Source organism: Pseudonocardia zijingensis (assembly GCF_042657305.1).
GTDB classification, from domain to species: Bacteria; Actinomycetota; Actinomycetes; order Mycobacteriales; family Pseudonocardiaceae; genus Pseudonocardia; species Pseudonocardia zijingensis.
Genome location: NZ_JBHSKO010000020.1, coordinates 1 through 55,398, shown reverse-complemented (window position 1 = coordinate 55,398; position 55,398 = coordinate 1). Strand labels below are relative to the sequence as shown.

The window sequence follows — 55,398 nt, the reverse complement described above, 5'->3', positions numbered from 1 at the left end:
GAGGGCACGTGACGTGATGAGCAGCCCGGCGATCTTCCTGAGGCCGCGGGTGCCGGCTGACGTGGCGGCGGCACTGCTGGTGGCGCACGGGTTCACCGCTGCGCCCGTGGTGGACGACGACGGGTCCGTGATCGGGATCGCGACCGAGGCCGACCTGGTGCGTGGCCGGTTCGTGCCCGAGGGCTGGACGGTGGACGAGGGGCCGGAGCCCACGGTGGCCGACGTCATGACGCACGCACCCATCTGCATGCGGCCCGACGACGATCTGGTCGACCTCGTGTCGACCATGCTCGACGCCCCGATCAGGTCGATACCGATCGTCGAGGACGGTCGCCTGGTCGGGGTCGTCAGCCGGCGGGACGTGCTGCGGGTGGTCGCCAGGGGCGGAGCGGCGTCCTTGACCGGCCAGCGCCACATCACCCGCCAGGACCGTGTCCTCGACTGAGGGACGCTTCGGGAGAGATCGGATGACCGGTTCCTGGCGCGGGGCCACGCCTACCGACCCCGATGCGGTCCGACGGGCCGGTACCAGAGGTGCGCTCGGCCCGCGGGCCGGCGTACGGCGACCCCCACGAGCGTTCGTGCGGGGAGTACGGGCCGCCGGTCTGCCGTCGGGTTCGCCCGACCGGCGGCCGGTGACCGAGGCCGACCTCGAGCAGCTGCCGCGCCCGGTGCAGCGCTACCTGCGGTTCATGGGGGTGCTCGGCCGGCCGCGGGACTGGTCGCTGCGCGCCCATCTGACCGGCCGGTTCCGGCTCACGGCGGATCGCTCGTGGACGCCCTGCGAGGCCTGGCAGTACTCCTCGGGCGGCGAACCCGCACGTCTGTTCCGGATGCGCCTGAACGTCATGGGCATGCCGATGACCGGGTGGGACACCTACCTGCGGGGCGGGGGCGGATGCGGGGCACCCTCCTCGGTCCTTTCCCCGTCGTGCACGGCGGCGGGCCGAGGTTCGACACGAGCGAGCTGGTGACCTGGCTGAACGATGCGGTTCTGATGGCTCCCTCGATGTTGCTCGGGCCGGCGACGACGTGGAGCGCCGGGCCGGACGGGGGATCGTTCGACGTGGCGCTCACCGATCACGGCGCACGGTGTCGGCGCGAGTGCGGCTCGACGTGGACGGCGCTCCGCGCGAGTTCTGGACCGACGACCGCTACGCCGACCTGCCGGACGGCCTGGTGCGGGCGCGGTGGCGCACCCCGGTCGAGGGCTGGACCGAAGTGGACGGGCGGCCCCTGATGACCGGCGCGTGCGCGATCTGGGAGCTCTGCGGCGGCCCGTTCCGCTACGCCGAGCTGTCCCCCGACACCCTCAAGTTCAACATTCCCCCGCCGTGACGGCGCCCTATCGCGCTGCCGCTGCTGGCATGGGGAACGGGAGCCGTGCCGCTGCTCGCCGTGGTGGCGGCGGTTCGCGACCCAGCCGAGTCGGCGCTTCGCGGCCGACCGTGCGGTCGCGGGGGAGGACGACGATGGACGAGCGAACCGGAACGGGCGGCCCCACGGCCCCCGGCACCGGCCCCGACCTCGGTCCGGCCGGGTGGCACGCGGCACCGGCCCAGGACGTCCTCGAACGGTTGGCGAGTCACCCGGGCGGGCTGAGCACCGATGAGGCCGGGCGGCGACTGGACCGGTACGGGCCCAACGAGCTCACCCGGCAGGAGGGTCCGTCGGCATGGACCGTGCTGGTCCGCCAGCTGGCCAGTCCGCTGATCTACACCCTGCTGATCTCGGCGGGCGTGGCGTTCGCACTCGGCGACATCCCCGACGGCTCCGTCGTGCTCGGCGTTGTCGTGCTCAACGCCCTCATCGGGTTCGTGCAGGAGCACCGCGCCGGCCGGGCGATCCAGGCGCTGGCGCGGCTGGTCGCCGAACCGGCGACCGTGAGGCGGGACGGGCAGTGGACGCAGGCGCCCGCCGAACACCTCGTCCCGGGAGACGTGGTCTCGGTCGAGGCCGGCGCGCGCGTGGTGGCCGACCTGCGCCTGCTGAACGCCCGCGGCCTGCGGGCGGACGAGTCCGCGCTCACCGGCGAGTCGGTACCCGTGGACAAGGCGGCGGACGCCGTCGAGGCCGACGCCGAGCTGGCCGAGCGGCGGTCGATGCTGCACGGCGGGAGCATCGTGACGACGGGCACCGCCGAAGCGGTCGTGGTCGAGACCGGTGACCGTACCGAGCTGGGACGCATCTCCGGACTGCTCGCAGGCGTGGAGGACACCCAGACCCCCCTCACCCGCAGCATCACCCGGCTCGGCGCGGTGATCACGAAGGTGATCGGCGTCGTCGCGGTGGCCCTGCTCGCGGTGGCCCTGCTGCGGGGCTACCCGGTCGCCGATGCGGTTCTCGCCGCGATCACCCTGGCCGTTGCCGCGATCCCGGAGGGCCTGCCGGCGATCGTGACGATCGCCCTCGCCGTCGGGGTGCAGCGCATGGCTCGGCGCCGCGCGGTGGTCCGGGAGCTGCCCGCCGTCGAGACCCTCGGGTCGACCTCCGTCATCTGCACCGACAAGACAGGCACCCTGACCCGCAACGAGATGACGGTGCGGCGGGCCTGGGTGCCGACGGGCCACGAGGTGGAGTTCGACGGGGTCGGCTACACCGCGGGTGGCCGGATGCGGGGAGCGGACCGCCTGGCGCCGGACGGTGCCACCGCCGTCCGCCAGCTGTTGGAGGCAGGCGCACTCGCCAACGAGGCCCACCTGGACGGCGACGGTTACCTGCGGTCGGTTCTGGGCGACCCGACCGACGGCGCGCTGCTGGTCGCCGCCGAACGCGGCGGCATCGACCTGCAGGCCCTGTTCCGCGACCGCAGGCCGCTCGCCGTACTCCCGTTCGACTCGCAGCGCCAGTACATGGCGAGCACCCCGGCTCCCGTTGGCGAAGAACAAGTGGTCACCTACCTGAAGGGCGCGCCGGAGGTTCTGCTCACCCACGTCGACCCGGCCGCCGCGGCTGCTGCGCACACCGCCTTCGACGCCTACGCCGCCGACGGGCTCCGGGTGCTCGCGATCGCCCGCACCGACGGCGTCCACAGCGACGATGCGCTGAACGACGATCCGCCGAACGACGATCCGCTGAAGGACGCCGCGCTCGAACTGCTCGGCCTCGTCGCGCTGATCGACCCCGCGCGGCCCGGGGTCGTCGAGGCGGTCGCGGAATGCCACCGCGCCGGCATCAGCGTCAAGATGATCACTGGCGACCACGCCGCGACCGCGGCCGCGATCGGCCGGGATCTCGGCATCGCCGGCGAGGCACCCCCGATGACCGGGGCGGAGATCGGGCAGAGCTCCGAGGAGGATCTGCGGGAGCGGGTCCGCACGACGGACGTGTTCGCCCGAGTCGCGCCCGAGCACAAGCTCCGGCTGGTGCGGGCGCTGCAGGACGGCGGCGCGGTGACGGCGATGACCGGTGACGGCGTGAACGACGCCCCCGCGCTGCGGCAGGCCGACATCGGCGTCGCCATGGGTCGCGCCGGCACGGCGGCGGCCAAGGAAGCCGCGGACATCGTCCTCGGAGACGACGACTTCAGCACGATCCGGGCGGCCGTCGAGGAGGGCAGGCGGGTCTACGACAACCTGGTCAAGGCGCTGGCCTTCGCGTTGCCGACCAACGTCGGCGAGGGCCTGGTCATCCTGGTCGCGGTGCTGGCCTTCCCCGTCATCGGCGGCGTACCGGTGCTACCGATCGAACCCGTGCAGATCCTCTGGATCAACCTGGTGGCGACCGTGTCGCTGGCCCTCCCGATCGCCTTCGAGGCGCAGGAACCGGGCGCGATGGACCGGCCCCCACGACGCCCGGACGAACCCCTGCTGTCGCGCTTCGTCGTGGCCCGCACCGCCTACGTGGGCGTGCTCATGGCGGCGGTCGCGATCGCGCTGTTCCTGCTGGTGGCGCCGGCCGCCGGCGGCACCGGCGAGGTGGCGCAGGCGCAGACGCTCGCCGTCACCTCGCTCGCCTTCTTCCAGATCTTCTACCTGCTGATGTGCCGGACGCTCACCGCTCCCGTGCGCACCATCGGCTGGACCTCGAACCGGTACGTCTTCCTGGGCATCGCGGTCCTGCTGGTGCTGCAGGCAGGCGTCGTGCACCTGCCGTTCCTGCAGGCGCTGTTCCGCACCGCGGACCTGAGCATCCAGCAGTGGGCGCTGGCGGCGGCCGCGGGGGCCGTCGTCGTACCCGTCGTCGCGACCGAGAAGTGGTGGTCACGAAGGAAGTCGAGCCTTGTCATCAACGAGAGGAACGCGAGATGACCGACATGGTCCTCTGCGGCGACTTCAACTGCCCCTACAGCTATCTGGCCAGAGGTCGGATCGATGCCCTCTCCGCCGTTGGCGTCCACGTCGACTGGCGCGCCGTGGAGCACGACCCGCACCTCCTGCCGACCGGGCGGCGGCTCGACCAGGACGACCACCTCCGGCTCAAGCAGGAACTGTCCGAGGTGACCGATCTGCTGCTGCCGGGTGAGGTGATGCCCTGGGAGCTACCCGGCCTGATACCGAACACCGAGGCCGCCGTCGTGGGCGACGCGGAGGCCTACGGCGCCGGGGTGGCCGACGACGTGCGCCGGCTGCTGTTCGCCGCCTACTGGGTCGACGGTGCCGACATCGGTCACCCGGAGGTGCTGCGGGCGCGGCTGGCAGGCCCGATCCTGCGTGGCCGTTCCACCTCGGATCCGCTGCGCGAGTCCGGCTACGCGGTGAGCGCGAGCCGTGGGCCGATCACCACCAGCGCCTGGCTGCGGATCCGGGCCTGGCGGGACGGCTGGACCCGGCTGGGTACGAAGGCCGTGCCGACGCTGGTCGAGGACGGCCGCCCCGTCGTGGGCGCCGGGGCACTGCACCGGCTCGCCGACCTGATCAGTGAGCGGAGCGCGCCGATCGATCCCGACCTTCCCGACCCCGCGCGTTACCCGAAGCCGAGACCGCGGGCGTGGTGGTAGGGGTCACGGCGGGTCGGTGGGCGTCCCGGTGCTCGCTCGGAAGCCGGCGACCGCGGTCGGGAGCGTCGGGAAGATCCGGTCGTCGCCGATCCGCTCGCGCAGGCCGCTGTCGTCCAGGTACACCAGGAGGTCCTGCTTGACGCGCGCCAGCGCCGGCACGACGCCGCGGCGGTCGAGCTCGTCGCACAGCGTGTGCAGCGTGTCGGCCGCGGTGATGTCCAGCTCGACGATGGCTTCGGTGTTGAGCAGCAGCCACCGGGCCGGTGGGTCGGCCGCGTCGAGGGCGGCGAGGGCCCGGCGCCGGAAGTTCTCGGCGTTGGCGAAGCACAGGGGCGCGTCGTACCGGTAGACGACGAGCCCGGGCTCCGTGGTGGCGTCCGGGTAGTCGTCCACGTCGTGCATCCCGGCGAGACCGGGAACGAACCCCAGGATGCCGTCGTGCGGGCGCGAGACCTTGCGCAGCAGGTCGAGGATCGAGATCCCCACCGCGACGAGCACCCCGTTCAGCACACCGACGGCCAGCACGGCCACCGTGGTGGCGAGTGCGATCGCGAGCTCGGAGTGGCGGAAGCGGGCGAACCGTCGGAACTCGGCGACGTCGATCAGGCGCACAGCGGCGTAGACGACGAGTGCGCCGAGCGCGGCCATCGGGAACGCTGACAGCACCGGCCCGGCGGCGACGAGCACGGCGACCACCGCGATCAGCGTCACCAGGGAGCTCAGCTGGCTGCGGCCGCCCATGGCGTCGTTGATCACGGTGCGCGTGCCGCTGCTGCTGACCGGGAACCCGTGTATGACGCCGGAGGCCGCGTTCGCGACCCCGAGCGCGAGCATCTCCTGGTCGGCGTCGAGGTCCTCGCCCCTCCGCGCGGCGAACGCGCGTCCGGTGATGACGTTGTCGGAGTAGGCGACGATCGTCACCCCGACCGCGGGGAGGATCAGCTGGGCCAGATCTCCGGCGGTCACGGCGGGCAGCTCGGGTGCGGGGAGCCCCGGCGCGACCGCCCCGACGGTCCGCACGCCGAGCCGGTCCAGCGCGAACAGCGCCGTCGACGCGGCGGCCAGCAGTACCGCCAGCAGCGGCCCGGGGGCGCGCGGGACCAGCACGGAGACGATCAGCAGGAACGCGAGCACGGCCGCTGACAGCAGCAGGGTCGGCAGGTGCGCTCCGCCCAGGCCGCGCACGAAGGACGCCACCGGCCCGAAGAAGGTGCCGCCGGTGGTGTGGACCCCGGTCACGTTCTCGAGCTGGCTGGCGATCATGATCAACGAGATACCGGTCAGGTAACCGACCAGGACCGGGCGCGAGAGGAGGTCGGCGAGGAACCCCAGCCGGGCAACCCAGCCGAGCAGACAGACACCGCCCACGAGGAGCGCGGTCGCCGCGGCGAGTACCGCATAGCGGTGCGGGTCGCCTGCGGCGAGCGGGGCGATGGCGATCGCGGTCATCAAGGCGGTCGTGGACTCGGGCCCGACCGAGAGCTGGCGGGACGACCCGAAGACGGCGTAGGCGGCCAGCGCGGCCGTCGAGGCCCACAGGCCCGCCACCGGCGTGAGGCCTGCGACCTGCGCGTACGCCAGGACCTGCGGCACCAGGTACGCGGCGACGGTGAGCCCGGCCACGGTGTCCCCGCGCACGGCGCCGAGATCATGTCGGCGCAGCGCGGTGAGCCCCGGCCGCAGGCCGGCGCCGAGCCGGGCCGAGCCGCGGGTGAACCGGGCGATGCCCCACTTCATCGACCTGCGGAGGGAGGGACCCCGTCGCGGATGTGGACGTCGACGACGCCGGGGGCGCATCCGGCCACGACGGCCGCGATGTGCCGGTCGGTGTCGTCGACTCCTTCGCTCGTGAGCGTGACGACGCCGTCGGTCACCGAAACCTGCCAGCGGCGTCGTCCGGCCGCCGACAGGTGTCCGAGCACGTCGCGGGCGATCGTGTCGTCGTCGCGGGCGATGGTGCGCAGCACGTCGACCCGGCTCACGATGCCGACCAGGCGGTCGCCGTCCACCACGGGAACGGCGCGCAGGTGCCGGTCCACCATCAACCTGCCGAGCTCCGCGGTGTGCGTGTCGGGAACGGCGGTGAGGACATCGGTGGTCATCACGCCGGCAACCGTGGGAGGTGCCGGCGCGGTGGGCTCGGGTGGCGGATCGTGGATCAGGCCGCGCGGGTCGAGCAGCAGCCGGTTGCGCAGCAGGTCGGCCTCGGTGACCACGCCGAGCAGCCGGTCGTCGGCGTCGACGACCGGGAGCACGGCGAACCCGTGGTCGACCAGCAGCCGTGCGGCCTCCTTGACGGCGGCATCCGGGCCGACCGTCACGACCGGGCTGGTCATCAGGTCACGCGCCCTCATGATCCGCCTCCGCGGGCACTGTCGGCCCCATGGCCAGCAGCCGACCGGTCAGTCGTTGCAGTGGCACGGCGATCGTGTGGGCGGTGCGGCCCGGCGCCCAGGGAGCCGGCATCCGCTCCGCCAGCTCGGCGAGGCGGCCGGGGGCGAGCACCTCGTACGCCTGACCGACGCCGAGCACCGACCACCCCGTGCGCGTGGTGGTGTCGAACTCGTCGACCTCGAAGGCCACTACGACGCCGCGGATGGCCGCGGCCAGCTTGCCCTCGCCTGCCGTGCGGAAGACGACCTCCTCGTCGTCGAGGAAGTAGGTCACCGGCTGAGCCGCCGGAAGGGCAGCATCGGTGAAGACGATGCGGCCGATCGTCTTCCTGGGGAGCAGGCTGAGGCACTCGGCCTTGTCGAGCTCCGTCACGTCGACGATCGCCGCCAGATCTGCGGCTGTCACTGCGGCCTCCGACATGTGTGTCGAGTCGTCGACGATCCGCTTAGATACGGCGCGTCGGCAGAGTCGAAGGTCCTCAGCGTGCGGGTGGCGCCGGCTGCCCGGGTGTCCCATGGCATTCGGTCCTCTCCCTCGGGCTCGGGGCAGCGTCGCGAGGAACGGCGAATGCTGCCCCGGCCGGAGGGCCCGCATGACGCGGCCGTCGGGCCCCTGCCGGGGCAGGCGGCCGCGGCGGAGCCGTACGACCTCACCGCCGGCCGGACCCGGGTCCTCGTCCCGATCCGGAGGCTGCTGGTCCGGTGATGATCCGTAGGACCCGGCGCCCCTCACGCGGTGGTGGGGACGCGGCGTCCGGTGCACATCGTGGCGAGGAGCAGGAGCAGGGCCGTCTGGCCGAGTACGCCCGGCGCGAGTGTCGGAGCCGGCCCAACCGTCTTGGTGACCGCGTACCAGCCTCTCTCGACCAGTGGCAGGGAGTCCCAGGTGTCGGCGAAGCGTTGGTCGAGCTCCCCCGCGTGGAAGTTGGCCAGCACATGGTCGACGACGCCGTACAGCGAGGCGCCGAGAACTACGACCGCGAGCACCTGGATGATCACCGTGCGCCGGCCGGGCGGCAGCAGGAAGAGCGTCGTGGCGAGGACGAGCACGGCCAGCGCCAGCCACGGGACCAACTGCTCGAGGCCGTTCCAGTGCCTTTCACTCGCCAGCTCGAACGCGGTGGCGAGGATGCCGATCACGGTCAACGCGATGAGACAACGCCGAACGAGGATCATGACGGGCGCGCGCTCGGGCTCGAGCGGGTGGCTCACGGCTCGAGCGCGGAAACGATCTTGTCGGTCGTTTCCTGCCCCGGGTTGTACTTGGCGAGCTTCTCCCGGAGCTTGCCGAGGTCCGGGTCGTCGGCGGGGTACGGGCGATACTCGACGACCTCCTCGGCCCAGCGTTCGGGGTTGCTGACACCTGCGCTCTCCAACGCGCCGGCGATCTCGTCCTCCGAGGCCGTGTTCGCCGACACCTTCGACACGGCGGGCGCGGCCGCGGCGGTGGACTCGTCGGTCGTCGAGGAGGGCGAGCTGGTGCTGGAGCCGGTCGCCGGCGCGGAAGGGGCGGTGGCGCTCGGAGCGCTCGTCGAGCCACCGCAGCCGGCCAGGCCGAGGGCGAGGACGCCGGCTGCACATGCGGCGGCCAGTCGAGTCGGACCGAGGATCATCGGGATCTCCTGTTCGGGAGGTGTCGTGTTCACGACGCAGGAACAGAATCCCGACACGGCCTGTGGCGACGCTGAGGACCAGTGCCGCTTCCCACGCGAACACGGCGAAATCCGACGAACCGCGTGTCGATGATCGTCCTGTCCCGCTCGACCACCGGGTCGGGTGAGGGGCGCTCCTGTGTTCGGATGTCGTTCGACGCCCCGGCGAGGTGGTCGACGATCCCCGCGGGTCGAACGCCAGGTGCGGGACTGCCACCCGGGTGCTGCGACCAAGGTCCTCGCCTCTACGTGCGTATGTCCCCTGGCGTGATCCCGGCGTGGTTGGTGCGCTGTGTTCGTGTCGCCAGCCTCGTCCCGGCCCCGCTTCACGCGCGGCGAGCTGGCGCGGATCCGCGAAGTGCTCGAGGTCCGGCCGTTCCGGCGGTTGTGGCTCGTGCTCGGGATCTCGTCGGTGGGCGACTGGATGGGTCTGCTGGCCACCTCGACGTTCGCGGCGGGCCAGGTGGGCGGGTCGGCCAGCGGGTTCGCGTTCGGCGGTGTGATCGCGGTACGGCTGCTGCCGGCGCTGGTGCTCGGCCCGGTGGCCGGGGTGCTGGCTGACCGGTTCGACCGCCGCCGCACGCTGGTGGTCTGCGACCTGCTGCGGTTCGCGTTGTACGCCTCGATCCCGCTCGTCGGGCTGGTCGTCGACACGCCGGCTGTAGTCGTCGGCTGGGCGGCCGCGGCGGTGTTCACCGTCGAGGCGGTGGGCATGGTGTGGTCGCCGACGAAGGAGGCGGCTCTGCCGAACCTGCTGCCCCGCAACAGGCTGGAGGTGGCGAACCAGCTCGGGCTGGCCACCTCCTTCGGGCTGACCCCGGTGCTGGGCGCCCTGATCATCGCGGGGCTGGACCTCGCGGCCGCGGCGATGTTCGGCGCGAGGACGCAGGGGTGGGCGGACCCCGCAGACATCGCGCTGTACCTCAACGCGCTGACCTTCCTCGCCAATGCGGCGGTGGTGCACTTCGGGATCCGCGAGATCAGCGGGCGATCCCGCCCCACCGAACGAGCCGCCCGCCCGAGCATGCTGGTCGAGCTGCTCGACGGGCTGGGCTACGTCCGGCGCACCACGCTCGTGCGCGGGCTCCTCTCAGGGATCCTGGCGGCCTTTGCCGGTGCCGGTGTCATCATCGGCACCGCGCACTTCTACGCGCAGGCGCTCGGCGGCGGTGGCGACGCGACGTTCTACCTGCTGTTCGCCCTGCTGTTCCTCGGCCTCTCGGCGGGCGTCGTGGGCGGTCCCAGCCTGGTGCACGACCTCTCGCGGCGGCGCTGGTTCGCCCTCTCCGTCGGGTTCGGCGGGCTCGCGGTGATCGCTCTCTCCCTCGTGCAGCACCTCGCCGTCGCCCTCCCGTGCGTTTTCGCGGTGGGGGCGGCGGCCGGCATGTCACTGCTGGTCGGCGAGACGCTGCTGGGCGCCGGGGTGGGCGACGAGATGCGCGGCCGGGTGTTCGCCGTCGTGCTCACCGGCATCCGGATCGTGCTGCTGCTCGGCATCTCCTTGTCCAGTGCGCTGGCCGGCATCGGCGGCTCGTACCTGCTGGGGCTCGGAGGGTTCGCGTTCCCCGTCTCGACGTCCCGTGTGCTCCTGTTCGTCGCCGGCGTGGCCACGGTGGCGGCCGCGTGGGTCGCGCTGCGCCGTCTCGACGACCGGCCCGGTACCCCGATCATGCCCGACCTGCGCGCCGCGCTGCGGCGGCGCGCCCCGGCGGCCGCCCCCGTCGTCGCGCCCGGCCGCCCGGAGGCGGGCCTGTCCGGCGCGGAGGCGGAGCGACGGCTGGCCGCGTACGGTCCCAACCGCGTCGTCCTGCCCCGCGGTCACCGGGGGCTGCGGCTGTTGCTGGCGCAGTTCACCGGCCCGACGGTTATGATCCTGATCGTCGCGACCGTGCTGTCCATGCTGGTCGGTGACCTGGCGGACGGCCTGATCATCCTCGTCATCATCGCCGCGAGCGGCGCGCTCGGGTTCTGGCAGGAGCACTCGGCGGGCCGGACGATCGACGCGCTGCTCGTCCGGGTCCGGGTCGAGGTCGAGGTGCTCCGCGACGGACGGGAGATCTCCGTGCCGGCGGAGAGCATCGTGCCCGCGGACGTGGTGGTGCTGCGGGCGGGCGACATCGTGCCCGCCGACGCCACCGTCCTGAACGCGCACGACCTGCTCGTCGACGAGTCGGTGCTGACCGGGGAGCCGTTCCCCGTGGAGAAGGCCGCCGCCGCGGAGTTGTTCGCCGGGACCAACGTCGCCAGCGGCACCGCGACCGCGTGCGTGTCGCGGACCGGGCCCGACACCCGGTTCGGGGCGCTGGCCACCGACCTGGCCGGCCAGGACGTGGTCACCGGGTTCGAGCGCGGGCTGACTCGCTTCGGGCTGCTGCTCGTCCGGGCGATGATCGTGCTCGTCAGCGCCATCTTCGTGGTGAACCTGGTCCTGGATCGGCCGCTGATCGTGTCGGTGCTCTTCTCCTTGGCGCTGGCCGTCGGCCTCACCCCGCAGCTGTTGCCGGCGATCGTGGCGGTGAGCCTGTCCATCGGTGCCCGGCGCATGGCCGCCGAACGGGTGATCGTCAAGCGCCTGGACGCCATCGAGGACTTCGGCACGATGACCGTCCTGTGCACCGACAAGACGGGCACCCTCACCGCCGGTGCGGTCCGGCTGGACGACGCCTACGACCCCGACGGACGCCGCAGCCCGCACGTGCTCCACCTCGCCCGGCTGAACGCGGGCCTGCAGCGCGGTTACCCCAACCCGCTCGACGCGGCGGTGCTGTCCGGCGCACCACGACCGGACCCGGGGCTGCTGCTCGGCGAAGTCCCGTACGACTTCCACCGCAAGCGGCTGTCCGTGCTGGTCCGGGACGACGACGGTGCGCTGCTGGTGACCAAGGGCGCGTTGGAGGGTGTCCTCGCCGTGTGCACCACCGCAGACGGCGGCCGTCCGCTCCACGTGGTCGAGGACGAGGTGCGCCGCCGGTTCGCGGAGCTGAGCGCCGATGGTTACCGGGTGCTCGGCGTTGCGGTGAAGCCGCTGCCCGGCCGCACGACGGCGACCGTCGACGACGAGGCGGGCATGACGCTGGCCGGACTGCTCGCGTTCCACGACCCGGCCAAGGAGGGGGCGGCAGAGGCCATCGCCGACCTCGCCGGGCTCGGCATCTCGGTACGGCTGATCACCGGTGACAACCGGTTGGCCGCCGAGCACGTCGCCCGCCAGGTCGGCCTGCCGGGCCCCGTCGTCACCGGCGCCGAGATCGACGCCCTCGATGACGCCGGGCTCGCCGCGCTGGCCGCGGGCACGGCCGTGTTCGCCGAGGTCCAGCCGCTGCACAAGCGGCGGCTCGTCGCCGCGTTCCGGGGGGGCGGTACCACCGTCGGCTTCCTCGGCGACGGCATCAACGACGCTCCCGCGCTCCACGCCGCGGACGTCGGGATCTCCGTCGACAACGCCGCGGACGTCGCCAAGCAGGCCGCCGCGATCGTGCTCCTGGACAAGAACCTCGCCGTCATCGCCGACGGCGTGCGGCTCGGCCGCCGTACCTTCGCCAACACCCTGAAGTACGTGCGGGTCACCATCAGCGCCAACTTCGGCAACGTGCTCTCGATGGCGGCCGCCGCGGCCTTCCTGCCATTCCTGCCGATGCTGCCCCGGCAGATCCTGCTCCTGAACTTCCTCTCCGACATCCCCGCCACCACCATCGCCGGAGACTCCGTCGACGCGGAGCAGCTGCGCAGGCCCAGCGCGTGGGACATCGCCGGGATCCGGAACTTCATGGTGGTGTTCGGCCTGCTCAGCACGACCTTCGACGTCGCGACCTTCGTCACCCTGCGGATGGGCTTCGGCGCCGACGAGCAGCTGTTCCACACCGGCTGGTTCATCGAGTCCACCGCCACCGAGCTGGCGGTCATGCTCGTCCTGCGCACCGCCAAGCCCTTCTACCGCAGCCGCCCCGGTCGGGCCCTGCTGGTCACGAGCGCCGCGATCGTCGTGGTCACCGTCGCCCTGCCCTACACCTCGCTCGCGGCCCCCCTCGGACTGGAGCCGCCGCCCGCGCTCCTGCTCGGCGCTCTCGCAGCGCTCACGATGTTGTACGTCGCCGCCAACGAGCTGGCCAAACGCCGCTTCCCGCTCACGGCGTGACCCTCCCCGACGCCACAGTCGGTCGTCATCCCCGCCGCGCGAAGATCCCGGGCAGGGCGAGGCCACCCGCGCCCAGCACGAACCCGAGGTCGTACAGGTGCCCGCTGTTGTGGGTCTCGTACACGCCGACGCCGTCGTCGAACAGCGACACCACGAACGTGACGGGAAGGATCAGGCCGTGCCAGAAGCCGGTGAGGAACCCCGGCGCGGCGGGAGCGTCGGAGACCGGGGGCGGGCCCGCCGCGCACGCTGCGAGCAGCAGGATCCCGACCCCGATCACGAGGAGACCGAGTCCGCGACGACCGCTCACGGACGGCAGCCACGGGTGCGGCGACGGCGGTGCAGGCCCGCCGAGCGCTGCGGTTGGTCCATCGTCCTGGCGCCCTTCCCCGCTGGATCCGCCGGCGTTCAGGACTTGATCACCGGGCGGCGGACGCTGCGCAACGTGTCCAGGCCCTGCCGGTACTCCTGCTCGGTGATCTCCCCGCGGGCGAACCGCTCGGCCAGCAGCTCTTCGGGAGCGGGCCGCCGCTCCTGCGCCGGACGGTCGCCGGTCGTCCGGAGGACGCGGGCGAAGGCGATCACCCCGAAGATGATCAGAGCCAGGAACAGGATCGTTCCGATGGTCATGAACGTGACGCCCCAGCCGTTCATCCCGGGGCCGTACCACCACATCATTTCGATCCCTCCTCGGGTCGACGCCCGGATCGTCGTCGTCCGGGTGGGTCCGGGCTGTGGGCGATGGTCCCGACCTCCGTCGCCGGAAGTCCTCGCGTGGACCGGTCGGCCGGGCGCTGATTCCCACAGGTCCTGCGGGGAAGCCGGCCAGCCGGCTCTTCCTCCCCGGCGCCCCGTGACGAAGGTCCTGAAGATCAGGGCCGACCGCCGGTGCACTGCCGACCGTGCTCGGCGCGATGCTCGGGCGGCCGGTTCCGGAAGGACGCCGGGTCGTGCGTCGGTCGTCAGCAGGGAGGGGGTGGGTCGCGGTGTCCCGAAATCCCGACTCGCCGCCGGATGGTCGCCGGTCGCCGCGACGAGCGACCGATCGGGTGGAGGACGCCGTCGCCTGGTTCCTGATGGTGGTGGGGCTCGTCGTCCTCGTCGTCGCGTGGTGGACCGGTATTGCCGTCTACGACGGGAGCGTCGAGTCGGCGAGCACGATGATCCAGACGCGGGCCGTGCTGCTGGAGGACGCGGTGCCCGACACGTCGGGTGAAGCGGGCGTCCGGCCGGCGGTACGCGTCGATGCCGAGTGGGTGGACCCGGACGGCGTCGAGCACACCGGCAGGATCCCGGTCAGGCACCCGGCTCCGGCCGGCACCGCGGTCGAGGTGTGGGTCGGCCCCAACGGTGATGCCTCCACGACAGCACCGGGGCGGGAGAACGCCGTGATCGCCGGGTTCGTCACCGCTACGGGGCTGCTGCTCGGGGGCGGTGTCGTCCTCGGCATGGCGTGGTACGGCGTGCGCTTCCTGACCGCTGCCTGCAACGCCCGCCGTTGGGGGCGGGAGTGGGAACGGGTGGGCCCGGAATGGAGCGACCGCCTGCGCTGACGCCGCGCGGGGCTGACGCGTTGCCCGGCCGCCACCGACGGGCCTGGGCCGTAGCCGACTCGAAGTCATCGTCTACAGGGGAGAAAAGATGTCCGTTCGCAACGATTCGACTCACGACATGCAGCCGTCCCCGCGCGACGGCGGGGACACCGCGCCCCGGCCCGGCACCGTCATGACCACCACCGCGCGCCGGCTGCTCGCGGTGCTGCGGATCGTGACCGGGTACCTGTTCCTGTGGCCGTTCCTGGACAAGACGTTCGGCCTCGATTACGCGACCGCACCGGAGCGAGCCTGGATCAACGATGGCTCACCGACGAAGGGCTTCCTGAGCGGTGTCGACGTCGGACCGTTCGCGGGGGCCTTCCGGTCGCTGGCCCGGGCGCCCTGGGCGGACTGGCTGTTCATGCTCGGGCTGCTCGGCATCGGCCTTGCCGTCATGCTCGGAGTGGGCCTGCGGATCGCCGCCGTCGCCGGCACCGTCCAGCTGCTTCTGATGTGGGCGGCGGAATGGCCGCTCGCTCGGTTCACCGAGGCCGGTGAGCCGTCGATGTCGACCAACCCGATCATCGACTACCACATCGTCTACGCCCTCGTGCTGATCGTCCTCGCAGCCTGCTACGCCGGCAACACGTGGGGCTTCGGCAAGCGGTGGGCCGAGCTGCCGGCCGTCGAGCAGAACCCGTGGCTGCTCTAGAACCGGAAGGGATGCCCGCGACGCCGGACTGCCGTTCGGCGCGCGCGGGCTACCTCGCGATCAGCCCTTCAATGGCTTCGCGTCCTCGATCCCGGGGGGGCTCGCCGACGTCGTCGTCATCCCCGTACAGCGCGGCGAGCGCGCGTTCGACGTCGTTCCCGGGCGGGTCGGGAACCTCGCTCCGTCCGGCCCGTTCGCCCGGAAGCTCTCGATCCGTCGCCCGGCGATCCTGGGTGGCGGTATCCCTCATCACGTCCTCCTCGCCCCTTGGCCGACACGATCGGGCCGGGGGAGGCGGCCGGAAAGGGCGGGAAGGCCCTGGTCGCGCGGGCCGCTCGGCTCCTCCTGCCGCGATCTGCTCGGTCGGCCCATGGCCGCAGTGACGCGCTCAGAAGATGATCAGGAACAGCCCGTAGCCGACGATGAGCCCGGCGGCGAGCAGGCACAGCACCGCGAGCGCCGTGCCGGTGCCGCGGGCGCGGAACGCGACGCCGTCGCCCCTCACCCGCCGTTCGGCGCCCGCCGACAGCCCGACGAGCGCGAACGCGACGAGCAGCACGACGGTGACGGCGGCGGCGGCGGCGACGACCGCGACCACGGCCAGGATCGCCCAGTCGATCTGCACGGTACGAGTCCCCTCCGGTCAGGCAGCGATGTCGGCGGCAGGTGGCCGTGGCACGTCGTTGACGTTGGACGCGGAGACCGCGCTCTGACGCGACGCGGCGTAGATCCCCGAGGCCACGGCCGATCCGCCCAGCGCGACGACGATCAGGCCCACGGTGCCGGTCGCGGCCAGCCACGAGGCCGCCGCGCCCACGACCGCCGCCGCCGGCAGGGTGAAGCTCCAGGCCAGCACGATCCGCCCGGCCACCCCCCAGTGCACCGACGCCAGCCGGCGGCCCGCCCCCGCCCCGAAGATCGAGCCCGTGCACACTTGCGTGGTCGACAGCGGCAGCCCGAGGTGCGTCGAGGTCAGGATGACCGCGGTGCTGGTCGTCTCGGCGGTGAATCCCTGAACGGGGTGGATGTCGCTGACGCGGGTGCCGAGCGTCCGGATGATCCTCCAGCCACCCATGTAGGTGCCGATCGCGATCGCCAGGCCCGCCGAGAGGACGACCCAGAACGGCGGTGCCGAGCCCGGAGCGAGCATGCCCGCGGTGATCAGGGTCAACGTGATCACCCCCATGGTCTTCTGGGCGTCGTTGGTGCCGTGGGCCAGAGCGACCATCGAGGCCGATACGGTCTGCCCCACCTTGAAGCCCCGGCTGACGACGCCGCGATCGGCCCGGGCGGCGACCCGGAAAGCCAGGTAGGTCACGGTCATCGCGATCAGGGCGGCGACCACCGGGGACAGCGCGGCGGGCAGGATGACCTTGTTCAGCAACGCGCCGAAACGGATCGCGTCGTTCCCACCGGCCACCCAGGTCGCACCGATCAGCCCTCCGAACAGTGCGTGCGACGAGCTCGAGGGGAGCCCGAAGAACCACGTGACCAGGTTCCACAGGATCGCCCCGACCAGCCCCGCGAAGATCACAACCGGGTTGATGAGCGTTTCGTCGACCAACCCGCCCGAGATCGTTTTGGCCACCTCGACCGACAGGAAGGCCCCGGCCAGGTTCAGGGCCCCGGCGATCGTGACGGCGAGTTTGGGGCGCAGTGCCCCCGTCGCGATCGAGGTGGCCATCGCGTTGGCCGTGTCATGGAACCCGTTGGTGTAGTCGAAGACGAGAGCGGTCGCGACGACGACCACGACGATCACCACGGCGTCCATGTGCTGGGCCCTTCGCTCGGCTGGCGAGGAACTCGACCGGTGGTGGTGTCATCGGCCTGTTGGCCGTTGCCGATATCGCCCCCCGTTGGTCACACGGTGCCCATTGCGTGCTGCAAGAAGTAGGGCTGTGCCGCCCGGATCCCCCGGCCGAAGGTCCTTCGGGTCCAGGTCGGTCGATCGGTGTCCGCGGCCCAGGAGCCCGGCGGCGACGTCGATGCCCTCGAGCACGAGCAGCCGGTCCGGGGGACCGCGATGAGCCGGACCCGGCGGCCTCCGGGGATCAGGGGTATGCCGCGTCCTCGAACGGCTGCGGCAGCCGGCCGGGGACGATGCGCCGGCCGCTGATGCCCTGCGGGATGAGCCGCACCCAGTGCCCGTGCTCGCCGGGGGCCCACGTGGTCAGGCCGGTGCCTTCGGTGCGGGCGACCAGCTCGGCGCGATGGGCCGGCGTGATCTCCTCGGCGAGTCCGCGCACGAGCACGCTCCACCCGGAGCGGGTGCGCTGGTCGATCTCGTCGACCTCGAAGGCGACGTTGGCGTGCTGTGCGGCGGTGAGCTTCGTCCCGGGTGCCATCCGCAGCACGATCACGTCGTGCTCGAGCGCGTAGTTCACAGGGAAGATCAGCGGGTAGTGCTCGGCGTTGACGCCGAGCCGCCCGATCTGCTGGGTGGCGAGCAGGCGGTAGCACTCGTCGGAGGTGAGCACCTGCAGCTCGGCCTCGCGCTCGTGGTCTGTCATCGGGGTCTCCCTGGTGGACACCACCACGACGGTTCCGTACCGGTGGCGGCGTGTCATCGCGGCTTCGAGCTCGGCCCGGGTGGCCACGGCCGGACCGCTCGACACCTGGTCGTGATCGCGCTCGTCACGCCGGCCGAGGCGGTCGAGGAATGAGCAGGACGGGGCACGGGGCGTGGAACAGGGCGCTGCGTGCCACGAGCCCGAGCGGACCGGAGCGGCCGAGCCGCGGGCCGCCCAGTACGAGCAGGTCGGCGTCGAGCTGCTCGCCGACCAGCTCGTGGGGCCGGACGCGCGCGAGCCACGCTCGCACGGCGAGGCCGGGCTCGCTCTCCACCGCGGCCGCGACGGCGGCGTCGAGCAGCCGTGCGGCGTCCTGGACGGCGGCGTCGAGGCCGATGCTGCGCTCGCCTAAGGAGACGGGGAGCCCGTGCGCGACGACGAGGTCAGCTCCCATGTGCCCGGCGCACGCCGCGGCGTCGGTGAGCGCCGGTGCGTCGTCCGGGAGCTGCCGCACCGCGGCGACGACCCGGGGTGGGGTGCTGCGCGCCTGCGGTTGCGATGGCAGGGCCAGCACCGGGTTCCCGCGACGGGCCGCGCCGGCGGCGATGTCCGCGATCGCGCGGACGCGCTCGGTGGACACCGGCTCCGCCGGACGGCCGGGAACGGGACGGTGGCGCACCTCCCGTGCGATGCGGGTGCACCACCGCAGTACCCAGTCCGGGACCTCGTCGCCGATCACGACGAGCGCTCGCCCCGTCCGTGGACCGGCGGCCGCCGGAACCGGCCGGAGCGTCGTCGCCGTGGTCGTCGTCCTGGTCATCGCCGCGATCACCTCTCCTTCCCCGGGGCTCGGGCCCGGGCACGCTCGACCGTCCGCTCGATCGGACGGCGCGCGGTCGGCGCCCGCCCCACCACGCGCAGCTGCGAGAGAGGATCGTCGGGCACCCGGTGGGCTCCGGTTCGCCGTCGACGATCCCCCCGGGGACGCCACCGCGGCCAGCGGCGGTGGTCCCGGACGGGAAGGACTCTCGCCTCCTGGCATCGGGGCTTCCGGGCGCTTACGCGGCGTCCGCGCGCCCGGGACCGTTGTACGCGTCGGCGACGCGCTCGTGCGCCGGGGTGGCTGCGCCCGCGGCGGGCCGGTCGCCCCGGCGTGGTACGGACCGGGTCGAGGACGTGGTCGCCTGGGTCCTGACGGTGGTGGCATTGCTGCTGGTCGTGGTCGCCGGGGTGACGGAGTTCGCCACGTACGGCCACGAGGCCGAGCAGGCCGAACTGCAGCAGGCGTCGAGGTCGCAGGTGCGCGCCGTGTTGCTCGAGGACGCGACGGTGACGCTCAGCGAGGTCGGTGAGCGGATGCCGGAACGGGTGCCGGCGCGCTGGATCGATCGCGACGGCCGCGAGCACACGGGACCCGTGCTGGTCCAGCGGTCGGCGCCGGCGGGTACGGAGATCGATGTGTGGATCGACGCCGCGGGCGAGGTGACGTCCCGCCCGGGCAGCGCCCTGAACGCCGCGGTCGGCGGCCTCGTCGCCGCGTTCGGGGTGCTGTGTGCCGGCGGCACGCTGCTGGTCGCGGCGTGGCTGGGGGTGCGCCGGGCGATCGGTCTCGTGAACGCCCGGCGGTGGGAGCACGAGTGGGACGACGTGGAGCCGCAGTGGCGCCGTAACGTCCTCTGAGCCGTGCCCGGCGGGGGATCCAGGAGGGACACCCCCCGTCGCTGCCCGCGTGAGCCGTCGGGCCGGCGCGTGGTCGGCGGCGAGCAGGGCGGCGGTCCGGCGGGCGATCTCCAGGTCCTCGCGCGTGGTGACCACCACGGTCCGGACGGGTGCGTCCGCCGCGCTGATGTCGCCGTCGGCGGTGGTCCGCTCGTTCACGCCGGCGTCGACCCGCACCCCGAGGTAGGCCAGCCGGGACGCCACCCGCGCGCGCACGAGCGGGGCGTGCTCGCCGACGCCGCCGGTCATCACGAGCAGGTCCAGCCCCCTGGCCGCGGCGGTCATCCCGGCGACCTCCCGGCACAGGTGGTGGACGAACACGTCGAAGGCGAGCGCGCAGTCCGGGTCCCCCTCCGCTCGCCCGGCGAGCACGTCGCGCAGGTCCCCGGACGTCCCGGATAGTCCTTTCAGGCCGGACCGGTTCTTCAGCGCCGCGTTCAGCTCGTGGGGCTCGACACCGCCGTACCGCAACAGCCACATCAGAAGGCCGGGATCGACGTCGCCGGAGCGGGTGACCATGACCAGGCCGGCCAGCGGCGTGAAGCCCATCGTGGTGTCGAGGCTGACGCCGTCGCGCACCGCCGCCAGCGACGCCCCCGCGCCCAGGTGGCACGACACGACCCGCAGGTCCGGCAGCGCGGCGCCCACGATCTCGGCGGCCCGCGCGGTCGCGTAGGAATGCGAGAGGCCGTGGAAGCCGTAGCGGCGCAGGCCCCACCGCGCGTTCCACTCCCGCGGCAGCGCATAGGTGCTCGCCTCTGCCGGCAGCGTGGCGTGGAACGCCGTGTCGAAGCACGCCACCGCGGGCACCCCCGGCAGCAGCTCCTGCAGCGCCCGGATCCCCGCGACCGCGCGCGGGTTGTGCAGCGGCGCGAGGTCCTGGATCGAGCCGAGGTAGGCGAGCAGGTCGTCGTCGACGCGCGCCGGGGCGCGGTAGCGGGCCCCGCCGTGCACCACCCGGTGCCCGAGCGCACCGATCTCGCCGGCTTCGTCGAGGAACCGGCGTAGCGGGCCGAGGTGGGTGCACCCCTCCCAGCGCTCCACCGCCGCGGCGGCGTGCACCGTGCCGTCCGGGGTGAGGGCGGAGAGCTTCAGGCTGCTGGAGCCCGCGTTAACGACCAGTACCCGGTCACCGGTGAGACCTTCCCCGTGGCGTTCGTGCCCGTCCTACGACCCGTGACGCACCAACCGGTGCCTGGCCGGCGCTTCGACGTCGACCTCGTCGAGCGAGGTCACGACGAGATCGGCGTTCGCCCGCTCGAGCAGCTCCCGGTCGTCGGCACGGGCCACGCCGAGCGCGGCCATGCCCCGGCCTTCGCGGCCTACACGCCGCTCACGGCGTCCTCCACCACGAAGCAGTCCTCGGGGACGATGCGCAGCTCGCCGGCCGAGGTCACGAAGATCTCCGGATCCGGCTTGCCGTGCTCGAAGTCCGTCCCGACAGGTCGGCGTCGAGCAGGCCGACCAGCGCCAGGCCCGGCCGGAGGAAGTCGTAGGAGAGGCCTTCCCGCTCGGCGAACGTGTCGAGGCGGATCTGGCGCAGCATAGGTTGGCGTTCTTCGAGGACGAGGCCGCCGCGATACGGGTACCCCGGACCCGCGGACGGCCATCACGAACCGGAGGGCATCGGGGTAGGCGTCGAACCGGTTCTCCTCGATCAGCCGGATCAGCAGGTCCTGCGTGTGCGCCGCGTAGACCGGAACCCGCTGCGCGGCATCGGGGATCTTGAAGTACTCGAGCCCGGCCAGCGCGCCGGCCACGCGCGGCTTCCCCGATATGACCTGCTGGTACACCTGCGGCGTGAACCGCTCGTCGGACCACTCGCTGCGGTCCCGGACGTCCGCCCATTCGGTCTCCATCAGCTGACGCAGGGCGGCCTTCCAGGCCTGTTCGTGCGGCGAGCCGACGAGCACCCTGTCGACGTCGAAGATCGCGCCCTGAAACCCTCCCACGGCCATGGCGGCCCCTTCCGGTTCGCTACGGCGCGGAGTGCAGCCGAGCGGCCAGTGCGAACACGTGACTCTCACCCGGCTCCATGTCGTGCACCTCGTCGCCGACGCCGATCCGCAGCGGGCCCCGAAACCCCCCGGCCTCGGCGAGCACCGTCAGCTCCTCGTCCTTGATGCCCACCCGCAGGGACGTACCCCGGAACCGCTGTGAGAACGCGACACAGTCAAGCCGGTCCAGCAGCCGCGGCGCGAACCGCAGGACGCCGTCGTCGGTGACGTAGCTGCCGAGCAAGCAGCGTTGCAGCAGGTCCAGTGTCCCGGACATCACCCCCATGTGGATGCCCTCCTTCGTGGTCCCGCCCTGGATGTCGTCGACGTCGCTCTGCAGCGCGGCCATGAACCGGTCCCACGAGCTCGGCGGGTCGATGCCGGCGAGCACCCCCGCGTAGGTGATGAAGCTGAGCGTCGAGCCGTGCGAGGTGCGCCGGTCGTAGTAGTCGATGGTGCGGCGGACGAGATCGCGGTCGTAGGGGTAGCCGAGCCGGTCGAACAGCTGCTGCAGCTCCTCCTCGTCGAACAGGAAGAAGAGCATGACGGTGTCGGCCTGCTTGGACACCTTGAAGCGGTTGGGGTCCTCGCCCTCGGCCTTGAGGATCCGGTCCATGCGCTGGATGTTGGCATACCGGGCGCGGTAGGCCGCCCAGTCGATCTCCTCCAGGTCGGCGTACCCCTCGAACTGGCTGATGACGCCGTCGTGGAACGATGGGAGCGCCGGATCCTCGCCGGTGTCGGGAACGACCCGACCTCAAATGATCCCCGGCTCGTCGACGAGGTCGCCCGTGCCGGGCTGCCGATCCGGGCAACAGCGCGCCGACCGAGCGTCCGCCGTTCGACCCGCCACCCATCAGAAATTCCCGGCGTACCAAGGAGTTGGCATGGCCGAGGTACTCACCCCCGCGCTGGCCGCGGAAGATGTCAGCGGTGGGAGCTCGTTGGCGGTGCTCTTTCTCGTCGCCGTCGTTCTCGTGTTCTTCGGGTGGAAGCTGCTGGAAGTCTTCTTCGGGTTGATCTTCGGGCTGCTGGGCGCCATCGGGATGGTGCTCGGGGCGCTGCTCGTGGTCATCGGGGTTGGTGCGCTGCTGTTCGAGGGCGCGAGATCGGTCGAGGCACCTGCTCCGCCGCCGCCCCGGCCGAGCCGCCGGTGGCGACCGGCATACCCGTCTGGGTGTACGTGCTCGGCCTCGCGGGGCTCGTCGTGCTCGTCGCCGTCGGCGTGAGCCTCGTCCTGCACGTGCGGCGGGTCGAGCGAGACGAGCTCGAGCTCGCGGTCGAGCTCGAGGCGCCAGGCGGCACGGTCCCGGCCCGGCGACGGCCCCCACCCCGCGGTGGCGGCGCCGGCGAGCGGGCCGATCCCCCGGCGCACGAGCCCGGCACCGCGACCAGCGCCCGAGTTCTCGCGCGGGCCAGAGCCGGCCCGCCCGGGAAGCGGCGTGCGCGGCGGCCGACGCACGCAAACGGTGCCGCGGAACAGGCGGGCGCCCAGGCGTGGTCCTCGTCGTCGCCGGCGGCGCGGGTCGTGATCCGAGCGCGCCGGCGCCTCCGGCTGCCGGCGTTCCGGCCGGCTCCGGGGCCCGGACTCGGCTCCGGGGCCGTTGAGACGGTAACGCCGAGGGCCGGGCCGGCAGCGCCGGCGGGAGCCCGCGCTCATCCGACGGCGGGCTCCGGTTCGACGGCCGCCGGCGCCGTCGCCTCCTCGGACACCGTGGGGCGGACAACCGTGACCGGGCACGGTGCGTGGAGCACGCACTGCAGGCTCACCGAGCCGAGCACCAGGCTGGAGAATCCGCCGTGGCCGCGGCTGCCGACCACGAGGAGGTCGGCACCTTTCGCCGCATCGACGAGCGCATCGGCTGCGCCGCTCGTGACCGCTGTGATCGTCACCGTCGGCACGTGGGGAAGGACCTCCTCGAGCTGATCGGTCACCCCCTGCACGAACTCGGCGGCGTTCTGGCGGATCCCTGCCCGGATCTCGTCGAGGGAGATCGCGGGTGGGCCGTAGAGCGGCATCCAGTACTCCGGCGGAGCGTATGCCGCGACCACCTCGACCGAGGCGTCCCGGCGAGCCGCATCCCGCAGTGCGTGGACGAGGGCGGCCCGGCTGCCAGGCGAGCCGTCCACCCCGACGACGATGCGAGGGCGCTGTCGATCCATGTCCCGGCCTTCCTCTTCACGGTTTCGTGCTGGGAGCATCCAGGACGCAGACCGCTCCGGTACCGGGCTGACGGCCCTCTCCGGCCGCCGGAGGTCCCGGAGCCACCCCGCAAGAGGCCTCGACGCGGTCGGCGGTTCGGATCCGACGGACGCGCACCACCCTGGCGGGGCCGACGGTCCCGTGAGATCGGGGGCGTCCGGCCGTTCTCGCGCCGTTGTCGTCCCGCCATCGTGGTGCCGATGCCCGGGTCGCTCTCCGGCCCGGTGGGGCGACCGAGGAGGCAGCCGGGCCCGTGCCGGACGCCACGGCCGGTGTCGCCGCCGCGCACGCGTGACATCGCCGGGTGCGGGCCGCCCGACGGTGACGCCGGGAGCGGACGGCCGGCGAAGCGGTGACCAAGGGCCTTCGACGCGGGACCGACGCCCGGTCCCGGGACGAGCGTCCGGCGAGGAGGCGCGGAGGTGGAGGTGCGAACCGTGAGGATTGGTTGGCGAGACGTCGTTGCGACCCTGCTCGTCGCCGCAAACAGTCGTCCCGTACGTCGGGTACCTGGTGCGCGGGAGGATGCCGTTCATCCAGGACCCGCGCGGTATGGCGGCCACCGCACTCGTTCTCGGAGTAGCCGCTGTGGCGGTCCTGGGCCGCCGGGCGTTCCGCGGAGCGTGGGGAGTGGCCGCCGGCTTCTTCGCCGTGGCGTCGGCCGCGCTCGGGGCCGTGACGTTCATCCGCGCCGAGGAGGGCGCGTTGAGCGAAGGGCTGCTGGCCGTCTTCATCGCCGCGATCGTCGTGGCGTGGGTGCTGGCGGAGCTGGTCCGCACGCGGCTGGTTCCGCCGAGGCCCGGTCGGTAGCTCCACTGACCGGGAGGAAGACGGCTCATCCCGTCGCGACATTTCGAGGAGGAACCATGGAGATCGCACACACAGGTCCGTCGTGGGCCCGGCGTCTGGTGGTGGCCGCGGTCGTCGCGGTAGCGTTCCGCGCGCTCGTCGTCATCACGTTCCGCGCCGCCTCGCCGGCCGCGTTCGATCGCGTCCGCCGGTTCAACAAGCGAGTGCTGAACCCGCTCATGCTGAGGCTGGCCGGACGGTCGCACTGGTACGCGGGTTGTCTGGAGCACGTGGGTCGCCGGTCGGGTCGTACCTACCGGACGCCCGTGGTCGCGCTGCCGGTGCTCGACGGCTTCGTCGTCCCGCTGCCATACGGCACGCACGTGGACTGGCTGCTCAACCTGCTGGCGGCGGGGACCGGCTCGCTCAAGGTCAAGGGCGTGCAGTACACGGTGCGCCAGCCTCGGGTCCTGGTCGCCGACAAGCTGTCCGGCGAACTCCCTCCGATGTGGCGAGCGGTGTCCCGGCTCTACGGCTTCCAGCACTTCCTCCGCGTCGTCGCCACCCCGGTCGCGACGAGCCTCGGCGCGCCGAGCGACGCGCGAACGGCGGCGGCCGCCACCGACCCGATCGACGCGAGCGCCTGAACGCGCTACCCCTCCGCGACGGGGCCCGCCCAGGCGGTGGTGCACGACCGGACGGCGAGCCGAAGGGCCCGGTGGACGCGGGCCCATCGGCGCTGTCACGGGGTCCGCGCGCAGCCGGACGGTTGTTCGGAACTCGACAGAGAGGACCACCCGATGAGCAGGCCGGAGGAGCGGGGGCGGATCGTCGTCGGTGTCGACGGTTCGCCGGAAGCGCTGGAAGCCGTCCGATGGGCGGCCGCCGAGGCGGTGCGGCGTGGTGCGAGCCTGCACCTGATCACCTCGGTCGAGTGGCTCGACCGCCCCGCCATCGGCCTCCCGGCCCCCGAGCACAGCGTCGCCGACAAGCTCTTCGAGCTGGCCGGGAAGGACCTCGACGACGCGGCGAGCGCGGCGAAGGAGATCGCTCCCGAGGTGCGGGTCAACCGGCAGACGGTCGTGGGCTTCCCCGTCCCGGTGCTCACCGCCGAGTCCCGGCACGCCGGTCTGCTCGTGGTCGGTGGGAGCGGGCGCGGCCGGTTCTCCTCGTTGCTCGCCGGCTCGGTCGCGGTCGGTGTGGCGACGCACGCGGCGTGTCCCGTGGTGGTGGTCAGGGGCGAGGACCACGGCGACAGCGCCCCGGTGGTCCTCGGTGTCGACGGGGGCCGTTCCGGAGAGGCCACGGTCGCTTTCGCGTTCGAGGCGGCAGCCGCCCGGAGGGTGCCTGTGATCGCCGTGCACACCTGGGGCTTCCCGCCCGGCGACGCCCGGACCGCACCGATCTGGGGCGAGATCAGCGACGATGCGGAGCGCGAGCTCGCGGAGAGCCTCGCAGGCTGGACCGAGAAGTTCCCCGACGTCGCCGTCCGGCGCATCGTGAGCCACAGCGTCGCCGCTCACCGGCTGGTCGAGCTGTCGCAGGAGGCACAGCTGGTGGTCGTCGGGTCGCGGGGGCACGGCCAGCTGGTCGGGCTGGTGCTGGGCTCGGTCAGCAACGCCGTGGTGCACCGTGCCGCCTGCCCGGTGGCCGTGGTGCGGCCGGCGCGAACATGACCAGGACCGGGCGATCGCGGCAGGACGGGGAGCCGAGCGGGTCCTCGGCACCACTCGTGAGGACCCGGTCCGGCGAGGTGCGCGGGACGGTCGTGGACGCGGTCGCGGTGTTCAAGGGCATCCCCTTCGCCGCACCGCCGTTCGGTCCCGGCCGGCTGCGGCCACCCCTGCCGGTCGCGCCGTGGCGCGGTGTGCGCGACGCGACCGCGTTCGGCGCCGGGCCCCGGACGCTGCCGCTGGCGCCGGAGGTCGTCGCGCTCATCCCGGACGCCGGTGTCGTCCCCGGTGAGGACTGCCTGAACCTCAACGTCTGGACGCCGGACGTCGAGGCGGTCGGGCTCCCCGTCATGGTGTGGGTCACCGGCGGCTTCTTCGAGTTCGGTTTCGGTGCCTCGTACGACGGCCGGCGGTTCGCCCGGGACGGGGTCGTGTGCGCGACGTTCAACTACCGCGCCGGGCCGGAGGGCTTCCTCGATCTCGGCGACGGCGTCGCCAACGTCGGCCTGCTCGACCAGGTCGCCGCGCTCGAGTGGGTCCGGGACAACATCGCCGCCTTCGGCGGCGACCCCGGCAACGTCACGGTGTTCGGCGAGTCGGCCGGGGCGATGAGCATCGCGACGCTGTTGGCGATGCCACGGGCGGACGGCCTGTTCCGCCGGGCGATCCTCCAGAGCGGGGCGGCGAACGCGGTCACACCGAGTGCGACCGCCCAGCGGATCGCGCGCGATCTCGCCGCCCGGCTCGGCGTGCCTCCCGATCGCGAGGCGATCGCCGCGGTACCGGTCGAGCGGTACCTGCGCGCCCAGGCCGAGCTGGCGGCCGACCTGCGGGGGGCCCCGGGGCGGTGGGGCCGGGAGGTAGCGGCCGGCGGGCTGCCGTGGCAGCCGTCCGTGGACGGCGACGTCGTCCCGGGCCGGCCGATCGACAGGATCGCCGCCGGTAGCGGGGCCGACGTCGATCTGATCATCGGCACCAACGTCGACGAGGGCCGGGTCGCACTCGCCGCGATGGGCGCGGCCGACCAGGTCCCGGTCGAGGCCGTCGCCGCGCTGGCCGCGACCTTCGGGCTCGCGCCCGACGCCGCGATCGCCGCCTACCGCGCCGCCCACCCCGGCAGTGGGAACGGCGAGCTGCTCGCCGCCATCCGGACCGACGGCTTCTGGCGCATCCCGGCCCTGCGGCTGGCCGACGCGCACGCGGGCTCCCCGGCCGCCACCTACATGTACGAGTTCGCCTGGCGCTCACCCGCGTTCGGCGGGCTGCTGGGCGCCTGCCACGGGCTGGAGATCCCGTTCGTCTTCGACACCCTCGACCCGTCGTTCCGGCCGGTGCTGGGGCCCGCGCTGGGCGCGGATCCTCCCCAGCCGCTCGCCGACGCCATGCACGCGGCCTGGGTCGCGTTCGCGAGGGAAGGGGATCCCGGCTGGCCGCGCTACGACCTCGCCCGTCGGGCGACGATGCGGTTCGACACCCCCGCAGAGGTGGTCGACGACCCTCGAGCCACGGAACGTGAGCTCTGGAACGGCATGCCGTAGCCACGGCATCCGGCATCCGGCATCGCCGGTCCGGTGACCGTCACGGCGCGATGCCGCTCATCGGCCTCAGGAGCGCGCGGATCTCCTCGGGGAGCTGCTCGAAGGCCTTGTCGACCTGGGCCTGCGGGAGGTGGCGCAGCACCGCGGCGGTGGTGGCGGGTGCCGCCTTGGAGACGTCGTGCGCGGAGATTCCCGCGTCGTGGGCGAACCGGGCGCGGAAGCCGTCGGCGTCGTACCGCGCCGGCACCTCGCTGGGGTTCCACCCGGCATAGAAGACGCCCCTGACCAGGTCGGGGAGCTGGGCTGCGAAATGAGCGGCAGCCTCGACACCCAACCGGTCGCGCAGGGTGTGCAGCCACGCGCGCAGCACCCGGTAGGCGAATTCGCGATCTTCGGTGTGGAACTGCCCCGCCACGTCGCGGACCCAGGTGTTCGCGGCGTGCAGCGCGTGGTCGAGCGCCGGGACCTTCGAGCTGACGGACATGGTCGACCTCCTCCACGGGCCTCCAACCGCCTCAGCCTGGGGCGGTCGCGGCCCTCGGACCAGGGGCCCGAGGCCGCGGCTCTCCGGGCCGTTCGGCCCGGGGGTCCATTCGCGGCCGAGGCCGCGGCGAGCCGGACGGGACCGAAGGCCCGTCGACGAGGGGGCGGGAGCCACTGCCGGCTGCACCGTCCTCGGATCAGCCTGGCCTTGGAGAACGACCGGGGAGTTTCAATGATCGTGTCAAGCCGCCGTAGCTGCCGGGGTCGGTGGTTCGGTGGTGAAGGTGCGGTTGTCGCGGATCAGGGCCCAGACCAGGTTGATCAGGCATCGGGCGAGTGCGATCAGAGCCTGGACGTGACGCTTCGCTTCGTCCCGTTTGCGCTGGTAGAACGCCCGCGATGGGCCGTCGGGTCGTTTGATCGCCGACGGTGCCGCCAGGTAGAACACTCGGCGCAGGCCGCGGTGGTAGGGCTGCGGGCGGTGCAGGTTGCCCCGGACGCGCCCGGGGTCGCGGGGCACGGGCGCGAGGCCGGCGTAGGCGGCCAGTCGGTTCGGGGTGCCGAACTCCGTTGCCAGGTCACCGCCGGTGTCGGCGAGCAGCTCCGCGCCCAGGACCGGGCCGAACCCGTCGACGCTGGTGATGATCGGCGCGTGCGGGTGCTCACCGAACCGGGTGGTGAGCTGCTTGTCCAAGTCCTTGATCTCGCGGTCCAGGTCCAGCAGCTGGCGGGCGAGCCGGGCGATTAGCGGCGCGGTGACCGCCTCACCGGGCAACACCAGGTCCTGCTCGACCGCGACGGCGACCCCCGTCGCGGCCATGGCCGGGATGCCCGGCGCCCACGCCCGTTGGCTGCGCAGGTACTCGGCTACACCCACCTCGCCGGCTGCCCGCAGCCCGGCCGGGTCTGAAACCCGGTGAGCAGGATCAACGCCGACCGGGTCGAGTAGTCGAAGGCCTGCTCCAGGCCCGGGAAGATCGAACCGAGCAGCTCGCGGAGTCGGTTGACCCCGCGCACCCAGTCGGCCATCAGGTCCTCCCGGCGCGCGGTCAGTACCTGCAGGTCACCCACGAGCTGGTCGGGCACGGTGACCGGGGCCAGATCGCCGCGCAGCCGGGCGGTCTCGGCGATGGTGCGTGCATCCTTGGCGTCGGTTCTTTCCTTCCCCGGTGAACGCGCCGCTCATCCGGTTGACCAGCCGCCCCGGGACCGACCGCACCGGCTGCCCGGTCGAGACCAACAGCGCTACCAGCAGCGCCGCGGACCCCGAGGTCATATCCAGCGCCCACACCACCTCACCGCCGTCGGCTCCGGCGCCGGCTTTGATCGTCGTGCGTGTGATCAGCTCCTCGATCGCGGCCTGCCGGTTCTTGACCTTCCGGGAGAACACCGTCTTCCCGTCGGCGTCGACCGCGCAGCCGTGATGGAACTGCTTGCCCACATCGATCCCGACCCACAACTTCTTGCCCGCCACCGCCTAGCGACTCCTGTCCTCACAACTCAGCAGCCCTTGGACGACCCCGCCTGCAGCTCCGTAAGCAGCGGCCGTGCGCAGATCTCAATCAGCGGCCAAGGCGTCCCGAACGACAGAGTGGCCACTCCTCAGAAGACCCTCACGGGCAAGAACCCATCAGGCACACCCCGCCGTACTGGGCGTCCGGAACGTCCGGTCCCGAACATCAACGACCTTACGGAGGAACCCATGGACGTAGAGGACCACCGCCGCCCGGTGCTCGTCGGCATCGACGGGTCGACGAACGCACTGAACGCCGTGCGGTGGGCGGCCGGGGAGGCCGGACGTCGCAACGTGCCGTTGCGCGTGGTGACGGCGTTCGCCTGGCAGGCCGGGCGGACCATCGACCGCTTCGGCGTCGGTGAGGACCCCCCGAGGTCATGCTCGGGGCTGCCCGGAGCCAGCTCGCCGACGCCGCCGCGCTCGCGGCGGAGTTGCTGCCGCGGGAGCAGGTCGAGCCGGACCTCATCGGAGGATTCCCGATCCCCGTCCTGCGCGCGGAGTCGCAGGGCGCGCAACTGCTCGTCCTCGGCGACCGCGGTTACTGCGCGATCAGCGGGCTGCTGCTCGGCTCGGTCGCTGCGGCCATGGCGGCGCACGCCGGGTGCCCGATCGTGCTGGTGCGCACCGAGGAGGAGACACCGGTCGAGGACCGCTCGCGACCGGTCGTCGTCGGCGTGGACGGGTCCCTGCTCAGCGAAGCCGCGCTGGCGTTCGCCTACGAGCAGGCGAGCGCTCGCGGTGTGCCACTGATCGCCGTGCACACGTGGCGGGACTTGATCCTCGATGCCAAGATCGCGCCGGCCCTGGACTGGGACGCCGTGGAAGCCGAGGCGAATGCGGGTCTCGCCGAGCGCCTGGCGGGTTGGGGGGGAGAAGTACCCCGTCGTCCGCGTGCACCGCCTGGTCACGCGCGATCGCCCGGCGCACGCGCTTGTGGCGGAGTCGCGCCGCGCCCAGCTGGTGGTGGTCGGGTCCCGCGGCAGGGGCGGTGCCACCGGCCTGGTGCTCGGCTCGGTCAGCCATGCTGTGCTGCACCGTTCCCACTGCTCGGTCGCGGTTGTCCGGCCGACCGTTCAGGACGATCCAGATCGGCCTGGCGCAGAAGTTCTCGTGGGACTTCGCCGGCGAGGTCCCGCTGATCCTCAAGCTGAACGGAAAGACCGACATCCCGCCCGACGACGAGGCGCTCTCGCCGGTGCATGCGAGCCTCGAGGAGCCGTGCAGCTCCGCGCAGCGCTGTGGCACCGGGCGTCCCGGCGGGGCGGAACCGCGCGAGGAAGTCGCGGAGGTCGGGCACGGCTAGGCCGCGAGGTAGGCGACCCAGCCGGCGAGGTCGCCGAGCTGGTCGTAGTCGTCCTCCTCGATGCGCCGCCCGGTGCGTTCGCTGACGCGTGTGACGACGGCCAGGAAGTCGAGCGAGTCGAGCCCGAGGGTCTCGCGCAGGTCGTCGCGCGGGGCGAGCGTGTCGAGCGCGGGGCCGGGGGCGACGCTGCGCAGGACGTCGCGGACCACGGCCTCGGCCTGCTCGTCGGTCATGCGGACGGGTGAGTCCATCTCTACAGCTCCTCGGGTCGGTGCAGCTGCCGGTCGATCTCGCGCAGCAGGCGGGCGCCCACGGCGCCGTCGGAGGCGCGGTGGTCGGCGGCGAGGGTGGCGGTGACGACGGGCCGTACGGTCACGGTGTCGCCATCGGCCCAGGGTCGGCGCCGGACGGCGCCGAATCCGACGAGAGCGACCTGCGGCGGGTGGATCACCCCGTCCACGCGGTCGACGCCCAGCTCACCCAGGTTGGTGACGGTGATCGTGGCGCCGGAGGCCTCCGACGAGCGCATCCGTCCGGTCCGCGCGCGCTCGGCGGACTCGCGGGTGCGGGCCATCAGCGCGTCCAGTCCGAGCGCGCCGGCGTCGTGGACCACCGGGACGGCGAGGCCGCCCTCCCGCAGCGACACCGCGACGCCGAGGTGCACGGCCTCGCCGGGGACGAAGCGGTCCTCGATCCAGTGCCCGTTCAGCTCCGGGACGGCCCGTGCGGCCTGCACGACGGCGCGCAGCAACACCGCCGCCGGCAGCACCCGCTCGGCGACGGGGATCGCGCGGTTGTGCTCGCGCAGCCACTCCAGCGCCGGGCCCAGGTCGATGTCGAGGCCGAGGTGGTAGTGCGGGATCTCCCGGTTGGCCCGGGCCATCAGCGCGGCAGTGGCTCGGCGTGCCGCGTCCCCCGGGCGCGCCGCCCGCCGGGGCGGTGCGGTGGCCGGGACGTCACGGGCCCGCACGACGCCGTCCGGACCCGGCGCGTGGAGTGTCCCGGGATCGACGCCGCGCTCGGCGGCCAGCCGGCGGGCGTAGGGGGAGATGCGCGGCCGGGCCGGGACGGCGGGCGGCGCCGCGGCGGCACGGCGGTGTGGACGGCCCTGCGTCCTCGGTGCTCCCCGGTGCTCGATGGCCCGTTCGACGTCCGCCCGGGTGATGGACCCCCCGGGACCGGTGCCCGGCACGGTGTCCAGGTCCACTCCCGCCTCGGCGGCGCGCTTGCGGGCGAGCGGCGAACGCACGGCCGGTGCACCGCCTTCGGCCGGGGGCGGCGCCTCCGGAGGCGGCGGTTCGGGGGGCAGCGGCGGCTCGGGCGGTGGAACGGGCTCGGGCGGTGGAACCGGCTCGGGCGGCGGCTCCGGGGGGAAGGGCTCGGGCGGCGGGGGCGGCTCCGTCGCGCGCGGGACGGCGCCGGCACCGTTGCTGTCGATCAGCGCGAGCGGTGTGCCGACCGCGACCCGTTGCCCCGCCTGCACCAGCAGCCGGTCGACGACGCCGTCCGCGAAGCACTCGACGTCGATGGCCGCCTTGTCGGTGTCGACGACCGCGACCACGTCACCGCGGTGCACCTGGTCACCCGGGGCGACCAGCCATTCCACGACCGTGCCCGACTCCATGTCGGCCCCGAGGGCGGGCATGCGGAACTCGGCCATGATCAGCCGATCGCCCGTCGGGCGGCGGCCACCACGTCGGCGACCGCGGGGAGCGCGGCCTCCTCGAGGTGGCGCGGGTAGGGGAGGGGCACCTCGGCCCCGCAGACGCGTTCGATCGGGGCGTCGAGGTCGTACAGCCCCTTCTCGGCGACCCGGGCGGCGACCTCGGCGGAGATGCTCCCGCTCCGCCAGGCGTTGTCCACGACGACGAGCCGGTGGGTCCGCCGCACCGAGTCGAGCACCGTCGCCTCGTCGAGGGGACGCAGCACCCGCAGGTCCACGACCTCGGCGGCCACCCGGTCGGCGGCGAGCTCCTCTGCGGCGGCCAGCGCGGTCGGGAGCGAGCCGCCGTAGCCGACGAGCGTGACGTCGGTCCCGGGACGCCGGACCGCTGCGTGCGTGATGTCGACCGGGCCGCCGTCGTCGGGGAGCTCGCCGGACGTGCCGTAGAGCCCGATCTGCTCGAAGATCAACACCGGGTCGGGGTCCGCGAGTGCGGGCGCGAGCATCCCGCGGGCGTCGGCCGGCGTGGCCGGCGCGAGCACGCGCAACCCCGGGATGTGCGCGTACCACCCCTCGAGGGTGTGCGAGTGCTGGGCGGCGAGCTGGCGGCCGGGGCCGGTCGGGATCCGCACGACGAGCGGTACGGCGAGCTGGCCGCCCGACATGTGCAGCAGGGTGGCGGCGTTGTTGAGGATCTGGTCGAGCGCGAGCAGGCTGAAGTTCACCGTCATGATCTCGACGATCGGCCGCATCCCGCCCAGGGCGGCGCCGATCCCGGCGCCGACGAACGCCGACTCCGACAACGGGGTGTCCCGGATCCGTTCGGGCCCGAACTCCTCGAGCAGGCCCTGGCTCACCGCGAAGCAGCCGCCGTAGCGGCCGACGTCCTCGCCCATCAGGAACACGCGCTCGTCGCCGGAGAGCGACTCGCGTAGCCCGGCGCGGAAGGCCTCCCGGAAGGTCGTCGTGGTGGTCATGAGTGCGCTCCGGTGGGCGTCATGGGGATCGCCTGCGCGGCGGGCTCGGCCGGGTCCAGCAGGGTGACCGTCCCGTCACCGCCGTCGACCCGCACGCGTTGCCCGGTGCGCAGCCGGCTCGTCGCGCCCGCGACCGCGGCCACCGCGGGGAGCCCGTACTCGCGAGCGACCACGGCCCCGTGCGAGACGACACCGCCGACCTCCATCACGAGGGCACCCGCGAGGAGGAAGAGCGGCGTCCAGCCGGGGTCCGTGCTGGCGGCGACCAGTACCTCACCGGGCTGCAGCTCGGCCCCGACCGGCGAGTCCAGCACGCGCACGACACCCTCGTGGACCCCGGGGGAGACCGCGGTCCCCACCAGGACGCCGGGTCGCTGTGCCGTGTGGGTGGCGGCCGGCCCGTAGACGGTCTCGCCGTCGCTGACGAGCAGGCGGGGGACGGCCCGCCGGCCGACCTCGCGCTCGAACTCGTGCCGGTTCGCCCCGGCGAGTGCCCGCAGGTCGCGCTGCTCGCCGGCCAGGACGGCCCGCAGGTCGACCGGGTCGACGAAGAAGACGTCGTCGGCGTCGTCGAGCCGGCCGTCGGCGACCAGGGCGGCGCCGACCCGCCGCAGGGTGCGGCGGCCGAGCGCGATCGCGCGCACCATGTCGAACTTGGGCCGCTCCCGCAGCCCGCCCAGCTCCCGGTATCGGTGCAGCAGGGCCCGCAGGACGATGGCGTGTGGTCGTCCCCGGGTCCGTCGTACCGCCGCGACCAGCTCGTCGGCCGTGACCCGGGCCGCCGCCGCTCCCGCCTCGAACCGCGCGAGGGCGTCGCCGCCGGCCCCGGCGCGCCGGTAACCCCGGATCAGCTCGACCGCGTACGCCGGGTCCTCGGCGAGCCGTGGCAGGCCGAGGTCGATCTCCCGGTCCGGCGCCCGGTGGCCGTAGGCCCGCAGGAACTCCTGCACGTCGGGGCCGGTGGCCGACGGTTCGGTGCCGGCGACGGCGTGGGCCCGTGCCAGCCGTGCGAGTTCCGCTCCCATCGCCAGGGTCGGATCGTGCGGCAGCCAGCGGCGCACCGGTTCCGGTCCGGCCGACGAGCCCAGCCAGCGGCGGACCAACCACTCCGCACCGGCCCTCGCCAGTATCTCGGCGTACACGGCGGGCAGCTGGTCGGTGATCAGGTCGAGGGTGGCGGCCGGCAGAGCCCGATCGACGAACTCCGCCTGCGTGAGCGGTGTGGACCGCCGCGCGGCCTCCCGTTCGAGGCGGGCCAGTCCTGCGTCGGTCCTGGACAGCACCCTGCGTCGGTGGTGCCGCGGGGCGGCGATCGCCGTCACGAGGCCGGCCAGCAGCGACAGCGCCTCCGGCGCCCACCGGGTCAAACGGCGCACTGCCGTGTGGCCGACCGGACGGGCGAGGCGGTCGGCATTGCGCTCCAGCCACTCCCGAAGGGCCGTGCTGGTGGTCGGGTCCTTCATGCGCATGCCCGAGATCACCCGGTCCGCGAGCCGTGGGCGTTGCAGCAACGGTGTGATGTCGACGAACAGGCGCCCCAGCACGGTCGGCAGCCACGGCGGCGCGGCCTGGTGCTCGTTGCGCCGTGAGCCGGTGAGCCAGTACCCGACCCAGCCGCCCGCCAGCGTCCGGAGGAACGCGTTGCCCGCCGGGGTCATCGGTTCGGCGAAGCCCTGGGCGGCGAGCGTCACCGGCAGGTACACGCGCAAGCCGGCCCCCTCCGCCGCGGGTGGCAGGGGGAACAGCGAGGTGATCGGCCGGGACTGCAGCAGCCAGCAGCGCCCGTCGGCTACGGCCCACTCGACGTCCTGCGGGGAGCCGAACGCCTCGGCGGCCCGCACTCCCAGGCCGACCACGCGGTCGAGCAGGTCGGTGGGGAGCCCCGCCGACTCGCGGTCCGGGCGCGTCAGGACGGACCGGGTCCGGGCGTCGACGACCCAGCGGTCGGGCGTGACCCGTCCGCTCACCACCGCCTCACCGAGCCCGGCGGCCGCCTCGACGACGACGTGGTCCCGCCGGCCCGTCACCGGGTCCGCGGTGAACAGGACGCCGGCGACCTCGGCGGGCACCATGCGTTGCACGACGACGGCCACCGCGACCTGCTCGTGCCCGATGCCGTGGCGGCGGCGGTAGGCGATGGCCCGTGTCGTCCAGAGCGACGACCAGCACCGCCGGACGGCGGCACCGAGCTCGGCGGCCCCGGCGACGTCCAGCACCGTCTCCTGCTGACCGGCGAAGCTGGCCTGCGGCAGGTCCTCGGCGGTGGCCGAGGAACGCGCCGCGACCGGCCCAGCCCCGAGCGCGTGGTACGCCGCCTCGACCGCCTCGCGAAGCCACTCCGGGAGCGCGGCCGACTCGAACGCCTGCCGCAGGCGCTGCGAGGCCGCCTCGACGGATGCGGGGTCGTCGTCCAGCCGGGACATCTCCTGCCCGATCGGGACGTCCAGACCGTGTTCCCGGACGAACCGGCGGTAGGCGGATGTGCCCACGACGAAGCCCGCGGGCACCGGGAGGCCGGCCCGGGTGAGCCGGGCGAGGTTCGCACCCTTGCCCCCCGTGCGAGCGGGGTCGACCGCTTCCGGGTCGGTGAGCCCGGTGACGACGGGGAGCTCGCTCATGACCGCTCCGAGGTGACGAAGCGGACGAGGTCCTCCACCGGCTCCATCGGCCCGGCCTCGGCCGCGGCGACGGCCCTGTCGATCTCCTCGGCCACCTCCGCCTCGATCGCGTCGCGGCCCGCGTCGTCGAGCTCGCGGTCGGCGCCCAGCGCGGCGGCCAGCAGCTCGATCGGGTCCCGCTCGCGCCATGCGGCGATCTCGGCGGGATCGCGGTAGCGGTCGGCGTCGTACATCGAGTGCGCGCGGAAGCGGTAGGTGCGCAGCTCGAGGAAGCAGGGGCCCCCGCCGTCGCGGGCGGTGTCGACGGCGCGGCGGGCCGCGTCGCGAGTGGCGAGCACGTCCATCCCGTCGCAGGTCCACGACCGGATCCCGTAGGACGCGGCGCGCAGTGCGAGGTCGGTGTGCGCGTGCGAGCGCGCCAGCGCGGTGCCCATCGCGTACTGGTTGTTCTCGCAGCAGAAGACGACCGGCAGCCGCCACAGCGCGGCGAGGTTGACCGACTCGTGGAACTCGCCCTCCGCCATGGCGCCGTCGCCGAACAGGCATGCGGTGACCTGCCGGCGGCCCTGCATCGCGTCCGCGAGTGCCAGGCCGACGGCGAGCGGGATCCCGCCGCCGACGATCGCGTTGCCGCCGTAGAAGCGCCGGGCGGCGTCGAACAGGTGCATCGAGCCGCCGCGGCCCCGGCTCGTACCGGTGACGCGGCCGAACATCTCGGCCAGCACGGCCTCCATCGGCAGCCCGCGGGCAAGTGCGTGCCCGTGCTCGCGATAGGTCGAGACCACGGCGTCGGCGTCGCCGAGCGCGCGCAGCACGCCGACGGCGACGGCCTCCTCGCCGATGCACAGGTGCATGAACCCCCGGATGGCGGCGGCGCTGTACAGCTCGACGCAGCGCTCCTCGAACCGCCGGATGCGCAGCATCTCGGTGAACAGCTCGAACCGGTCCTTCGTCTCGTTCACGTGTTCACCTCCAATGTCGAGAGATCACCTTCCGGGAGGCCGAGCTCCCGCGCCTTGAGCAGGCGCCGCATGACCTTGCCGCTGCGGGTGTGGGGGAGTGCGTCGTCGAAGGCGATCTCCTTCGGGGCGACGGCGCCGAGCGCCTGGCGCCCGAAACCGAGCAGCTCGGTGCGCAGCTCCTCGGTGGGCTCGAACCCGGCTCTCAGCGTGACGAACGCCTTCACCAGCTCACCGGCGACCGCGTCGGGCTTGCCGATCACGCCGGCCTCGGCGACGGCCGGGTGCGTCATGAGGGCGCTTTCCACCTCGAAGGGCCCGACGAGGTGCCCGGCGGACTTGATCACGTCGTCGGCGCGGCCGACGAACCAGTAGCGCCCGTCGGCGTCGCGGCGGGCGATGTCGCCGGACAGGTACCAGCCGTCGGCGAAGGCGCGCGCGTAGCGCTCGGGGGCGTCGAGGTAGGTGCGGAACATCGAGGGCCAGCCCGCGCGCAGCGCCAGCTCGCCCTGAGCCTGGCCGTCGAGGACGCGGACGTGGCCGTCGGGATCGACGAGCGCCCGGCCGTCCGAGCCCTGCTGCAGGAGCGCGGCCTCGATGCCGGACAGCGGGCGGCCCATCGCGCCGGGGCACACGTCCGAGCCGGCCGGGTTGGCGATCATGATCGCGCCGGTCTCGGTCTGCCACCAGGTGTCGTGCACCGGTCGGCCCAGCACGGCGGCACCCCAGCGGACGGCCTCGGCGTTGAGCGGCTCGCCGACGCTCGCGATCACGCGCAGTGCTTTCAGGTCGTGCCGCGCGGCCTCCTCGGCTCCCCGGCGCATGAGCATCCGGATCGCCGTCGGCGCGGTGTACCAGACGGTGACCCGCTCCCGCTCCAGGAGCGTGTACCAGCGGCGGGCGTCGAACTCGCCCTCGTCGCTCAGCAGCGTCGCGCCGATGACAAGGGGCGCGACGATGCCGTACGAGGTCCCGGTCACCCAGCCGGGGTCCGCCGTGCACCAGAACCGGTCGTCCGCGCGCAGGTCGAGCGCCTCGCGCGCGGTCGCCGCATGCGCGACGACCGCTTCGTGCACGTGCAGCGCACCCTTCGGCGTGCCGGTCGTGCCGCTGGTGAAGTGCAGCAGCGCGGGCTGCTGCGGATCGGTCGGGCCGATCACGTGGTCGGGCGAGGCCTGCGCCAGCAGCGCGGCCATGTCGTGCGTGCCGGGCTCGAGTACGTCGGGCCGGGCAGGACCGGTGAGCAGCACGTGCCGCAGCGCGGGGAGCCGGCCCCGGATCGGCGCGATGGTGCGCCGGTACAGCGCGGGGCTCGTCACGAGAACGACCGCGTCGCCCAGGTGCATCCGCTGCGCCACCGGCTCCGGGCCGAACGCCGCGAACAGGGGCGAGACCACGCAGCGCGCCTTGAGCGAGCCGAGCACCGCCACGTAGAGCTCCGGGGTCCGCCCGAGCAGGGTGAACACGCGCTCGCCCGGCCGGACTCCGAGCGCGTCGAGCGCGTTAGCGAACCTGGCCGTCCGGTCGGCGAGTTCGGCGTAGCTGATCTCCGAGACCGACATCCGGCGGTCCAGCCACCGCAGCGCCGTCACCCGCGCCCGGGGGCCGGCGGCGTGCCGGTCCACGGCCTCGTACGCGATGTTCAACCCCGCCCCGTCCGGGAGTCCGGACAGCGTCCGCCGCGCGTGCGCCCACACCGACGCGGGTTCGGTCGCGGTGCTCATCCCCACCATCGGCACCCCTCCAGTCGCCACCACGAGCGTCGGCCAGAACGCGTCGGCGACCCCAGGGGCGTGCGGGCCTGGTCGCCCGGGCCTCTCGGCCCATCTCCGGGGCGGCGATCGGGCGATGGTCCCGGCGACGGGAGGCCGGACGGCCATGGTGCGCGCCTCCCGTCCGGCCGACGATCCGTCGCCTAACACAGGAGGTGGCGGACGTGGACGACGATCACGACTCCCGGCCCGAGACCGGCGACGAGCTGCGTACGAGGGCGGTGCAGCGGCTGCGCGCGCGGCGCGACTTCCCCGGGCACGTCGCGATCTACCTGGCGGTGAACCTGTTCCTGATCGGGATCTGGTGGTTCACCGGGGCGGGCTTCTTCTGGCCGGTGTTCCCGATCTTCGCGTGGGGAATCGGCGTGGCCGGCCACGCCTGGGACGTGTACGGCCGTGGGGAGCCGACCGAGGAGCAGATCCGTCGCGAGATGGACCGGTTGAGGAAGTAGCTGGTGGTCGGGATGACATCCGGAGTCGTCAGTCCGGTGCGCGTGACCGCGCGCCTGGACGCCCCGCTCAGCCGGTGGCTGTGGCTGGTGAAGTGGCTGTTGGTGCTGCCGCACGTGGTGGTGCTGGCTTTCCTGTGGGTGGCGTTCGCGGTGCTCAGCGTGGTCGCGTTCTTCGCGATCCTGATCAGCGGCCGGTACCCGGTTGCGATCTTCGAGTTCAACGTGGGTGTGCTGCGCTGGTCGTGGCGGGTCGGCTACTACGCCTACGGCGCGCTCGGCACGGACCGGTACCCGCCGTTCACCCTGCGGGACGTGCCCGACTATCCGGCGACCCTGGAGATCGCCTGTCCGGAGCACCTGTCCCGGGGCCTGGTGCTGGTCAAGTGGTGGTTGCTGGCGTTGCCGCACTACCTGGTGATCGCGTTCTTCATGGGCGGAGGCACCTACGTCGCGTACCGGTCGGGGACGTGGGCGCCCCAGAACGGCTCCGACGGCGTGTGGTCGTTCGCCGGCGGGTTGATCGGGCTGCTCGCCTTCTTCGCGGCGATCGCGCTGCTGTTCACCGGGCGCTACCCGCGTGGTGTGTTCGACCTGCTGCTCGGGATGCACCGCTGGGTGCTGCGGGTCGCGGCCTACGCGGCGTTGATGACCGACGCGTACCCGCCGTTCCGGCTCGACATGGGCGGTGCGGAGCCGGGTTCGCTCGCCGTGACCGACGCCGCGGAGCGGTCTGCCGCGCCGGAGTCCCCGCAGGTCTCCTCGGCTCCGCTGGGGCCGCCGCGGCGCTCCTCGTGGACGGCCGGCCGCGTCGTGATGGTGGTGATCGGGTCGTTGCTGCTCGTGGGCGGCACGGGTGCCGCGGCGGGCGGGACCGCCCTGCTGGTGGCCGACCAGGCCGGCCGCGACGCCGACGGCTTCCTCGGCACCCCGACCAGGACGTTCACCTCCAGCGGGTACGCGCTCGTGTTCGACCCGGTGGAGCTGCGTGCGGACGCGGGGACCCCCGACCTGGGCGGGGTGCTCGGTGACGTCCGGGTCCGCGCGACGGGGCAGGACGCCGACGGGGTGTTCGTCGGGATCGGTCCGGCCGCGGACGTGGAGGGCTACCTCGGCACCGTCGAGCGGGAGCAGCTGACCGACATGACCGACCGCGGCCGCGCCGTGCAGCAGCGCATCGCGGGCGGCGCACCGGCGACGCTGCCGGCCGACCAGCCGTTCTGGGCGGCCTCGGCGGCCGGTCCGGGCGAGCAGCAGCTCGTGTGGCGGGCCACCGACGGGCGTTGGAGCGTGGTGGTGATGAACGCCGACGCCACGCGGCCGGTGGTCGCGGACCTCTCGGCGGCCGTGACCGCTCCGGCGCTGCGCTGGGTGTGGATCGGGTTGTTCATCGGTGCGGGCGTGGCGCTGCTGATCGGAGCGCTCCTCGTGGCCCTCGCCGTGCCGCGGCGGGTGGCGCGATGACCGTACGGGTCTCCGACGTCATGACGAGGAACGTCGTGGCGGTGCAGGAGAGCACACCGATCGAGGTGGCGAGGAGGACGCTGCTCTCGCGGGGGTTCTTCGCCCTCCCCGTCCGGGACCACCGGGGCCGGCTGGTCGGCATCGTCACGGAGGCGGACCTGCTGCCGCCCGAACCGGGGGACGGGCGGACCGTGGGCGACGTCATGACGACGGACGTGATCAGCGTGCCCCGGCACCTCGCCGCCAGCGTGGCGAGCCACCGGATGGTGACCTACGGGTTTCGGGCCCTCCCCGTCGTCGAGGGCTACGACACCGACCTGCTGGTCGGCATCGTGACGCGCCGGGACCTGCTCGGCGAACCGGAGTGGGCGCGCCGGAGGGGACCGACCTACCGCGTGTGGAAGTGGCTGCGCCGCCCGGCGCCCGTGTCGCCGCTGCGCGGTCCCTCCCGCAGGACGACCGCGCAGGACGTCATGACGTGGGTCGTCGCCGCGCACGAGGACTGGTCGGTGGAGCGGGCCGCGAAGGAGCTGACGGGTCACGGGTTCACAGCCCTGCCGGTCGTCGACGACGACGATCGGGTGATCGGCATCGTCACGGAATGGCACCTGCTGCCCGATCCGCTCACCGGCCGGCGGGCGCACACGGTCGGCGGGGTCATGAAGCGGGATGTGATCACCGCACGGCCCGATGAGCCCGTGTCCGACGTGGTCCGCTCGATGGCGGTGCACGAGCTGCGCGCCGTCCCGGTGGTGGACGGAACCGGCCGGCTGGCCGGCATCGTGACCCGCCGCGACCTCCTGTGTTAGCGGCCGGGCCGAGGGCCCCGCACTACTTCGTCCTGGCGCCGGACGCGCCGGAGGAGGGCTCATCCCATGAGCGAGGTCGGTGACCGGGCACCGACGCGACCGGTCGACATGCTGATCGATCGTTTCCTGCCCCGGTTCGACGTGATGTTGATCGAGCACACGGTGGCCGACGCCGATGTCGCCACCACGTGGAAGGCACTGCGGGAGCTGGACCTGATGCAGGTCCACACGCCGCTGATGGACGCGGCGGTGTTCGTCCGCGGCCTGCCGGCGCGGGTTGCGGCGCGGTTCGGCCGTGCGGGGCCGCCCGAGCTGCCGCGGCACCTGCTCCTCACCGGCGATGGGCCGGAGGTCGAGGGGTGGCTGTCGCTCGGCGAGAGCGCCGAGCGGGAGATCGCGCAGGGTGCGGTCGGGCGGTTCTGGCAGCCCGACATCGAGTGGTACGACGTCTCAGGGATGACCCCGCAGCAGTTCGCCGCGTTCGACGAGCCCGGGTGGGGACGGATCGCCGCCAGCTTCTCGGTGCGGCCCTACGGCACCACCCGCACCCTGATCTCCTACGAGGCCCGCACAGCGACCGGCGATGCGGCGGCGGCCCGCCGGTTCAGGCTCTACTGGGTGCTCGTCCGGCCGTTCGTCCGGCACATCATGCGAGCCGCGCTCACGTCCCTCCGGCGCAGCGCCGAGTCTCGCGCGAGCTGAGCGGCAACGGTGGCCGACACCTGGATCCCCCCTTGTTGGCTCACGCGGCGACCATCGTCGTCCGCGAGTCACCGTTCCCGTAGGGCTGAACGGCCCGATCGTGCGGTGCCCGTTCGTCCGGGGTGGCGGGTGAATAATCCGCCATGGCCGCGGCTCCCGACGACGAGGAGCTCGGCTCCTTCCGCGGCTTGGATGAGCGCTTCGGCCGCGCTGCCGACCACCGCCGAGATCGTCACCGGTGGCGTCTGGGGGAGCGTGCCCTCGAGCTGCTCGGCCACCTCCCGTACGGTCTCGGCCGTCCGCTCGCGCATCTCCTTTCGGACGTCGTCGAGGGCGATCGCGGGCGGGCCGGCGAGCGGAAGCCAGAACTCAGGGGGCGCCAGCGCGGTGATCACCTCAACGGACGCGTCGCGCCAGGCTGCCTTGCGCAGGGCGTGGTCGAGGGCGGCACGGCTGCCCGGCGAGTCGTCGACGCCGACGACGATGCGGGGCCTTTGCTGATCCATGGCCGAGCCTTCCTCTCGATGCGGACGCAGTCCGTGCGACTCTCTCGCTCTACCGCTTCGCGGAGGGGGAGTCCGAGCCTCACACCCGCGGCGCTCCCGGTGCGGTCTCCGCGGATCGCGCGGAGGCTGGTGGTCGTGGCGATGCGGTCGACCGCGTCATCCCGATCGCCTGGGGCGGTGCGGCGAACTGGTCCGGCTCCAGCACGGTGACCGTCCCGTCGCCGCCGTCGACCCGCACCCGTTGGCCCGTACGCAGCCGGCTCGTCGCGTCCGCGACCGCAGCCACGGCGGGAAGGCCGTACTCGCGCGCCACGACGGCGCCGTGCGAGACCACACCCCCGACCTCCATCACGAGGGCGCCCGCGAGCAGGAACAGCGGGGTCCAGCCCGGGTCCGTGGTGGCGGCGACCAGTATCTCGCCGGGCCGCAGCTGCGCTCCGACGGGCGAGTCCAGCACCCGGACCACACCCTCGTGGACGCCGGGCGAGACCGGCGTGCCTGTCAGGACGCCGGGCCGTTCGGCCACCGGCGCGGTGGCCGGTCCGTAGACGGTTTCACCGTCACTGACGAGCAGTCGCGGAACGGCCCGGCGGCTGAGCTCGTGCTCGTACTCGTGCCGGTTGGCGATCACCGATGCTCGCAGGTCGCGCTCGTCGCCGGCCAGCGTGGCTCTCAGGTCGGCGGGGTCGACGAAGAAGACGTCGTCGGGGTCGTCGAGCCGGCCGTCGGAGACCAGGGCGGTGCCGACTCGCCGCAGCGTGCGGCGACCGAGCGCGATCGCGCGCACCATGTCGAACTTGGGCCACTCGCGCAGCCCACCCAGTTCCCGGGAGCAGCGCAGCAGGATCCGCAGGACGAGGGCGTGCGGTCGACCCTTGGCCCGTCGCACCGAGGCGACCAGCTCGTCGGCCGCCACCCGGGCCGCCGCCTCACCGGCTTCGAAGCGCGATTGGGCGTCGCCGGAGCGCACGTAGCCCCGGATAAGCTCGACGATGTACGCCGGATCCTCGGTGAGCCGCGGCAGGCCGAGGTCGATCTCCCGGTCGGGTGCCCGGTGACCGTAGACCTCGAGGAACTCGCGCACGTCGGCGTCATTCGCTGACGGTTCGGTGCCGGTGGCGGCGTGGATGTGGGCCAGCCGTGCCAGTTCCGCGCCCATGGCCAGGGTCGGGTTGTGCGGCAGCCACCGGCGCACCGGTTCCAGTCCGGGCGACGAGCCCAGCCAGCGGCGAACCAACCACTCCGCACCGGTCCTGGACAGCATCTCGGCGTACACGGCGGGGAGTTGCACTGTGATGAGGTCGAGCGTGGCGGCGGGCAGGACCCGATCGACGAAGTCCACCTGCGCGAGCGGTGTGGACCGTCGCGCGGCCTCCTGGTCGCGGCCGACCAGTTCGGCCTCGGCCCGGCCCAGCACGCGGCGACGGTGGCGGCTCGGGGCGGCGATCGCCGAGGCGAAGCCGCCCAGCGCGGACAGTGCCTCCGGCGCCCGACGGACCAGCCGGCGCGCCGTCGTCCCGCGGATCGGACGGGGGAGGCGGTCGGCGTTGCGCTCCAGCCACTCCTGCAGGACGGCGCTGGTGGTCGGGTCCTTCATCGCCATGCTGGACATCACCTGGTGCGCCAGCCACCTGCGCTGCAGGATCGGTGTGAAGTCGACGAACAGCCGCCCCAGCACCGTCGGCAGCCACGGCGGCGCGATCTCGGGGTCGACGTGCCGTGAGCCGGTGGTCCAGTAGCCGACCCAGAGGCTCGCCATCGCCCGGAAGAACGCGTTGCCCGCGGGGGTCATCGGCTCGGTGAAGCCCTGGGCGACGAGGGTGACCGGCAGGTACACGCGCAACCCGTCGTCGTCCCGCGCGGGTGGCAGCGGGAACAGCGAGGTGATCGGCCGGGACTGCAGCAGCCGGCATCGGCCGTCGGCCAGGGCCCACTCGACGTCCTGCGGCGAGCCGAACTCCGCGGCGGCCCGCAACCCCAGCTCCACCACGTCGGCGAGCTGATCCTCGGTCAGCCCGCTGGAGTTGCGCTCCGGTCGCGTCACCACGGTTCCGCTGGACGCGTCGACGACCCAGCGGTCGGGGGTGACCTTCCCGCTCACCACCGCGTCACCGAGCCCCGCTGCCGCCTCCACCACGACGTGGTCACGCCGCCCGGACACCGGATCCGCGGTGAACAGGACACCGGCCACCTCGGCGGGCACCATGCGCTGCACGACGACGGCCACCGCGACCTGCTCGTGCTCGATGCCGTTGCGACGGCGGTAGGCGATGGCCCGTGTCGTCCAGAGCGACGACCAGCAGCGCCGGACGGCGGCGCAGAGCTCGTCGGTGCCCACGACGTCCAGCACCGTCTCCTGCTGACCGGCGAAGCTGGCCTCCGGCAGGTCCTCGGCGGTGGCCGAGGAGCGTACGGCCACCGGCCCCTCGCCGAGCGCGCGGTACGCGGCCTCGACCGACTCGCGTAGCCAGCCGGGGATCCCGGCCGACTCGAACTCCTGACGCAGCCGCTGCGAGGCGGCCTCCGCGGTGGCCGGGTCGTCGCTCAGCCGCGCGATCTCCCGCCCGATCGGGACGTCCAGCCGGTTCTCCTGGACGAATCGCCGGTAGGCCGACGTGCCCACCACGAAGCCGGCAGGCACGGGGAGCCCGGCCCGCACGAGTGCGGCGAGATTCGCGCCCTTCCCGCCGCTGTGGCCGGGGTCGGACGCGTCGGGGTCGGACAGCGCGCGGACGAGGTGAGGATCTGCGGTGTTCATGGCCGCTCCGAGGTGATGAGGTCGACGAGGTCAGTGGACGATGCGGTTGCGCCCGAGTGTCACCACAGCCGCCATGAGCGCCAGCCAACCGGCCGACACAGGCGCTCCGGCCGCTCCCCGGGTGCCACTCGGGGAGCCGGGTGTGAGCCCGGGTGGGAGGAACCCTTGGCCGCCGCCGTAGTACTGGTGCAGGACGGCGGTCACGTGCGCCGTGCCGTGGGCGATCACAGAGCCCACCGGGTTCCCGGTGAGCATCGCCGGGAGGTTGAACAGGACCGCGCCGATCTGGGGTTGCAGCAGCTTGTCGCCGCGGAATTCGGAGTATCCGATGTGATAGGTGGTCACGACCAGCAGCGAGCAGACGAACGTCAGCCCGGCGAAGGCGACCTTGCGTGCGAAGCCCCTCCTGTCGCCCCGGAGCAGCAGCAGCGCGACGAGCGCCGGGAAGACGAAGAGGACGAGCGCATCGACGACCCCGTAGACGACACCGCGCCATACCACCTCGAACGCGAGGTACGCGCCCGACGGGCGGACGGTTCCCGGCTGGGTCAGGATCTGCCGGGCCACCGCTGCGCCGACGAGAACGCCGACGCCGACGCTCCATCCCAGGTTCTGGGCGAGCACCCGCCGCCAGGCGATGCCGCTGCGGGCGACGAACGCGGCGAGGTAGGCGAGCAGGATCGTGAAGTACAGCAGGTAGTACAGATCGTGGTGCAGGCCGAGCAGATCGGTGCCGACGAAGGACACCACGAACGACAGAACGGCACAGCCGGCGAGCCAGCCCAGCGCCCGCGCCGGCGGCATCGAACTGACGTCGATGACGCGATCCGACGATTCTCGGTTGTCCATCGTCACGGCAACACCTCTCGGATCGGCAGGACCACGATGGGCGACGTCGAGGTCGGTCACCAGGGCCGCTCGGCCTGACCTCACCGGGCGAACGGGCAGGCGGAGCCTGCGACGGGGCCCGGCCGCGAGAGCCCCGACGGCCGTGGTCCAACGTGGCGGATCCGACCGAACATCTCCCTGCACCCGGGGAGATGGCGAAGTTGCATGATCACGTCGGGTCTCCGATGTCCTGACGCGGAACGTCATGGCCGTACAGGAACGCACGCCCGTCGACGTGGCGAGGAGGACCCTGCCGGCGTACCGCTTGTGGAGGCGGTTGCGTCGCTCGACGCCGGTCGTGCCTCTGACCGGCGGTCCTCGGCCTGGCACCTTCGTGCGCGACGTCATGACGGCGCCGGTCCTCACCGCGCGTGAGGACTGGCCGGTCGATCTGGCGGTCGAGGATCTGACCAGTCACGGCTTCACCGCGCTGCCGGTCGTGGTCGGCGGCGGTCGGCTGGTCGGCATCGTGTCGGAGCGGCACCTGCTGCCCGACCCGCTCAGCGATCGGCGTGCGCGCACCGTCGGGGGCCTCATAGAACGGGATGTGGTCACGGTGCAGCGCCACGAGTTCGTGGCGGACGCGCTCCGGTTGATGGATGAGCACGACCTGCGGGCGGTCCCGGTCGTCGACGGGTTCCACCGGCTCGCCGGCATCGTGACCCGGCGCGACATCCTGCGGCCTCTCGGAAGGTCGTGACCACGCCGCGGCGCGCGTCGGGTGCGTGGCAATGGCTGCGGCGCGGTCTCGATGCGGTGATCAAGGGCCCGCAGGAGGCCGTTGGTCCTGGTCGGAGGGTCCTGCCGGCTCTGTTTCGATCCGGTGCCCGCACCGATGCTCGAACAGTGGCGACGGTCCCTTCCTCGGATGCCTGGCGGCGGCGCCGGGAACGCGTGTTCCTCGCGGTCACGCTCGGTGCGTTCGCCGCCGGCGGCATCGCCTGGCTGCTCGGCTGGCAGCCGGTCGCCGAAGCCTGCTGGGTGGCGGGCACGCTGGCCGCGGTGGTGCCCTCGCTGGCGTGGGTCGTCGCCGCACTCCGGCGTGGTCGCGCGGGCGTGGACCTGCTCGCCGTCATCGCGCTGCTCGGCACGCTGGCGGTGCACGAGTTCCTCGCCGGGGCGCTGATCGCAGTCATGGTCGCCACTGGGCAGGCCCTCGATTCGGCCGCCGAGCGACGGGCCTCACGCGACCTGCGTGCCTTGCTGGAGCACGCGCCACGCTCGGCGCGCAGGCGAACCGGTGAGACCGCCGAGGTGGTGCCCCTCGCCGAGGTGGTCGTCGACGACTTGCTCGTGGTGGGGCCCGGCGAGGTCGTACCGGTCGACGGCCGGGTCGAGCGGGCCGATGCGGTGCTGGATGAGTCCGTCCTCACCGGCGAGCCGCTGCTCGTCGAGCGCAACGTCGGCGAGCCTGTGCGCAGTGGGGTCGTCAACGCCGGATCAGCCTTCGAGTTGCGCGCGACCGCGATCGCCGAGGACAGCACCTATGCCGGGATCGTCCGGCTCGCCCAGGCCGCGGGTGCGGAAAGCGCGCCCGTGGTGCGCCTCGCCGACCGGTACGCGGCCTGGTTCCTCCCGCTCGCCCTCGCCGTGGCCGGTCTGGCGTGGCTCGCCAGCGGGTCCGTGGTGCGGGCGGTGGCCGTCCTCGTGGTGGCGACGCCGTGCCCGCTGCTCCTCGCGGCACCGGTGGCGATCGTGTCCGGCCTTTCGCGCGCCTCCCGGATCGGGGTCGTGGTGCGCAGCGGCGGGGCGCTGGAGAACCTCGGCCGCGCCCGTACGCTCCTCATGGACAAGACCGGAACGCTCACCATCGGCAGGCCCAGCGTGGTGGAGGTCGCTGTGGCACCGGGACGCGATCCCGCCGAGGTGCTGCGCCTCGCCGCCGCCGCTGAGCAGTTGTCGCCGCACGTGCTGGCGGAGGCGATCGTCACCGAGGCTCGGCGACGACGCATCGACCTGCCGATGCCCGAAGAAGTGGGTGAGCAGCCCGGGCGGGGCGTCATGGCGACGGTCGACGGTCGGCTCGTCGAGGTGGGGAAGCGCGCCGTACCCGCCGAGTCGGGATGGGTCCGGTCCGTCATCGACCGCGCTCGGTTGGATGGCGGCGCTGTCGCCTGGACCGCGATCGACGGCGAGCTCGCAGGCGCCGTGGTGCTGCGCGACCCGCTACGCCGGGATGCGTCGCGGACCATCCGCAGGCTGCGGTCGGCAGGGCTCGACCGCGTCGTCATGCTCACCGGGGACCGGGCGGAACCGGCCCGCGAGGTCGGCACCGTGCTCGGCCTCGATGAAGTGCGAGCGAACCAGACCCCGGCCGACAAGGTCGGGGCGGTGCGCGCCGAACGGGATCGCGCCACGACCGTGATGGTCGGCGACGGGATCAACGACGCTCCGGCGCTCGCCGCAGCCGATGTCGGCGTCGCGATGGGCGCCCGCGGTGCGACTGCCTCCTCGGAGGCGGCGGACGTCGTCCTCACGACCGACCGGCTCGACCGGGTCGCCGACGCCATGGAGATCGCGCGGCGTGCGCGCCGGATCGCGGTGCAGAGTGCGTCCGTCGGGACCGCCCTGTCGCTCGTCGCGATGGCGATCGCCGCAGGCGGGTGGCTTCCGCCGGCGGTGGGTGCCCTGCTGCAGGAGGGGATCGACGTCGCCGTGATCCTCAACGCGCTGCGCGCCCTCGGCAGGGGTCGAGGAACCGCACCGACCTTGACCGGCGAGGCCGACGTCCTCGCCCACCGGTTCGCCGGGGAACACGACCGCCTCACCGACGTCTTCGGCCTCCTGCGCCGGGCGGCGAGCCTGCTGGTGACCAGGCCGGGTCCGGAAGCACTCGATGCGCTCCACCGCGCCCACGCCTTCCTGACCGAGCAGCTGCTCCCGCACGAGCGCGCCGAGGAGAGCGAGCTCTACCCGGCGTTGGCCGATTCGCTGGGCGGGCCCGAGACCACTGCCACGATGAGCCGGATGCACGCCGAGATCGAGCGCCTCGCCGACCGGCTCGCCACCCATCTCGAGGTGGCCGATTCGACGGGCCGGCTCGAACCAAGCCAGGTCGAGGACGTCCTCGCCACGTTGTACGGGCTCAACGCCGTGCTGCAACTGCACTTCGTGCAGGAGGAGGAGAACTACTTCGCCCTCGCCTCGGACGTGCCTCAGGAAGGACGAACCCGGTGAGCGATCCGGCCGACCTGTCGCGGCCGCCCGGCGGTGGGGGGCCGACGGCCGACACGTGGACACTCGAGTTCGACATCCTCGACCCGGCCGGTGAAGGGCGCCGCGAGGCGCTCTGCACGCTCGGGAACGGCCGGTTCGCCACCCGCGGCGCGGCGCCCGAGTCGCGCGCGGACGACGTGCACCGACCCGGGACGTACGCGGCGGGCGTCTACAACCGGTTGCGCGACGAGATCGCCGGCCGGGTCGTCGAGAACGAGAGCATGGTGAACCTGCCGAACTGGCTCGACCTGCGCTTCGGGGTCGGTGACGGCTGGACGGACCTCTCCGCGGTGCGGGTGCTCGAACACCGGTGGGCGCTCGACCTGCGACGCGGCGTCCTGAACCGCAAGCTCCGGTTCGTCGACGCCGCGGGCCGCACCACGGCCGTGCGGCAGCGGCGGCTCGTGTGCATGGCGCAGCCGCAGCTCGCGGGCCTGCACACGGTGGTGACCGCCGAGGACTGGAGCGGCACTTTGCGGGTGGCGTCCGGGATCGACGGCGCGGTGACCAACAGCGGCGTCGCCCGGTACGCCGGGCTGGCGGGCGACCACCTGGACGTGGTCACCACCGCCGAACCGGCGCCGCGCACGCTCCTGCTGATGGCGCGGACGAACCAGTCCGAGGTGCGGATCGCGGAGGCGGCCCGGACCCGGGTGCGCGCCACCGGCGCACCGGACCCGGAGCCACGCCTGGTGCGGGACGGGGAGCGGATCTCCCACGAGTTCGAGGTCGCGGTGCGGGCAGGGGAGGCCGTGAGCGTCGAGAAGGTGGTCGCGCTGCAGACCTCCCGGGATCCGGCGATCTCCGAACCCGCGCTCGCCGCCACCGAGCAGGTGGCCGCGGTACCGGGGTTCGACGACCTGCTCACGCGGCACGAGCTCGCGTGGCACCAGCTGTGGCGGCGGTTCCGTGTCCAGCTGGACGACCTCTCCGGCGCCGCCCGCCGCACCACCGACGAGCTGCTGCGCACCGTGCGGTTGAGCGTGTTCCACGTGCTCCAGACGGTGTCGCCGCACAACGTCGACCTCGACGCCGGCATCCCGGCCCGGGGCCTGCACGGGGAGGCCTACCGCGGGCACGTGTTCTGGGACGAGCTGTTCGTCCTCCCGCTGCTGACCCTGCGGCTGCCCGGCTTGGCCCGCGCGCTGCTGCGCTACCGCACGCGACGGCTCGACGCCGCCCGGCGGGCCGCCCGGGAGGCCGGGTACCCCGGGGCGATGTACCCGTGGCAGTCGGGCAGCGACGGCCGTGAGGAGACGCAGCGGGTGCACCTCAACCCGCGGTCGGGACGCTGGCTGCCCGACACCAGCCACCTGCAGCGTCACGTCGGCCTCGCGGTGGCCTACGACATCTGGCAGTACCACCAAGCGACCGGGGACGTCGAGTTCCTCGCCGACCACGGTGCCGAGACCCTGCTCGAGATCGCCCGGTTCTTCGCGGGCGTCACCACCTACGACCCGTCCCGGGACCGGTTCCGCATCCGAGGCGTCATGGGGCCCGACGAGTACAGCACCCGCTACCCGGGCGCGGCCGAGCCGGGGATCGACGACAACGCCTACACCAACGTCATGACCGTCTGGCTGCTGCTGCGCGCCCAGGAGGTGCTGGACGTGCTCCCGCCCACCCGGCGGGCCGAGCTGGTCGAGCGGCTCGGGCTGCGCCCGGAGGAGCTGCTGCACTGGCGCGACATCAGCCGGCGGATGTACGTGCCGATCGCACCGGACGGGATCATCAGCCAGTTCGAGGGCTACCGGGACCTCCCCGAGCTCGACTGGGACGGCTACCGCCGCCGCTACGGCGACATCCAGCGCCTCGACCGCATCCTCGAGGCCGAGGGCCGCTCGGTCGACGACTACCAGGCGTCCAAGCAGGCCGACGTCCTGATGCTGTTCTACCTGCTGTCCGCCGACGAGCTGCGCGAGCTGCTCGGCCGCCTCGGCTACGCGCTCCCGCCGGAGGCGATCCCGCGCACGATCGAGTACTACCTCGCGCGCACGGCGCACGGCTCCACGCTGAGTGCCCTCGTGCACGCGTGGGTCCTGGCCCGCGCGAACCGCGCCCAGGCGCTCGAGCACTTCGAACGTGCCGTCGTCAGCGACGTCGCCGACATCCAGGGCGGCACCACCGCCGAGGGCGTCCACCTCGGCGCGATGGCCGGCTCAGTGGACCTCCTGCAGCGCTGCTTCGCCGGCCTGGAGACCCGCCGGGACGCGCTCTGGTTCAACCCGCACTGGCCGATCGCCCTGGGACGCCTGGAGTTCACCGTCGAGTACCGCGGCCGGCCGATCACGGTCGGCGTCATCGGCCGCGAGGTCACGGTGTCCGCCGGGTCCGGTGCCGGCGCCCCGGTGCGCGTGGGCTGCGGCGAGCAGGTGTGCGAGCTGCGCCCCGGGGAGACGGCCCGGTTCATGGCTGTCGGGGTGCCCCTGGCGGGTCCGCCGGTCGAGACCGAGCCTGCCGCGCGCTGACCTACCGCGCCGGCGCGGCCGTCGGGTCCTCGGTGCGCTGTCCCGGCCCCTGCCGCTCCTTGCACACCGTGGCGAGGAGCAGCAGCAGGGCGGTCTGCGCGAGGACGCCGGGCGAGAGGGTCGGGGCAGAGCCGACGGTCTTGGTGAGGGCGTACCAGCCCCGCTGCAGCAGCGGCAGCGACTCCCACACGTCGCCGTACCGCTGGTCGAACCGGCCGGCACCGGCGTTGACCAGGACGTGCTCCACCACCCCGTAGAGCGAGGCACCGAGCACGACGACCGCGAGCACGCGGGCAGCGGTCACGCCCCGGCCTTCGGGCAGCAGCAGGAGCCCGATGGCGACCGCGAGGAGGACGAGGGCGAGGAAGGGCACGAGTTGCTCGACGTGACCCCAGTGCCGCTCGGCGGCGAGTTCGAAAGTGGTGGCGAGGATGCCGATCCCGGTCAGCGCGATGAGGCCGCACCGGACGAGCACGACTGGGGCAATCTGCATCGCTTCTCCTGTTCCAGGACGTTGCGCGTTACGGAAGCGCAGGCATGCTGTGATCACGCTGAGGACGCTCACCCGCGAACGAGCCACGACCCACGTGGCGGTGGCCGGCTCCTCCAGATCACCCCGAGGGGCGCAGCTCGTCGCGATCCGGCAGGCATCCGATCCACTCCAGGACGAGTGGCGCGAGCTCGCGGGGGACCTGGAGTTGCGGGAGGTGACCCACCCCGGGCAGCTCGACGTAGCGCCAGGCCGGGTGGACGCGTGCGGTGGTGCGAGCCGCGACGACCGGCACCAGTCGGTCTTCGGCGCCGTGCACGAGCAGCACGGGCACGGTGACGGACGTCATCGCTGTTCGGTAGCGGCGGGCGCGGACCAGGGTCCAGGCGAGCGAGCGGGACGCGGACAGGAAGGCCCGGTCGATGCCGGCGACGTCGCTCTGGTGCTCGACGAGCGCGACGTAACGTCCGAGCAGCGCTGCGGGGAGGGTCGCTGCGTCGACCCCGCACAGGTGCAACGTCTCGCGCACGGTCGCGCGGGCGCCGATGCGCCGGCGCCGGCCGCGGCGCAGTCGCTCCCCGACACCCGGCAGCGCGTGCAGCAGGAGCGCCGCGGCGGCGCGCGGGGAACGCAGGATCCGGGAGGGGGCCGGGAGAGCGGGATCGAGCAGCACGAGCCCGCGCACGAGGTGCGGCTCACGGGACGTGAGCAGGACGCAGATGAGGCCGCCCATCGAATTGCCGACGAGCACCACTGGCGCTCCGGCCACCTCCCGGACGAACCGGGTGAGGACTGCCACGTTCCTCCGCACCGTGGCCGGCCGCTGCCCCGGAGGACTCATCCCGAATCCGGGCAGGTCGAGCGCGACGACGCGGGCGTGCGAGGTCAGCTCCGGAGCCAGCATGTCCCAGTTGAGGTGCGATCCGCCGAGACCGTGGACGAGCACCACGGTCGGGCCGGCCGGGTTGCCGCCGAAGTCCACGTAGTGGACGTGTCCGCCCAGGTCGGCGGTCCGGCTCTCGCCCGCACCGGTTCCGGTCATCGTGTGGTTGCCTGCTCGGGCAGCGACGGCCCACCTCCGCGGCGCGGCACCGTCCCGGATGCGCTGACGAGGGATGTGAGGTGACCGCCGATCCAGAAGCACAGCGTGATCGAGAGGGCGGCCACGAGCGGCGCCTTGATCTCGGCCGGCGCGTCGAGCAGCCGTCCGGCGCTGGCGACGGCCATGAGCACGGGTCCCTGGATCACGAAGGCCCCGAAGGCGCCGCGTGCCCAACGAGTGGCGTGCGCCCCACCGGCGCTGAGCGCGCGTTCGGCGAGGCCCACCAGCCACACGGACCCTGCGACGACCAGGACGGCCTCGATCCCCGCGAAGGCGAGGGCTTCCCAGCGCCAGTCCCCGAGGTACGGTGCGGCGTCCCGGCTCACGTCGCGGATGCCGGCGGTCAGGGCGAGCACCGGTAGGAGGGCGAGCGTGCTCAGCGTGACCCTGCGGCACGTGCGGCGCAGCGCGTCGGGGACGTGTCCGAGCCAACCGGAACGCGCCGCAGCAACACCCAGTGCGAACATGCCCGCGCACTGGGGCCACTGCCACAGGTGCAGGTCGCCGACCTGGCCGCTGCGGGCCGGGAACCAGAGGCGGACGGCGAACGAGGTCACGGCGATCAGGACGACGGCGGCGGTGAGCCCAGCGACGTCCAGCGGGCGCGTGCGGGGCCGCCGGTCCGGCACGAGCGCGCGTGAGAGCGCGAAGACCAGCGAGAACAGCATCAGAACGAGGGCGAACCACAGCGAACCGGAGTCGAGCAGCGGATCCCGGTGGGTGAGTACGTACCAGAACGTGACGTCCCGACCGGCCGCGAGGGCTGCGAGCCAGACCGAGGCCGGCCACACGAGCAGCGCCGACACCAGCCAGGGCAGACCGAGCCGCACGACGCGGTCGGACGCGTAGCGCCGCCACCCGTGCCGGTCGACCGACTGCTCGGTGAGCAGGCCGGCCACGAAGAAGAACACGCCGATGACGAACAGTCCCGACGGCCCGAGGATCGCGGCGAGCACGAGCTCGGTCACCGGGGCGAAGGTGACCTCGTTGATCTCGTCGTAGGCCCACCCGCCGATCGCGGAGTACCCGAGCAGGGCATGGCCGCCGATGACCCAGCCGACGAGCACCGTCCTGAGGTTGTCCAGATGCGGAAGCCGGACGCTGCGCCGCTCCTCGATGTCCGCCACGCGGCTGAGCATCCTGTCGGGCTCCGCGGGTGCACAGAGGACAAGGTCCCATCTACCCGGCGGTCGGAGCGGGGCAGCCGGTGGTCCCGGCCGTGCCGGGTCGCACGCCTCTGCTCCCGGCGCCGGGTCGGTGCCACCGTTGCCGCATGTGTCAGGACGGCCTGCGGCTCCCGAGCGGGTCCGGAGCGGTGGAGGTGCCGCGGTGGAGGCGACGATCTCGTTCGGCCGGATCGACGGCATCCCGGTCGGCGCGCACTGGTCGGCGCTCGTCGTCGTGGTGCTGCTGGGCGAGCTGCTCGCGCTGAACGTCCTGCCCGGCATGGCGCCGGGCCA

50 protein-coding genes and 6 pseudogenes (1 of these 56 only partly in view) are annotated in these 55,398 nt (G+C 73.2%); 25 read left to right on the top strand and 31 right to left on the bottom strand.

Annotated elements, in window-relative coordinates; genetic code table 11:
- The 4 genes and pseudogenes from ACFPL3_RS30045 to ACFPL3_RS30030 form a co-directional block, all read left to right on the top strand.
- Positions 1-445: the 3' portion of a CBS domain-containing protein gene (locus ACFPL3_RS30045; RefSeq protein WP_343938545.1), read on the top strand. 2 nt of this gene lie to the left of the window's left edge; the window shows 445 of its 447 coding nt (coding positions 3-447); its start codon straddles the left edge of the window (only 1 of its three bases is visible, at position 1); the stop codon is at positions 443-445.
- A gap of 22 nt (positions 446-467) precedes the next feature.
- Positions 468-1,338: pseudogene (locus ACFPL3_RS30040) on the top strand (DUF6544 family protein).
- Between the two features lie 134 nt (positions 1,339-1,472).
- The gene (locus ACFPL3_RS30035; protein WP_343938547.1) at positions 1,473-4,250 is read left to right on the top strand and encodes a cation-translocating P-type ATPase; all 2,778 of its coding nucleotides are present in this window, start codon (positions 1,473-1,475) and stop codon (positions 4,248-4,250) included.
- Entirely contained in the window at positions 4,247-4,939 is a 693-nt protein-coding gene (locus tag ACFPL3_RS30030; protein WP_343938549.1) for a DsbA family oxidoreductase, read from the top strand. Before ACFPL3_RS30035 ends, ACFPL3_RS30030 begins: the two co-directional genes overlap by 4 nt.
- 3 nt (positions 4,940-4,942) lie before the next feature.
- Here the strand turns inward: ACFPL3_RS30030 and ACFPL3_RS30025 are convergent, their stop codons facing one another.
- Genes ACFPL3_RS30025 through ACFPL3_RS30015 form a run of 3 tightly spaced genes read right to left on the bottom strand, consistent with a single transcriptional unit; the run spans position 4,943 to position 7,738 of the window.
- Positions 4,943-6,676 (bottom strand): SulP family inorganic anion transporter, encoded by a 1,734-nt coding sequence (locus ACFPL3_RS30025; protein WP_343938551.1) that lies wholly within the window; start codon positions 6,674-6,676, stop codon positions 4,943-4,945.
- Positions 6,673-7,293: a CBS domain-containing protein gene (locus tag ACFPL3_RS30020; RefSeq protein ID WP_343938553.1), complete on the bottom strand. Its 621-nt coding sequence runs from the start codon at positions 7,291-7,293 to the stop codon at positions 6,673-6,675. Before ACFPL3_RS30020 ends, ACFPL3_RS30025 begins: the two co-directional genes overlap by 4 nt.
- Positions 7,280-7,738, bottom strand: coding sequence for a pyridoxamine 5'-phosphate oxidase family protein (locus ACFPL3_RS30015; RefSeq protein ID WP_343938555.1), 459 nt, complete (start codon positions 7,736-7,738; stop codon positions 7,280-7,282). Before ACFPL3_RS30015 ends, ACFPL3_RS30020 begins: the two co-directional genes overlap by 14 nt.
- 162 nt (positions 7,739-7,900) lie before the next feature.
- Here ACFPL3_RS30015 and ACFPL3_RS30010 point away from each other — a divergent pair, with 162 nt between their 5' ends.
- Entirely contained in the window at positions 7,901-8,038 is a 138-nt protein-coding gene (locus ACFPL3_RS30010; protein ID WP_343938557.1) for a hypothetical protein, read from the top strand.
- Between the two features lie 23 nt (positions 8,039-8,061).
- On the opposite strand, the gene ACFPL3_RS30005 is transcribed toward ACFPL3_RS30010, so the two are convergent.
- Positions 8,062-8,544 (bottom strand): hypothetical protein, encoded by a 483-nt coding sequence (locus tag ACFPL3_RS30005; protein WP_343938559.1) that lies wholly within the window; start codon positions 8,542-8,544, stop codon positions 8,062-8,064.
- Positions 8,541-8,945: a hypothetical protein gene (locus ACFPL3_RS30000; protein WP_379589779.1), complete on the bottom strand. Its 405-nt coding sequence runs from the start codon at positions 8,943-8,945 to the stop codon at positions 8,541-8,543. Before ACFPL3_RS30000 ends, ACFPL3_RS30005 begins: the two co-directional genes overlap by 4 nt.
- 337 nt (positions 8,946-9,282) lie before the next feature.
- Between ACFPL3_RS30000 and mgtA the strand changes: the two genes are divergently transcribed.
- Complete coding sequence (mgtA, locus tag ACFPL3_RS29995; protein WP_379589778.1) at positions 9,283-13,119, top strand: magnesium-translocating P-type ATPase; 3,837 nt, start codon at positions 9,283-9,285, stop codon at positions 13,117-13,119.
- A 25-nt stretch (positions 13,120-13,144) separates the two neighbouring features.
- On the opposite strand, the gene ACFPL3_RS29990 is transcribed toward mgtA, so the two are convergent.
- Both ACFPL3_RS29990 and ACFPL3_RS29985 read right to left on the bottom strand, forming a co-directional pair.
- On the bottom strand, positions 13,145-13,429 hold the full coding sequence (locus ACFPL3_RS29990) for a hypothetical protein (protein WP_343938569.1): 285 nt from the start codon (positions 13,427-13,429) through the stop codon (positions 13,145-13,147).
- 98 nt (positions 13,430-13,527) lie between these two features.
- Positions 13,528-13,797, bottom strand: coding sequence for an SHOCT domain-containing protein (locus tag ACFPL3_RS29985; RefSeq protein WP_343938571.1), 270 nt, complete (start codon positions 13,795-13,797; stop codon positions 13,528-13,530).
- 236 nt (positions 13,798-14,033) lie between these two features.
- On the opposite strand from ACFPL3_RS29985, the gene ACFPL3_RS29980 reads away from it, so the two are divergent.
- Both ACFPL3_RS29980 and ACFPL3_RS29975 read left to right on the top strand, forming a co-directional pair.
- The gene (locus ACFPL3_RS29980) at positions 14,034-14,672 is read left to right on the top strand and encodes an Rv1733c family protein (RefSeq protein WP_425564150.1); all 639 of its coding nucleotides are present in this window, start codon (positions 14,034-14,036) and stop codon (positions 14,670-14,672) included.
- 118 nt (positions 14,673-14,790) lie between these two features.
- Positions 14,791-15,366 carry a hypothetical protein gene (locus tag ACFPL3_RS29975; protein WP_343938575.1) on the top strand — a complete coding sequence of 192 codons (576 nt, stop codon included), beginning with the start codon at positions 14,791-14,793 and terminating at the stop codon, positions 15,364-15,366.
- A 49-nt stretch (positions 15,367-15,415) separates the two neighbouring features.
- Here ACFPL3_RS29975 and ACFPL3_RS29970 read toward each other — a convergent pair whose 3' ends face one another.
- From ACFPL3_RS29970 to ACFPL3_RS29950, 5 genes are all read right to left on the bottom strand, one after another.
- Positions 15,416-15,616 carry a hypothetical protein gene (locus ACFPL3_RS29970; protein ID WP_343938577.1) on the bottom strand — a complete coding sequence of 67 codons (201 nt, stop codon included), beginning with the start codon at positions 15,614-15,616 and terminating at the stop codon, positions 15,416-15,418.
- Positions 15,617-15,754: 138 nt separating this feature from the next.
- Positions 15,755-15,991 (bottom strand): hypothetical protein, encoded by a 237-nt coding sequence (locus ACFPL3_RS29965; protein ID WP_343938579.1) that lies wholly within the window; start codon positions 15,989-15,991, stop codon positions 15,755-15,757.
- Between the two features lie 18 nt (positions 15,992-16,009).
- On the bottom strand, positions 16,010-17,137 hold the full coding sequence (locus ACFPL3_RS29960; protein WP_343938581.1) for an inorganic phosphate transporter: 1,128 nt from the start codon (positions 17,135-17,137) through the stop codon (positions 16,010-16,012).
- A gap of 280 nt (positions 17,138-17,417) precedes the next feature.
- Positions 17,418-17,876, bottom strand: coding sequence for a pyridoxamine 5'-phosphate oxidase family protein (locus tag ACFPL3_RS29955; RefSeq protein WP_343938583.1), 459 nt, complete (start codon positions 17,874-17,876; stop codon positions 17,418-17,420).
- Positions 17,877-18,000: 124 nt separating this feature from the next.
- On the bottom strand, positions 18,001-18,696 hold the full coding sequence (locus ACFPL3_RS29950; protein WP_343938585.1) for a universal stress protein: 696 nt from the start codon (positions 18,694-18,696) through the stop codon (positions 18,001-18,003).
- Between ACFPL3_RS29950 and ACFPL3_RS42110 the strand changes: the two genes are divergently transcribed.
- Positions 18,636-19,556 (top strand): Rv1733c family protein, encoded by a 921-nt coding sequence (locus ACFPL3_RS42110; RefSeq protein ID WP_465269438.1) that lies wholly within the window; start codon positions 18,636-18,638, stop codon positions 19,554-19,556. The two genes, ACFPL3_RS29950 and ACFPL3_RS42110, sit on opposite strands and share 61 nt — an antisense overlap.
- Positions 19,557-19,652: 96 nt before the next feature.
- Here ACFPL3_RS42110 and ACFPL3_RS42105 read toward each other — a convergent pair.
- The 4 genes and pseudogenes from ACFPL3_RS42105 to ACFPL3_RS29930 form a co-directional block, all read right to left on the bottom strand.
- Positions 19,653-20,639 (bottom strand): annotated as a pseudogene (locus ACFPL3_RS42105) (acetate/propionate family kinase); the annotation flags it as partial.
- A 123-nt stretch (positions 20,640-20,762) separates the two neighbouring features.
- A complete protein-coding gene (locus ACFPL3_RS29940) occupies positions 20,763-20,900 on the bottom strand; it encodes a hypothetical protein (RefSeq protein WP_343938589.1) in 138 nt (45 codons plus the stop codon).
- Between the two features lie 17 nt (positions 20,901-20,917).
- Entirely contained in the window at positions 20,918-21,553 is a 636-nt protein-coding gene (locus ACFPL3_RS29935; protein WP_379589777.1) for an HAD family hydrolase, read from the bottom strand.
- 19 nt (positions 21,554-21,572) lie between these two features.
- Positions 21,573-22,289, bottom strand: a complete 717-nt coding sequence (locus ACFPL3_RS29930; protein ID WP_343938653.1) for a glycosyl hydrolase family 65 domain-containing protein — start codon at positions 22,287-22,289, stop codon at positions 21,573-21,575.
- A gap of 190 nt (positions 22,290-22,479) precedes the next feature.
- Between ACFPL3_RS29930 and ACFPL3_RS29925 the strand changes: the two genes are divergently transcribed.
- Positions 22,480-22,821 (top strand): hypothetical protein, encoded by a 342-nt coding sequence (locus tag ACFPL3_RS29925; RefSeq protein ID WP_343938593.1) that lies wholly within the window; start codon positions 22,480-22,482, stop codon positions 22,819-22,821.
- 427 nt (positions 22,822-23,248) lie between these two features.
- Here the strand turns inward: ACFPL3_RS29925 and ACFPL3_RS29920 are convergent, their stop codons facing one another.
- Positions 23,249-23,722, bottom strand: coding sequence for a universal stress protein (locus ACFPL3_RS29920; protein WP_379589776.1), 474 nt, complete (start codon positions 23,720-23,722; stop codon positions 23,249-23,251).
- A gap of 661 nt (positions 23,723-24,383) precedes the next feature.
- On the opposite strand from ACFPL3_RS29920, the gene ACFPL3_RS29915 reads away from it, so the two are divergent.
- The 4 genes from ACFPL3_RS29915 (at position 24,384) to ACFPL3_RS29900 (ending at position 27,795) form a co-directional block, all read left to right on the top strand.
- Entirely contained in the window at positions 24,384-24,605 is a 222-nt protein-coding gene (locus tag ACFPL3_RS29915) for a hypothetical protein (protein ID WP_343938597.1), read from the top strand.
- 56 nt (positions 24,606-24,661) lie between these two features.
- Entirely contained in the window at positions 24,662-25,231 is a 570-nt protein-coding gene (locus ACFPL3_RS29910; protein ID WP_343938599.1) for a PNPOx family protein, read from the top strand.
- 153 nt (positions 25,232-25,384) lie between these two features.
- Positions 25,385-26,260 (top strand): universal stress protein, encoded by an 876-nt coding sequence (locus ACFPL3_RS29905; RefSeq protein ID WP_343938601.1) that lies wholly within the window; start codon positions 25,385-25,387, stop codon positions 26,258-26,260.
- Between the two features lie 56 nt (positions 26,261-26,316).
- Positions 26,317-27,795: a carboxylesterase/lipase family protein gene (locus ACFPL3_RS29900; protein ID WP_379589775.1), complete on the top strand. Its 1,479-nt coding sequence runs from the start codon at positions 26,317-26,319 to the stop codon at positions 27,793-27,795.
- 40 nt (positions 27,796-27,835) lie between these two features.
- On the opposite strand, the gene ACFPL3_RS29895 is transcribed toward ACFPL3_RS29900, so the two are convergent.
- Positions 27,836-28,279 (bottom strand): DUF2267 domain-containing protein, encoded by a 444-nt coding sequence (locus ACFPL3_RS29895; protein ID WP_343938605.1) that lies wholly within the window; start codon positions 28,277-28,279, stop codon positions 27,836-27,838.
- A 240-nt stretch (positions 28,280-28,519) separates the two neighbouring features.
- Positions 28,520-29,752: pseudogene (locus tag ACFPL3_RS29890) on the bottom strand (IS110 family RNA-guided transposase).
- On the opposite strand from ACFPL3_RS29890, the pseudogene ACFPL3_RS29885 reads away from it, so the two are divergent.
- From ACFPL3_RS29885 to ACFPL3_RS29870, 4 genes and pseudogenes are all read left to right on the top strand, one after another.
- Positions 29,702-30,103 (top strand): annotated as a pseudogene (locus ACFPL3_RS29885) (universal stress protein); the annotation flags it as partial. The pseudogenes ACFPL3_RS29890 and ACFPL3_RS29885 sit on opposite strands and share 51 nt — an antisense overlap.
- Positions 30,104-30,171: 68 nt before the next feature.
- Positions 30,172-30,594 (top strand): annotated as a pseudogene (locus tag ACFPL3_RS29880) (universal stress protein); the annotation flags it as partial.
- Positions 30,578-30,799 (top strand): annotated as a pseudogene (locus ACFPL3_RS29875) (universal stress protein); the annotation flags it as partial. The pseudogenes ACFPL3_RS29880 and ACFPL3_RS29875, both read left to right, overlap by 17 nt.
- Positions 30,800-30,851: 52 nt before the next feature.
- Positions 30,852-31,097, top strand: coding sequence for a hypothetical protein (locus tag ACFPL3_RS29870; protein WP_343938655.1), 246 nt, complete (start codon positions 30,852-30,854; stop codon positions 31,095-31,097).
- On the opposite strand, the gene ACFPL3_RS29865 is transcribed toward ACFPL3_RS29870, so the two are convergent.
- From ACFPL3_RS29865 to acsA, 6 genes are read right to left on the bottom strand one after another with little or no spacing between them, the layout of a single operon-like run.
- Entirely contained in the window at positions 31,094-31,348 is a 255-nt protein-coding gene (locus ACFPL3_RS29865) for an acyl carrier protein (RefSeq protein ID WP_343938607.1), read from the bottom strand. The genes ACFPL3_RS29870 and ACFPL3_RS29865 overlap by 4 nt on opposite strands.
- A gap of 2 nt (positions 31,349-31,350) precedes the next feature.
- Positions 31,351-32,757, bottom strand: coding sequence for a dihydrolipoamide acetyltransferase family protein (locus tag ACFPL3_RS29860; protein ID WP_379589774.1), 1,407 nt, complete (start codon positions 32,755-32,757; stop codon positions 31,351-31,353).
- 2 nt (positions 32,758-32,759) lie between these two features.
- Positions 32,760-33,737: an alpha-ketoacid dehydrogenase subunit beta gene (locus ACFPL3_RS29855; protein WP_379589773.1), complete on the bottom strand. Its 978-nt coding sequence runs from the start codon at positions 33,735-33,737 to the stop codon at positions 32,760-32,762.
- On the bottom strand, positions 33,734-36,355 hold the full coding sequence (locus tag ACFPL3_RS29850; RefSeq protein ID WP_343938617.1) for a PEP/pyruvate-binding domain-containing protein: 2,622 nt from the start codon (positions 36,353-36,355) through the stop codon (positions 33,734-33,736). The genes ACFPL3_RS29855 and ACFPL3_RS29850 overlap by 4 nt, the downstream gene beginning before the upstream one ends.
- Positions 36,352-37,278: a pyruvate dehydrogenase (acetyl-transferring) E1 component subunit alpha gene (gene pdhA, locus ACFPL3_RS29845; RefSeq protein ID WP_379589791.1), complete on the bottom strand. Its 927-nt coding sequence runs from the start codon at positions 37,276-37,278 to the stop codon at positions 36,352-36,354. Before pdhA ends, ACFPL3_RS29850 begins: the two co-directional genes overlap by 4 nt.
- A gap of 35 nt (positions 37,279-37,313) precedes the next feature.
- Positions 37,314-39,038, bottom strand: a complete 1,725-nt coding sequence (acsA, locus tag ACFPL3_RS29840) for an acetate--CoA ligase (protein WP_343938620.1) — start codon at positions 39,036-39,038, stop codon at positions 37,314-37,316.
- 212 nt (positions 39,039-39,250) lie between these two features.
- On the opposite strand from acsA, the gene ACFPL3_RS29835 reads away from it, so the two are divergent.
- The 4 genes from ACFPL3_RS29835 (at position 39,251) to ACFPL3_RS29820 (ending at position 42,510) form a co-directional block, all read left to right on the top strand.
- Positions 39,251-39,538: a 2TM domain-containing protein gene (locus ACFPL3_RS29835; protein WP_343938622.1), complete on the top strand. Its 288-nt coding sequence runs from the start codon at positions 39,251-39,253 to the stop codon at positions 39,536-39,538.
- Between the two features lie 42 nt (positions 39,539-39,580).
- Positions 39,581-40,999 (top strand): DUF4389 domain-containing protein, encoded by a 1,419-nt coding sequence (locus tag ACFPL3_RS29830; RefSeq protein ID WP_343938624.1) that lies wholly within the window; start codon positions 39,581-39,583, stop codon positions 40,997-40,999.
- The gene (locus ACFPL3_RS29825) at positions 40,996-41,808 is read left to right on the top strand and encodes a CBS domain-containing protein (RefSeq protein WP_343938626.1); all 813 of its coding nucleotides are present in this window, start codon (positions 40,996-40,998) and stop codon (positions 41,806-41,808) included. The genes ACFPL3_RS29830 and ACFPL3_RS29825 overlap by 4 nt, the downstream gene beginning before the upstream one ends.
- Before the next feature lie 66 nt (positions 41,809-41,874).
- Entirely contained in the window at positions 41,875-42,510 is a 636-nt protein-coding gene (locus ACFPL3_RS29820) for a hypothetical protein (protein WP_343938628.1), read from the top strand.
- 68 nt (positions 42,511-42,578) lie between these two features.
- On the opposite strand, the gene ACFPL3_RS29815 is transcribed toward ACFPL3_RS29820, so the two are convergent.
- From ACFPL3_RS29815 to ACFPL3_RS29805, 3 genes are all read right to left on the bottom strand, one after another.
- Positions 42,579-43,016: a universal stress protein gene (locus tag ACFPL3_RS29815; RefSeq protein WP_343938630.1), complete on the bottom strand. Its 438-nt coding sequence runs from the start codon at positions 43,014-43,016 to the stop codon at positions 42,579-42,581.
- A 79-nt stretch (positions 43,017-43,095) separates the two neighbouring features.
- Complete coding sequence (locus ACFPL3_RS29810) at positions 43,096-45,774, bottom strand: PEP/pyruvate-binding domain-containing protein (RefSeq protein ID WP_343938632.1); 2,679 nt, start codon at positions 45,772-45,774, stop codon at positions 43,096-43,098.
- A 30-nt stretch (positions 45,775-45,804) separates the two neighbouring features.
- Positions 45,805-46,629, bottom strand: a complete 825-nt coding sequence (locus ACFPL3_RS29805) for a hypothetical protein (RefSeq protein ID WP_343938634.1) — start codon at positions 46,627-46,629, stop codon at positions 45,805-45,807.
- Between the two features lie 379 nt (positions 46,630-47,008).
- Here ACFPL3_RS29805 and ACFPL3_RS29800 point away from each other — a divergent pair, with 379 nt between their 5' ends.
- The 3 genes from ACFPL3_RS29800 to ACFPL3_RS29790 all read left to right on the top strand — a co-directional run bounded on the left by ACFPL3_RS29800 (position 47,009) and on the right by ACFPL3_RS29790 (position 52,346).
- Positions 47,009-47,362 (top strand): CBS domain-containing protein, encoded by a 354-nt coding sequence (locus ACFPL3_RS29800; protein WP_343938636.1) that lies wholly within the window; start codon positions 47,009-47,011, stop codon positions 47,360-47,362.
- A gap of 146 nt (positions 47,363-47,508) precedes the next feature.
- Positions 47,509-49,839 (top strand): heavy metal translocating P-type ATPase, encoded by a 2,331-nt coding sequence (locus ACFPL3_RS29795; protein ID WP_343938638.1) that lies wholly within the window; start codon positions 47,509-47,511, stop codon positions 49,837-49,839.
- Complete coding sequence (locus ACFPL3_RS29790; protein ID WP_343938640.1) at positions 49,836-52,346, top strand: glycoside hydrolase family 65 protein; 2,511 nt, start codon at positions 49,836-49,838, stop codon at positions 52,344-52,346. The genes ACFPL3_RS29795 and ACFPL3_RS29790 overlap by 4 nt, the downstream gene beginning before the upstream one ends.
- Position 52,347: 1 nt before the next feature.
- On the opposite strand, the gene ACFPL3_RS29785 is transcribed toward ACFPL3_RS29790, so the two are convergent.
- The 3 genes from ACFPL3_RS29785 to ACFPL3_RS29775 all read right to left on the bottom strand — a co-directional run bounded on the left by ACFPL3_RS29785 (position 52,348) and on the right by ACFPL3_RS29775 (position 55,065).
- On the bottom strand, positions 52,348-52,839 hold the full coding sequence (locus ACFPL3_RS29785; RefSeq protein ID WP_343938642.1) for a hypothetical protein: 492 nt from the start codon (positions 52,837-52,839) through the stop codon (positions 52,348-52,350).
- A 118-nt stretch (positions 52,840-52,957) separates the two neighbouring features.
- The gene (locus ACFPL3_RS29780; protein ID WP_343938644.1) at positions 52,958-53,878 is read right to left on the bottom strand and encodes an alpha/beta fold hydrolase; all 921 of its coding nucleotides are present in this window, start codon (positions 53,876-53,878) and stop codon (positions 52,958-52,960) included.
- Positions 53,875-55,065, bottom strand: a complete 1,191-nt coding sequence (locus ACFPL3_RS29775; protein WP_343938646.1) for an acyltransferase family protein — start codon at positions 55,063-55,065, stop codon at positions 53,875-53,877. Before ACFPL3_RS29775 ends, ACFPL3_RS29780 begins: the two co-directional genes overlap by 4 nt.
- Positions 55,066-55,398 lie beyond the last annotated feature (333 nt).

What these genes read in the sequence shown, in the direction of transcription:
- ACFPL3_RS30035 (WP_343938547.1), top strand. Translation starts at nt 1,473, where the DNA reads ATGGACGAGCGAACCGGAACGGGCGGCCCCACGGCCCCCGGCACCGGC.
- ACFPL3_RS30030 (WP_343938549.1), top strand. Translation starts at nt 4,247, where the DNA reads ATGACCGACATGGTCCTCTGCGGCGACTTCAACTGCCCCTACAGCTAT.
- ACFPL3_RS30025 (WP_343938551.1), bottom strand. Translation starts at nt 6,676, where the DNA reads ATGAAGTGGGGCATCGCCCGGTTCACCCGCGGCTCGGCCCGGCTCGGC.
- ACFPL3_RS30020 (WP_343938553.1), bottom strand. Translation starts at nt 7,293, where the DNA reads ATGAGGGCGCGTGACCTGATGACCAGCCCGGTCGTGACGGTCGGCCCG.
- ACFPL3_RS30010 (WP_343938557.1), top strand. Translation starts at nt 7,901, where the DNA reads ATGCTGCCCCGGCCGGAGGGCCCGCATGACGCGGCCGTCGGGCCCCTG.
- ACFPL3_RS30000 (WP_379589779.1), bottom strand. Translation starts at nt 8,945, where the DNA reads ATGATCCTCGGTCCGACTCGACTGGCCGCCGCATGTGCAGCCGGCGTC.
- ACFPL3_RS29985 (WP_343938571.1), bottom strand. Translation starts at nt 13,797, where the DNA reads ATGATGTGGTGGTACGGCCCCGGGATGAACGGCTGGGGCGTCACGTTC.
- ACFPL3_RS29980 (WP_425564150.1), top strand. Translation starts at nt 14,034, where the DNA reads ATGCTCGGGCGGCCGGTTCCGGAAGGACGCCGGGTCGTGCGTCGGTCG.
- ACFPL3_RS29975 (WP_343938575.1), top strand. Translation starts at nt 14,791, where the DNA reads ATGCAGCCGTCCCCGCGCGACGGCGGGGACACCGCGCCCCGGCCCGGC.
- ACFPL3_RS29970 (WP_343938577.1), bottom strand. Translation starts at nt 15,616, where the DNA reads ATGAGGGATACCGCCACCCAGGATCGCCGGGCGACGGATCGAGAGCTT.
- ACFPL3_RS29960 (WP_343938581.1), bottom strand. Translation starts at nt 17,137, where the DNA reads ATGGACGCCGTGGTGATCGTCGTGGTCGTCGTCGCGACCGCTCTCGTC.
- ACFPL3_RS29955 (WP_343938583.1), bottom strand. Translation starts at nt 17,876, where the DNA reads ATGACAGACCACGAGCGCGAGGCCGAGCTGCAGGTGCTCACCTCCGAC.
- ACFPL3_RS29950 (WP_343938585.1), bottom strand. Translation starts at nt 18,696, where the DNA reads ATGACCAGGACGACGACCACGGCGACGACGCTCCGGCCGGTTCCGGCG.
- ACFPL3_RS29940 (WP_343938589.1), bottom strand. Translation starts at nt 20,900, where the DNA reads ATGGCCGCGCTCGGCGTGGCCCGTGCCGACGACCGGGAGCTGCTCGAG.
- ACFPL3_RS29935 (WP_379589777.1), bottom strand. Translation starts at nt 21,553, where the DNA reads ATGGCCGTGGGAGGGTTTCAGGGCGCGATCTTCGACGTCGACAGGGTG.
- ACFPL3_RS29925 (WP_343938593.1), top strand. Translation starts at nt 22,480, where the DNA reads ATGGCCGAGGTACTCACCCCCGCGCTGGCCGCGGAAGATGTCAGCGGT.
- ACFPL3_RS29910 (WP_343938599.1), top strand. Translation starts at nt 24,662, where the DNA reads ATGGAGATCGCACACACAGGTCCGTCGTGGGCCCGGCGTCTGGTGGTG.
- ACFPL3_RS29905 (WP_343938601.1), top strand. Translation starts at nt 25,385, where the DNA reads ATGAGCAGGCCGGAGGAGCGGGGGCGGATCGTCGTCGGTGTCGACGGT.
- ACFPL3_RS29895 (WP_343938605.1), bottom strand. Translation starts at nt 28,279, where the DNA reads ATGTCCGTCAGCTCGAAGGTCCCGGCGCTCGACCACGCGCTGCACGCC.
- ACFPL3_RS29865 (WP_343938607.1), bottom strand. Translation starts at nt 31,348, where the DNA reads ATGGACTCACCCGTCCGCATGACCGACGAGCAGGCCGAGGCCGTGGTC.
- ACFPL3_RS29860 (WP_379589774.1), bottom strand. Translation starts at nt 32,757, where the DNA reads ATGGCCGAGTTCCGCATGCCCGCCCTCGGGGCCGACATGGAGTCGGGC.
- ACFPL3_RS29855 (WP_379589773.1), bottom strand. Translation starts at nt 33,737, where the DNA reads ATGACCACCACGACGACCTTCCGGGAGGCCTTCCGCGCCGGGCTACGC.
- ACFPL3_RS29850 (WP_343938617.1), bottom strand. Translation starts at nt 36,355, where the DNA reads ATGAGCGAGCTCCCCGTCGTCACCGGGCTCACCGACCCGGAAGCGGTC.
- pdhA (WP_379589791.1), bottom strand. Translation starts at nt 37,278, where the DNA reads ATGCTGCGCATCCGGCGGTTCGAGGAGCGCTGCGTCGAGCTGTACAGC.
- acsA (WP_343938620.1), bottom strand. Translation starts at nt 39,038, where the DNA reads ATGAGCACCGCGACCGAACCCGCGTCGGTGTGGGCGCACGCGCGGCGG.
- ACFPL3_RS29825 (WP_343938626.1), top strand. Translation starts at nt 40,996, where the DNA reads ATGACCGTACGGGTCTCCGACGTCATGACGAGGAACGTCGTGGCGGTG.
- ACFPL3_RS29820 (WP_343938628.1), top strand. Translation starts at nt 41,875, where the DNA reads ATGAGCGAGGTCGGTGACCGGGCACCGACGCGACCGGTCGACATGCTG.
- ACFPL3_RS29815 (WP_343938630.1), bottom strand. Translation starts at nt 43,016, where the DNA reads ATGGATCAGCAAAGGCCCCGCATCGTCGTCGGCGTCGACGACTCGCCG.
- ACFPL3_RS29810 (WP_343938632.1), bottom strand. Translation starts at nt 45,774, where the DNA reads ATGAACACCGCAGATCCTCACCTCGTCCGCGCGCTGTCCGACCCCGAC.
- ACFPL3_RS29800 (WP_343938636.1), top strand. Translation starts at nt 47,009, where the DNA reads ATGACGGCGCCGGTCCTCACCGCGCGTGAGGACTGGCCGGTCGATCTG.
- ACFPL3_RS29785 (WP_343938642.1), bottom strand. Translation starts at nt 52,839, where the DNA reads ATGCAGATTGCCCCAGTCGTGCTCGTCCGGTGCGGCCTCATCGCGCTG.
- ACFPL3_RS29780 (WP_343938644.1), bottom strand. Translation starts at nt 53,878, where the DNA reads ATGACCGGAACCGGTGCGGGCGAGAGCCGGACCGCCGACCTGGGCGGA.